The sequence below is a fragment of the Pseudomonas sp. PDM22 genome (genome assembly GCF_014851965.1).
Taxonomy (GTDB): domain Bacteria; phylum Pseudomonadota; class Gammaproteobacteria; order Pseudomonadales; family Pseudomonadaceae; genus Pseudomonas.
Genome location: NZ_JACVAR010000010.1, coordinates 112,426 through 167,740, shown reverse-complemented (window position 1 = coordinate 167,740; position 55,315 = coordinate 112,426). Strand labels below are relative to the sequence as shown.

The following is a 55,315-nucleotide window of genomic DNA, read 5'->3' as shown; positions in this document are numbered from 1 at the left end:
TCGGTTGCGGGCGCGCGGCGGCGAGATCACACAGCGCGCGGCCGCCCTTGAGCGAGCCGGTGAAGCCGACCGCCTGGATCGCCGGGTGCTTCACCAGCGGCTCGCCGACGCCGGCGCCGTAGATCATGTTGAACACGCCGGCCGGCATGCCAGTGGCTTCGGCCGCGCGGGTGATCGCCTCGCCGACGAGCTCGGCGGTGGCCATGTGGCCGCTGTGGGCCTTCACTACCACCGGGCAACCGGCGGCCAGCGCCGCGGCGGTATCTCCACCGGCGGTGGAGAAGGCCAGCGGGAAGTTGCTGGCGCCGAACACGGCCACCGGGCCGACGCCGGTGCGGTACTGGCGCAGATCCGGGCGTGGCAGTGGCTGGCGCTCGGGCAGCGCGCGGTCGATCCGCGCGCCGAGGAAATCGCCACGGCGCAGGACTTTGGCGAACAGGCGCATTTGATTAGCGGTGCGGCCACGTTCGCCCTGGATACGTGCGGCGGGCAACGCAGTCTCGCGACAGACGGTGGCGATGAAGTCGTCGCCGAGGCTTTCGAGTTCGCTGGCGATGGCGTCGAGGAACTGCGCGCGGCGTTCCGGCGACAGGGCGTTATAGGCCGGGAAGGCGGCTTCGGCGGCGCGGGCGGCGGCGTCGACTTCGGCCTCGGTGGCCTGGAGGAATTCGCGGGGCAGGGCTTCGCCGGTGCTGGCGTCGAGGCTCTGCAGGCGGACGGTGCCGGCACCGATGCGCTGGCCGGCGATGAAGTTGTGGGCGGTCATGGGCGGGCTCTCTGGTGGAAAGGCGCAGGCAAGGAACAGAAGCCCCTCACCCCAACCCTCTCCCGGAGGGAGAGGGGGCAGATCGTGCAGTCGGTGATACTGGAATCAGTCGGTCCGCACGGCACTCGGAGACCGTGAACGTGCCGGCGAGAACTGAAGTTCGAGCTGGCACGGACGGTCCCCTCTCCCTTTGGGAGAGGGTTAGGGTGAGGGCGGTCAATCGCCGCTCAGAGCCCCACATCCGGCAGCTTCGGCCGATTGGCCAGCGCCTTGGCCATGATCTTCTCCACGTGCTCGCGGTCGGCGCCCTGCAGCGCCAGGCGCGGCGGACGGGTAAGCGCGGTGCCGCGGCCGGCGATCTCTTCGCAGAGCTTGATGCACTGCACCAGGTCCGGGCGGGCGTCGAGGTGGAGGATCGGCATCAGCCATTCGTAGATCGGCATGGCCTCCTCATAGCGACCGGCCTTGCACAGGCGGAAGATGGTTTCGCCTTCCTGCGGGAAGACGTTGGACATGCCGGAAATCCAGCCTTCGGCGCCCACCGCGATGCTCTCCAGGACCACGTCGTCGAGGCCGGCGAAGAGGATGAAGCGGTTGCCCACTTCATTACGCACGTCGATGAAGCGGCGGGTGTCGCCGGAACTGTCCTTGAAGCAGACGATGTTCTCGCAGTCGGCCAGGGAGATGAGGATGTCCGGGGTGACGTCGTTTTTATAGATCGGCGGGTTGTTGTAGACCATCACCGGCAGGTCGGTGCTGGTGGCCACGCTGCGGAAGTGCGCGGCGGTCTCGTGGGGCTTGGAGGAGTAGACCAGGGCGGGCATCACCATGATGCCGTCGACGCCGACCTTCTGCACCGCCTTGGCCACCTGGGAGGCGCCGTGGCTGGTGAACTCGGCGATGCCACAGATCACCGGCACGCGGCCGCCGGAAGCGTCCTTGGCGACTTCGGTGACGGCCATCTTTTCCTCGATGGACAGCGAGGTGTTTTCGCCCACGCTGCCGCACACCACCAGGCCCGACACGCCGTCGCGCACCAGGTTGGAGATCACCTTGTGGGTGGCTTCCAGGTTGACCGAGAAATCGTCGTTGAACTGAGTGGTCACCGCGGGGAACACGCCACTCCAATTGACCTTCTTGCTCATGTTTGTCTCCAATTGTCGTATTTCGTATACGAAATGTCTGAAGGAAATCCCGCAGCATTTCGTCGTCGGGTGCCGCTACGCGGCTAATCAGGGTTGAAAAGGGGAAATCAGTAGCCGTTCGGCCAGGTGTCCGAGAGCCGGTAGCCTTCGGGCCACGGATCGGACGGGTCGAGCAGGTGCTGGTGGGTGCCGGTGATCCAGGCACGACCGGAGATGCACGGGTGGATCGCCGGTTTGCCGCCGACGCTGGTGAGGCCGTCGATGCGGCAGTGGAACTTGGAATCGATGATCGAGTGGCCGACGAAGCGTTCGCCGTCCTTCATCTGGCCCTTGGCATGCAGCACCGCCATGCGCGCCGAGCAGCCGGTGCCACAGGGCGAGCGGTCGATCTTGCCGGGGCGGATGACCACCGCGTTGCGGCCGTGCAGTACGCCGTCGACGCGCTCCACCGGAGCGGTCAGCTGGCAGAAGGAGATGTGCGCCCAGTCGTGGTTTTCCGGGTGCTTGAAGCCCAGTTGCTGGTTCGCCGCCTGGGTGATCTTCAGGCCGGTGGCGACCAGGTCGGCGGCCTCCGAGGCGTGCAGGGTGAAGCCCAGGGCGTGGGCATCGGCGAGCACAAAGCTGTCGCCGCCGTAGGCGGTATCCACCTGCAGCGAGCCGAGACCCTCTACCTCGATCCAGGCATCGAGCTTGTCGGCGAAGGAGGGCAGGTTGCGCACTTCCACGCGCTGCACCTTGCCGTCCTTGCAGTCGGCCACCGCCTCGATCAGCCCGCCGGGAGCTTCCAGGGTCAGGCGCGTTTGCGGCTCCTGCATCGGCAGGATGCCGCTGTCGAGCAGCACGGTGCTGACGCACAGCGAGTTGGAGCCGGACATGGGCGGCACGTCGGCCGGCTCCATGATGATCCAGGCCATCTGCGCGCGCGGGTCCTTGGGCGGGACCAGCAGGTTCACGTGGCGGAACACGCCGCCGCGCGGTTCATTGAGGACGAAGTTGCGCAGCACGTTGTCGCTGGCGATGAAGCGCGACTGCGCCCACACGGTGTCGCCCGGCGGCGGGGCGACGCCGCCGACGATGACGTCGCCGACCTCGCCCTCGGCATGGCAACTGACCACATGGATGATCTTGCTCGAACGCATGTCTGTCTCCTGTGCGAATGGGCCAATGAACGCGCGGTCAGTTCACCGAGCGGAGGAACTCCGCCGTCTCCGCCCGCTGCGGGTTGACGATCACCTGGTCCGGCGTGCCGATCTCGTGCACCAGTCCTTCGCGGAAGAACGCCACGCGGTCAGACACGTCGCGGGCGAAGCGGATTTCATGGGTCACCAGGACCATGGTCATGCCCTCTTCGGCGAGCAGGCGCATGGTGTCGAGCACCTCGCCCACCAGCTGCGGGTCGAGCGCCGAGGTGGCTTCGTCGAACAGCATGTAGTCCGGTGACATGGCCAGCGCGCGGGCGATCGCCATGCGCTGCTGCTGCCCGCCGGAAAGCTTCTGCGGGAACACCTTGAGCTTGTCGCCCAGGCCCACGTGCTTGAGCTGCTTCACCGCCATCGCCTCGGCTTCGTCCTTGGACAGCCCCAGCACCTTGCGTGGAGCGAGCATGACGTTCTCCAGCACGGTGAGGTGCGGGAAGGCGTTCCACTGCTGGAAGACGATGCCGATCTTCTGCCGCAGCTTGTTCAGGTCGGTGGTCTTGGCGTGGACCTCGATGCCGTCGACGCGGATCTTGCCGCGCTGGATCGGCTCCAGGCCGTTGATGCACATCAGCAGGGTGGACTTGCCCGAACCCGAGCCGCCGATGATCGAGACCACCTCGCCTTTCTTCACGGTCAGGCTCACGCCCTTGACCACTTCCAGATCGCCGTAGGCTTTGTGCACGTTGTCGATTTCAATCATTTTCCTGCCACCTTTTTTCCAGCCGGGCACCGAGGCGCGCCACGACCCAACTCATGAGGTAATAGATGACCCCGGCGACGCACAGCACCAGCAGGGGTTCCTGGATGCGCGTCACGATGGTCTGCGAGGCGCGGAGCAGTTCGACGATGCCGATCCACATGACCAGCGCGGTGTCCTTCATCACCCCCAGCACCAGGTTCAGCCAGCCGGGGAAGGCCACCCGCGCGGCCAGCGGCAGCACGATGTAGCGCAGGTCCTGCCAGTAGGTCAGACCCAGCGAGCGGCTCGCCCGGCGGATGTTCGGACCGACGGCGAGGATGCCGCTGCGGATGATTTCGGTGCAGAACGCCGCCGCGTAGATGCCCAGTACCAGGCAGCCGACGGTGAAGGCGCTCCAGTTCAGGCCGACGATGCTTTTCAGCGAGTTGAACAGCACGAACTGGATCAGCAGCGGCACGCTGCGGAAGATGTCGAGGAACCAGCCGACCGGCATCGTGGCGCGCGGCAGGGCGGCGCGCAGCCAGCCCAGCACGACGCCGGCGAGGGTGCCGATGAGCATGGCGCCGACGGTCAGCTTGACGGTGACCCAGGCCCCTTGCAGCAGGAACATCAGGTCGTTGACGGTGAAGCTCGTGGAAAACATGCGCGCTTCTCCTAGTAGCGGAACAGCCGCCAGCTCAACAGGCGGGCGACCGCCACGATGACCTTGGCGATGATGTAATAGAGCACCGCGGCCAGGGCGAAGTACTCGAAGGTGCGGAAGGTGCGCACGTTGAAGTCCTGGGTCACGCCGGTGAGGTCGTTGTTCAGGCCTACCACCACGCCCAGCGAAGTCATCAGCACCGCCCAGACCATCTGGTTCGTCAGCGGGTAATAGACGATGCGCAGCAGCTGCGGAACGATGATCATCCGGTACGCCTGGAAGGCGCTCATGCCCAGCGAGCGCGCGGCGCGCATCTGGGTGTCCGGCACGGCCTTGAGGCCGCCGCGGAAGTTCTCCGCGAGGTAGCCGGCGTTGTTGAAGGTGATCCCCGCCAGCAGCGCCACCCAGGAGCTGACGTGCAGGCCGAAGGAACCCAGGCCGAAGTAGAGGATGTAAATCTGGAACAGCGACGGGGTGTTGCGCGCGATGGACACCCAGGTATCGGCGAAGCCCTTGAGCAGCGGGTTCTTCATCTGCCGCATGACGGTCAGCAGCAGTGCGATGAGCACGCCCAGGATCATCGACAGCGCGGCCGTCTCCAGGGTCACCCAGGCGCCGCCGAGCATGTCCGGCAGGGCCTTGAAGGCGGAACGCCAGTGGAAGCTGTAGTTGAACATCAGCGTACCCCCTCGCTCAGCCAGCTGGGCACGCCGCCATCGGCGCGAGCGCTGCAGGCCGCCTCGACGCACGCGGCAAGGCTGCCGAAATGCACCTGGCGCCCGGCCAGGCCCGGACCGTAGTGGGCGTACTTCGCCGAGTTGGTCATCAGCGTGGTGCAGGCCGGCGGGATCACCGGTTCGCCGATCATGCACCAGCAGGTGTCGTTGAGCAGCTGCGCGCCGAAGTCTTCCAGCACCTTCACGTCTCCGGCGGCGCGGGCCTTCTCCTGCACGGCGCGGCCCAGCGCGATGACCAGCGCGACGCCCGGATGCTTGCGGCGCCCGGCGACGAGCTTCGCCAGGTCCGCGCATTCGCTGGCGGAGAAGTGCGGGTTGCCCAGCGAGACCAGTTGCACGGTCGGCTCGCTGGCGTGGTCCAGTTCGCGCCAGGAGGCGATCAGGTCCGCCGGGGTGACTCGCAGGTGTTGCAGCGGCGCCTTGTTACCCAGGGCGGTGGTGGCGTCCGGCGCTTCCGGAGTGACGCCGGCAATGTGGAACATCGGTGCGGCGGAAGTGGTGGCGAAGGCCGCGCCGAAGGCTTTCAGCGCATCGCTGTCCGGCGCCAACGGCTGCAGGCCGTCGACCACCGGGATGCGCGAGCCGCACAGCTCGCCGATGTGGTAGCCGAGCAGCGGGAAGATCGACTCGTCGTGTGCGGCCGGCAGCTCGACATCGATCCGCAGCGTGGCCAGCCGGCCCTCGTCGCGGTGGCTGCCAACATTCGGCGCGCGGCCGGTGAGGGCGATGCAGATGTCGAGGTAATCCGGGTATTTCAGGGTCCGCGCGCCGAGCACGCTGTTGGCGTACACCACGGCGTTGGACTCGGCCCAGACCACCTGGTCGCCGAGGCTCGGCTTGCTGTCCAGCAGGTAGGGCGCGCAGGTGTAGCTCATCTGCGCGCCCATCTCCATGTAGGCATCGCCCAGCGCGGCGGCGGGTTCGCCGAAGGCCTTGTCGACGCCCAGCTCGCGCCAGCGGCGATGGTCCACGGAGATGGAGTTGAGGGTGGTCGGCACCTTCACCTGGCCGCCCCAGTCCGCCAGCTGGCGGGCGAAGCGCAGGCTCGCGGGGCCGGTATAGATGCAGCCGTCGATGTGCGCCTGGGCGACATCGAGCAGGTCTTTCGCGCCTTGCAGCGCGGCCATGCGCAGGACGATCTGCATGGCGGCCTGGGCGGCTTTGCCGTGCTTGCCGTCGAGCAGCTCGTGGTCGCCGGCATTCAACGCCAGGCCTTCCGGCAGCGGGCCGGCATCGCTGGCCATCACGCCCTGCCAACCATCGGCAGGGCGCTCGGCGCTGAGTGTTACCTGACCGTCTTCGATACGGGCCCAGCCGCCTGCGGACAACTGCTCGAAACCCTCGCGACCCAGGCACAGCACCGGGATGGAGCGGCCGAACAACGCCTGCGCCACCAGCACGCCGAGGGTGAGGATTTCGTCCGGCTCGGCCAGCAGCAGGGCTGCGGGCGCGTGGCCGTTGAGCAGTATTTCCAGCATCACACTGCTGCCGGTGCAGGAGCCGCGTCCGCTGGGAATCGCCAGCACCCGACCGGGCAGGAAGCTGCCCGACAGCGGATGGTGGCGGTCGATGACCTCGCCCGTGAAAGGCTCGACGCCTCCCCAGAAGCTCAGCCCGGTGTCGGCGGACAGTAGCGCCCCTTCGGCGCTACCCCCCATCAGGACCCGCCCTGTCAGGCGTGAGTCCCGCACCCTTGAAGCCTGCATCGAAGACATGTCGCACCCGCTGTCAGTAGTACACGTGGGGAACGGTGAGATCGACCGGGGCGCCGCCCACCCATTTCTCGTACAGCTCGGCGTAGCGGCCGGTGCGGACCTGCTGGTTGACGAAGAGGTTGAGGTAATGGATCAGGCCGTACTCGTTGCGCGCGGCGGCCAGCGACACGTAGTCGATCACGTAGGGTGCGTTACCCACGACCTTCAGGCCCTTGTACTTGCCGGACTTGAGGGTGGAGGCGGCGACGGTGTTGGTCACCACGGTGGCGTCGATGTGGCCCTGGGCGACAGCGAGGATGGTGTCGTTCTGGCTCTGGTAGGCGCGGAAGCTGCCCTTGCCGCCCCACTTCTTCACGTCCTTCTCCAGGGCGATGGCTTCATAGGTGCCGCTGGTGTTGCCCACCGGACGATCCTTGATGTCTTCGTACTTGGTGATGCCGGTGTCCTCGCGGGTCAGCACCACCATCTGGAAGGCGAAGTAGGGGATAGTCATGGCGACTGTCTTGGCGCGCTCCAGGGTGTCGGAGGTGGAGGCGACGATCACGTCGGCACGGCCGGAAACCAGCGCCGGGATACGATCGGGGAAGGGCGTCTCGACGACTTCGGCGGTGACGCCTAGCACTTTCGCCAGGTCGTTGCAGTAGTCCACGTCGAAGCCGACCGGGTTGTTCTGTGCATCGCGCGAGCCCATGGGCGGGAAGTCCAGGGTCACGGCGCAGCGCAGCTTGCCGGATTCGATGATGTCGTCGAGCTTGTCGGCCTGGGCCTGACCGACGAGGAACACAGCGGTGAGGGCTAGAGCAATTCGGGAGAATTTCATTGGGGCCTCTCTGAGTCAGTGTTGTGCAGCAGTTTTTGTATTATGGATTTCGTATACGATATTTTTTAGAGCAAGGCATGTGCCAGAAACCACTCGGGTGTGACCCATGGGTCGCAAGGCCCGATGTTTGGGGGATTGGTTGCTGGGAGCCTTCCGAATTAACTGTAGGCGGGTTCTGTGCGCTGTTACCAAATGAAGCAGGAGTGCGTTTCGCTGCCCCTTATGGGAGCACTCCGCCGAGCAGCACTTCCCTTGTAGGAGCGGGCCATGCCCGCGATCGCGCGCATGGCGCGCTCCTACAGAGAGCATCGGTGCTGAGGCTGATCGCGAACCGCCATGCCCCGTAGGAGCGGATTCATCCGCGATGCTCTTGCGCGGCGGGCAGCGATCGCGGACGGAGTCCGCTCCTACGCCAGGTTCGATATCCGCAGCCCCGTAGGGCGCATAAAGCGGCACGCTTTATCCGCCATCTCGCGGTTGGGCTGACGGCGGATAACGCCGTAGGCGTTATGCGCCCTACGGGGCTTGTCAGTTGGAAGTGATCTGCGACTCGCGGTACTGCGTCGGCGACAGCCCGGTCAGCGCGCGGAACTGCCGGCTGAACGCACTGTGGTCGGTGTAGCCGCAGCGCAGGGCGATCTCGGTGATCGGCAGGTCTTCACCCAGCAGCCGGGTGGCTGCGCCCAGGCGCGCCTTGTGGATCATCTGCCGCGGGGTGAGCTGGAAGATGCGCTTGCAGTGGCGCTCCAGCTGGGCGACGGACAGCCCGGCCAACTCGGTCAGTTCACCGAGGTTGATCGGCTTGTCGAAATGCTCGCGTATATAGGCGTCCACCGCTGCCAGGCGCTGGTACGCCGGGTGTGTGGATTGCGCTGCCTGCAGGTCGTTGGAGATTCCCGCCATGCCGATCACCGCGCCACTGGCATCGCGCAGCGCCAGCTTGTGGGTCAGGCACCAGCCGGGCTGGCGGCCGGGGTAGAGGTGCAGTTCCAGCTGGTCGCTGAGCTGGCCGCCGGTTTCCAGCACGCGGCGGTCCTGCTCGGTGTAGACCGGGCCGAAGCGCGAGGGGAAGACGTCCTCGGCGGTGCGGCCGAGCAATTCGCTGGCATCTTTCACGCCGCAGCGCCGCGCCAGGGTCTGGTTGACCAGCACGTAGCGCGCCGCGGTGTCCTTGATGAAGAACACCACGCCGGGCATGGCATCGAGCAGCGGGGCTATCTGCCGGAAAGTCTGCAGCAGGCTGTCCAGGTCGCGGGCGCCCTGGGGGATCAGGTCGTGCATCGGGAAGCGGGTCGGCTGTCGGAACATGGAGAATACGGGGCGAAGGGCCTTCGTGGTAGGGCGAATAACGCCTCGGGCGTTATCCGCTGTAATCAATTTGCGGTGGCAGAGGCGGCGGATAAAGCGTTCCGCTTTATGCGCCCTACGGAGTGCGCCGCGTAGGGCGAATAACGCCTCAGGCGTTATCCGCCGTCTGCTCTTTCAGTCTTCGGCAAGCTGCAACAGGGTCTCGACCCGTGCCGGGCTGAACGGCGGGCGCGGCGCCGGTGGTTGCCAGCCGAACAGCTGCTTCGCCGCCGCGCCGCACACGCGACCCTGGCAGGCGCCCATGCCGCAGCGGCTGGCGAGCTTGGCGGCGGTCCAGTCCGCTTTGCCGGCCAGCGCCGAGTAGGGCACGTCTTCGCAGCGGCAGATCAGGGTGTCCGGTTGGGCCAGCTGGTTCAGGCGCGGATCGAGGGCGAAGTCGCGCTTCAGTGCATCGGCGAAGCCCTGCCAGCGCTGGCGCTGCGACCAGAACTCGCGGGCGCGGTCGTGCTCACCCACTGCGGCGTGGCCGGCGATACGGCCTTCCACCAGGGCTTTTTCCGAGCCGCCGAAGCCGGTGCATTCGCCCGCCGCGTAGATGCCATCGCGGCTGCTCGCCTGCCAGGCATCCACGCGGATTGCGCCGTCGTCCACCGTGCAGCCCAGCGCCTGGCCGAGCTGCACGTTGGGGATCAGGCCGAAGCCGCAGGCCAGGCGGTCGCAGGCAATTTCCTTCAGCTTGCCGCCTTGGCTGATTCGTACACCTTCCAGGTGATCGTTACCCAGGGCGGCGACCACATGGCTGTCGGCGCGGTAGGCCGGGTCGTACAGGCCGAAGGACTGCAGCAGCTTGTTCGGCCAGCGCGGCAGCTTCATGGCAAAACGTGCGAGCGCCGGCCAGGACGCCTGCTCGGCGATGCGCAGGATTTTCGCGCCATTGGCGCGGGCCGTGGCGGCGCTGGCGAGCAGCAACGGGCCGCTGCCGGCGATCACCACGCGTTGCCCATCCACCGGCAGCCCGCCTTTGACCAGCGCTTGCAGGCCGCCCGCGCCGGTAACGCCGGGCAGCGTCCAGCCGGGGAAGGGCAGCAGCAATTCGCGGGCACCGGTGCAGAGGATCAGCTTGCGGTAGTCCAGTCGCCAGCCGCGCTCGAAGTCTTCCAGCAACAGGCCGCGCTCGCCGGCCAGCGCAACCACGCGCGTGCCGTTGTGAATCCTGATATTGGCGCAGGCAGCCACTTGCTCGCGTAGCTCGGTGGCGGCACGCGGCAGGTGTGCATTGGGCCCGTCGCGCCAGATCTGCCCACCGGGCAGCGGGTTGTCGTCGAGGATGACGATGCTCGCGCCGCTGGGCGCGGCAGCGAGGGCGGCGGACAGCCCGGCCGGGCCGGCGCCGATGATGACGATATCGGCCGCAGCGTTCATGGGCGGCTCTCCACCTGCATGCCGTCGCGGCACAGGGTCTGGCAGGCCAGGCGGCGCTGACCGTCGATATTCACCCGGCATTCCTGGCAGACACCCATGCCGCACAGTGGCGCGCGACGCTGGCCGCTGACCGAGGTGCGCGTGGTGCCGTCACCGCCCAGGGCGAGCGCGGCGGCGACCGTGGTGCCGGCGGCGACCCGCAGCGGGCGGCCGTCGAGGATCAGCTCAGGCATGGGTGTTGGCTCCAAGAAAGCGGTGCGGGGAATAGGGCTCGGCCGGCAGCGGCAGGGGCTCATCGCACAGCTGCGCGGCGAGCAGGTCAGCGGTGCCGGGGGCGGTGGTCACACCCAGGCCTTCGTGGCCGACCGCCAGCCACAGGCCGGGGCGCTGCGGGTGTTCTCCCACCAGCGGCATGCCGTCGGGGCTGGCGGCGCGGAAACCAGCCCAGCTGCGGATCACGTTGAGGTTGGCCAGGCCGGGCATGTAGTCCACGGCGCGGCGCAGCATCTTCGCCAGCATCCAGCCTTCCACCTGCGGGTCGGTGGTGCCGAACTGCCGCGAGGCGCCGATGAACAGCTGGCCGGTGGGGCGCGGCTGGATGTTGCAGGCCACCGACGGGCCGCTGGCGTTGTGCGCGCTGGTCACGTAGCCCAGCTCGACCAGGGTGCGGCGCACCTTGCCGGGGTAGCGGTCGGTGATCAGCAGGTGGCCCTTCTTCGGCTCGATGGGCAGACCGGGGCACAGCTCGCCGGCCTGGATGCCGTTGGCCAGCACCACGGCCCTGGCGCTCAGCCATTGGCCGCTGTCGAGGCGCACGCGGGGTTCGTCGATCTCCACCACTTTCGCCTGGCGCTGGCGGATCGGTTTCAGAGCCGATTCCAGCAGCCAGGCGGCGGCGCGCGGCGCGTAGAGAATGCCGTCGCCGGTGATCTCCAGCCCGCCGTGCAGGTCGCTGCGCAGCTCGGGTTCTTCCTGCTGCAGCTCGGCGTTGTTCAGTAGTCTGGCGGCGACGCCGTGCTCGCGCAGGACGGCGAACTTGCGTTCCGCTTCGGCCATCTCTTCATCATTGGCGGCCAGCCACATCGTGCCGTTGCTGCGGTAGGCGCACTCGGCGGGCATGTCGTGGCCCCACTCGCGCCAGCGCTGCAGCGAGTAGTTGCTCAGCGCCAGTTCGGCGGCGTTGTCGTCGAGCACTAGCAGGTGCCCCATGCCGACGGCGGTGGCGCCGGGCAGGCGCGCATCCAGCACCAATACGTCCAGGCCGCGGCGGGCGAGGGCGTGGGCGCAGGCGGCACCGACTATGCCGGCGCCGATGACGATGATATCGGCATCGCTCACGGGCGGATGCCCCAGGCGAAGGGATCGTCCCCTTCCAGCAGCAGGGTGGCCTCGGCGCTGAGGTTGGCGCGCCCACGGATGGTCGGGATGATGCGGCCCTCGGAGGGTTCTCCAATCCACTCGAAGCGCCCTTCGAACTGGCTGCCGATCACGCTGGCCTGGCGCCAGGCGTCGCCGGCAGCGAGTTTGCCGTCGGCGGCCAGGCAGGCCAGCTTGGCGCTGGTGCCGGTGCCGCAGGGCGAGCGGTCGTAGGCCTTGCCGGGGCAGAGCACGTAGTTGCGGCTGTCCGCTTTCGGGTCGTCGGCGAACAGTTCGATGTGGTCGATCAGCCCGCCGTCTTCGCCACGGATGCCCTGGTCTTCCAGCGCCTTCTGCACGGCGACGGTGTAGGCGGTCAGCTCATCGAGGTTGTCGCCGGCGACGCGCAGGCCGTGATCGGAGATCAGGAAGAACCAGTTGCCGCCCCAGGCGATGTCGCCGTGCACCAGCCCATGACCGGGTACTTCCACCGGAACCTGTTTGCGGTAGCGGTAGGAGGGGACGTTGCGCACGCTCACCGAGCGGTCATCGTGCAGGGTCGCTTCGACGGTGCCCACCGGCGTCTCGATCCTGTGCGTGCCGGGGCCGATGCGACCCAGGTGCGCCAGCGAGACCACCAGGCCGATGGTGCCGTGGCCGCACATGCCCAGGTAGCCGGTGTTGTTGAAGAAGATCACCCCGGCGCAGGCGCTCGGGTCCACCGGCTCGCAGAGCAGCGCGCCGACCAGCACGTCACTGCCGCGCGGCTCCAGCACGGTCGCGGCGCGCCAGCTGTCGTGCTGCTCGGCCAGCAGCGCGCGGCGCTCGGCCATGCTGCCCTTGCCCAGATCGGGGAAGCCGTCGAGCACCAGGCGAGTGGGTTCGCCGCCGGTGTGGGAATCGAGAACCTGGATGCGTTTCATGCTGCCCCCTGGGGTGGTCTTGTGATTGACCCTAGGGTGGCGCGGCGCGGGGATTGCAGCTTGAGGGTTTTCCGCCGGGCCGATGATGAAATCGGCACAGCGGGCAGTTTTGTCTAACTCGGCGTCGGCCGGTTCGGCAGGTGCTCGTAGAGCGTGCGGCAGACGCCGTTGATGTGCTCTTCCAGCAGGCGTGCGGCGCGGTCGGCGTCGCCGGCGCGGCAGGCGTCGAGGATGTCGTGGTGCTCGTGGTCGGCGCGTTCCTTGCCGTCGGACATGCTCATCTGCAGGCGCAGGTAGCGTTCCACCTTGTCGTGGATCGAGCGGATCAGGCCGACCAGGTACGGCCGCTGCGCCGGTTCGTAGAGGCAGGCATGCAGTTCCCAGTTCAGTTCGGCCCAGCGGCCGATGTCATCCTCGCCGACGAACTCGGCACAGATGCTCTCGGCGCGGGCGAAGGTCTGCGCGCTCATGTTGGGGATCGCCAGGCGCAGCGCCTGGACTTCCAGCACCACGCGCACCTCGAACATCTGTGCCAGTTCCGGCTCGGAAATCTTCGTCACCAGCGCGCCCTTGTTGCGCTGGAACTCCACCAGGCCTTCGGCTTCCAGGCGCTTGAGCGCCTCGCGCACGGGGATCTTGCTGACGTTGAAGATCTGCGCGATGTCGTCCTGGCGGATCGGCTCGTGTTCCGCCATCTGGCCGGAAATGATCGCTTCGCGCAGGTGCTTGGCGATGGTCTCCGAGGCGGAGGGGACGATACCCAGGTTGGGAGCGTTGCGTAGCGGCACGATGCAGTCCGGTCAGGTGGCTGTTGTCGGATATGGTATACGAAATCCCTGTCATGCAGTGAAGTACCGGCAAGCGGTCATCGCAATGGGTGACTCACGGGATTTGCACACGCAATGCGCGTGCCGGGGAATCAGTGGCGGCGTTCGACGATGTAGCGAGCGAGGGCACGCAGCGGTTCGGCGTTGTCGCCGAAACCTTCCAGCGCGGCCAGCGCCTGATCGCGCAGGGCCAGGGCGTAGGCCTTGGCGGCGTCGAGGCCGAGCAGGGCGGGGTAGGTCGGCTTGTCGTGGGCCTGATCCTTGCCCTGGGTTTTGCCGAGGGTGGCGGTATCGCTTTCCACGTCGAGGATGTCGTCCTGCACCTGGAACGCCAGGCCCACGGCCTCGGCATAGCGGCGCAGGGCATCCAGCGCCTCGGCCGTGGCGCGGCCGCTGGCGAGGGCGCCAAGCTGCACGCTGGCTTCGATCAGCGCGCCGGTCTTGTGCCGGTGCATGGTCTCCAGCGCCGCCTGGTCGATCTTGCGGCCGACGGATTCCAGGTCGATGGCCTGGCCGCCCACCATGCCGGCGGAACCGGCGGCTCGGGTCAGGGCCAGCAGCATGTCCAGGCGAGTCTGGGCATCCTGCGGATTGAGTTGTGCGTTACCGATCACCTCGAACGCCAGCGCCTGCAGGCCGTCGCCGGCGAGGATCGCGCAGGCTTCGTCGAAGGCGATGTGGGTGGTCGGCTGGCCGCGGCGCAGGTCGTCGTCGTCCATGGCCGGGAGGTCGTCATGCACCAGGGAATAGGCGTGGATCAGTTCCACTGCGCAGGCCGCGCCATCGGCGCGTTCGGCTTCGCCACCCAGGGCTTCGCAGGCCGCGTAGGCCAGCAGCGGACGCACGCGCTTGCCGCCGTTGACCACGCTGTAGCGCATGGCGGCGTAGATGCGGTCGAGTTCTTCACGAGGGGCGACGAAGAGTTTTTCCAGCGCAGCATCGACACGCGCCGTGCAGCGCGCCTGGTACGCAGCGATCATGCGTCGTCGCCTTCCGGATCGAAGGGCGCTTCGCTCAGCTCGCCGTCGCGTTCCAGCAGGATCTGCACCTTCTGCTCCGCCTGGGTCAGCGCTGCCTGGCAGTCGCGGGTCAGGCGGATGCCCTGCTCGAAGGCACCCAGCGAGTCCTCCAGCGACAACTCGCCGCTTTCCAGGCGCTCCACCAGCGTTTGCAGCTCGGCGAGGGACTGTTCGAAGTCGAGGGAAGCTTTCTTGCGGGCCATGCGGACATCTCGGCGGGGGTATTCGGAAACCCCGCGACACTAGCAGAGACGGGGGTTGTGGGCAAATCTTCGGTCAGGCTGCGGGCGCCTGGACAAGCACCGGCCGCCGCAATATCGGGCCGTCTTTCTAATCACCGTCGCCCCGTGCGCCCTGATGCTCCGCCACCAGCTTGAGCATCCTCAGCGACTCGAAGGGTGCATCCACCACGAACTGGTTAGCCAGCCACGACGGTACGCTGCCGCCGGGCTCGCCGCGCATCTCGTAGGTGACCTCGGTGAGCTTCGGGCCTTTGGGCACCATCCGCCAGGTGCCGGAAACGCTGGGCACGCGGATGCGGTCCTTGACCGGTGGGATGTAGTCAGGCGCGGCCTGCAGGCGGCGGATCATGCCGCCGTCCGGGGTTTCCTCGGTGCTGACCTTGAGCACCAGGTCACGCGGTGCCGCGGGCCAGGGCAGCTTGGTATCGAGGTAGACCCAGATGGCTTCGTCGCTGTACTTGAGCAGGCGCATCTGTGCGCAGGCGTAGAGCCAGGCGCAGGAGACGCGCAGGTTCTCCTGCAGGTGGCCGAGGGTGGCGACATCGGCCTTCACCAGCGTCACGCCACGGAAGCTTTTGTAGCGTGAGCCAGGCACCTGGCTCAGGTAGACCTGCACGCCGTCCTCGTCCTTGGCGAGCGTCCAGTCCGCCGCTTGCGCGAAGGCAATCGCGGGGGTTGTCAGCAGGAGGGCCAGCAGGACGATCGAGGCGCGTTTCATGACAGCGGACCAGGGAGGGGATAGTCCGATCTTATGCCTGACCCGTTACAGCGGCACATTGGCCGGCGAGCGGTCTGGCAGGGCGTCCGCGGGCTGCGCGGTGGCAAATCGCAGGCATTAAAAAAGCCGGCTTGTGGCCGGCTTTCAGGGGGTGGTCCAACCTCACTTCTGGTAGGGCGGACCGCCTTGATTCTGTGGCAGCGCAGCGAGCTGCGTGCGGGGGCGCAGATGGTAGCAAAGTCGGGACGAAAAGCCTAATCCCGGTCATGAAAAAGCCCCGCCTGGGCGGGGCTCTTCACGGCGCGGGCAACCCGCGCGACCCTCACTTGGCCTGGAAGGCGGCGACGGCCTTGTTGATGTAGTCGTGAGCCTGGGCAGCGTCGCCCCAGCCTTCGACCTTCACCCATTTGCCCTTCTCGAGATCCTTGTAGTTCTCGAAGAAGTGCTTGATCTGCTCCAGCAGCAGGGCCGGCAGGTCGGTGTATTCCTTCACGTCCTGGTACAGGACGGTCAGCTTGTCGTGCGGCACGGCGATCAGCTTGGCGTCGCCGCCGGCTTCGTCACTCATGTTCAGCACGCCAACCGGACGGGCGCGGATCACGGAGCCCGGAGCGACCGGGTACGGGGTCACGACCAGCACGTCCAGGGGGTCACCGTCGTCAGCCAGGGTGTTCGGGATGAAACCGTAGTTGGCCGGGTAGAACATCGGAGTGGCCATGAAACGGTCGACGAACAGGCAGTCGGTGTCCTTGTCGATTTCGTACTTGATCGGCGCGTGGTTGGCCGGGATCTCGATGGCGACGTAAATGTCGTTCGGCAGGTCTTTGCCAGCCGGGATGCTGCTGTAGCTCATGGACGACTCCAGATAGTGGTCGGGCCGAAAAAGTGCGGCGGATTATAGGCAGATTGCCGTGTCCAAGCCACAGACATCGCCTAGTGCGCCTGAGTTTCCTGATATTCGGGGTGCTCGGCCTGAAGCGTGTGCAGGCGCGAGAGCGGATCTTGCCGGTAGAACAGCGAAAGCTGTTCATAGACTTTGGGATAGGCCGCCTGAAGGAGGTCCGGCGCGGTAAAGAAGTACTCGCTGGTGACGGCGAAGAACTCCGCCGGGTTCTCGGCCGCGTACGGGTCGATGGCGGTGTGCGCCTGCGGGTCGTGGTCGAGCTGGCGGTTCATGTCGTCGTAGGCGGCCTGCATGGCGGCGGCCCAATCGCCCACGCGCATGTCGCGGTGCAGCGGTGGCAGGCCGTTGGCGTCACCGTTGAGCATGTCGAGCTTGTGCGCCAGTTCGTGGATCACCAGGTTGTAGGCATCCCAGCCACCGCCGCTTTCCACGCCGGGCCAGGCGAGGATCACCGGGCCTTGCAGCGAGGTTTCGCCGGCGCGCTCGTCGTCGAACTCATGCATGACGCCTGCCGGGTCGCGGTGCTTCTGCGGGCTGACGAAGTCGTCGGGGTAGAGGACCAGCTCATGGAAGCCGCCGTACCAGTTCAGGTCCGGCAGGTGCAGCAGCGGCAGCTCGGCCTGGACGGCCAGCAGCAGGCGACGGTAGTCATCCAGCTCGATGCCGGGCAGTGGCGTGAGGCGCTTGTCGCGCAGGAACAGCAGCGCCCTCTCGCCGAGCCGGCGCAACTCCTCTTCGCTGAAGCCATCGAGGATCGGCAGGTGCCGGCGTACCTGCGCCCACAATGCCGCGTCGAGCGGATGGCGGGCGAGGAAGCGCCGGCGGCGCCAGGCGCTGAACGACCACATGGACGGATCAGCGCTCGTTGGGCTGGGCCTTGGCCGAGGGGCGCAGTTTGTGGCGGATGAAGCCGATCAGCATGGGCACCAGCGAGAAGGCGATGATGCCGATGATCATCACCGACAGGTTCTGCTTGATGAACGGGACGTTGCCGAAGAAGAAGCCCAGGGCCACCAGGCCGCCGACCCAGGCGACGCTGCCGGCGACGCTGAAGAACAGGAAGCGCGCATAGGGCATGTAGGCCATACCGGCAACGAAGGGGGCGAAGGTGCGCACGATCGGCAGGAAGCGCGCCAGGGTCACGGTCTTGCCGCCGTGGCGCTCGTAGAAGGCGTGAGTCTGGTCCAGGTAGTCGCGGCGGAAGATCTTCGAGTCCGGATTGCTGAACAGGCGCTTGCCCAGTGTTCGACCTATCACGTAGTTGGTGCTGTCACCGCTGATTGCCGCGATCAGCAGCAGGCTGCCGAGCATCCACGGGTCCATGCCGCCAGTGGCGCAGATGGCGCCGGCGATGAACAGCAGCGAGTCGCCCGGCAGGAAGGGCGTCACCACCAGGCCGGTCTCGCAGAAGATCACCAGGAAGAGGATGGCGTAGATCCAGGTGCCATAGTTCGCTACCGCCAGCGACAGGTAGGTGTCGAGGTGGAGAATCAGGTCGATCGGGTTGAATTCCATGAGAAGCCTGTATGACAACAAGGTGAACGGCCGGGCCGCCCATTATAAGGCGCGGCCGGGCTGCCGGGGGCGCGCTCCGTCGAATCCTGCGACGGCGGTCCGCGGGAGGATATTACAGCTTCTGCGTGAAAATCCTGTCGCTGTGAACGCGGCAATGCCTTGTGACAAATGCCCGGCGCACGGCCCTAGAGCAGGCTCGCCTGCCAGCTCAGCAGGTCCGTCGTCGTCCGGGGAGTCAGGGTGGCCCCGTGCTGATCGCTGGTCGCTGGCAATTGCTCGGCCAGCGGATGCGCGGCAACTTCGCGGGTGTTCATCGCGCTTTCCAGATGAGCTTCGGCGATCAGTTGCTGAAGACGACCGCTGCGGCGCAGGGTGCGCAGGCCGCGGTCGAGGCTGGCAGCCAGGGCCTCGCCTTCGGCGCGCTTCTTCGGCACCAGCACGTAGAGCGGCTTGACCTCCAGCGGCGGGTCGACGAACTCCAGTTGCTCGCGCAGCGCCGGGGCGTTCTGGCTCAGCAGCTGGTAGCCGGTATAGCGGTCCACCACGGCCAGGTCGATGCGCCCGCGCAGGAGTTTTTCCAGGTTCTGCCAGTCGCTGCTCACCACGTCCTTGTTGAGGAAGTCGGCGGCGTCGAAGCGCTCCTGATTGACGTAGCCGCGCACCACGCCGATGCGGTACGGGCGCAGAGTGTCGAGGTCGCGCGGGTTGATCGGCAGGGCGCGGTCGCGGCGGCGGAAGAAACCGAGCTGGGAGTCCAGCAGCGGCATCGAGGTGTAGAAGTCCTGGCTGCGGTCTGGCGACAGGTAGGCCGGCATCAGGGCGTCGAAGCGGCCTTCGCGGGTTTCGTTCAGGGCCCGCTGCCAGGGCAGGAAGACCAGTTCTGCCTTGTCGCCGTTGAGCGCCAGGGCTTCGTTCAGGATGCGGCTGGCCAGCCCGTTGCCCGGCAGGTCGCTACCGACGTAGGGCGCCCACTCCAGGGTGGCGACGCGCAGGGTCTGCGCCTGTGCGTTGGCGCCCAGGAAGGCGAGACAGAGACAGGCGGTGCGCAGAACAAGCAGGGAAATGCGCATGGGATCCCTTCATGCGGAGGCCGCGGTGATTCCGCTGATTGCACTCTAATGCGCCGGGCCCGCCGATGCCAGCGGGCCGCTCCGCACCTTGCAGCAGGGTCTCAGTTGAGATCGTCGCTGATCGGCAGGATGTAGTTCTTGAACTCGCTGTCCTCGCGGAAACCGATGGACTCGTAGACCTTCTGCGCCACTTCGTTGTTGACGCTGGTGGACACGCGCATGCGCACGGCCTGGGTTTCGCGGGCCATCTGCCGGGCGGTCTGCAGCAGATGGTCGGCGACCAGCTGGCGGCGCGCCTCTTCGGCGACGTAGATGTCGTTGAGGATCCACACGCGCTTGAGCGACAGCGAGGAATAGCTCGGGTAGAGCTGGCAGAAGCCCAGCAGCTTGCTGTCATCGTCATCCGGCAGGGCCAGGTAGATCACCGATTCCTTGCGGCGCAGGCGCTTCTCGAGGAATTTTCGCGAGGACTCGGGGTAGGGGAGCATGCCGTAGAACTCGCGGTATTTGACGAACAGCGGCGCGAGCAGATCGAGGTGGTCGAGCGTGGCTTGCACGATGCGCATAAGCGGGCCTCGGCGGGAGGTGAGTGGGCTGGCAGGGCAATGCAGGGGCTATGCCAGTGGATAGCCGTTGGTCCGATGCTGCACCAGAATTTGTTGAAAGCGCAATCCAAGCGAGCGTTTGATCAGCGCCAGCAACTGTCGACGCTTCCTGCGCTCACGCCGCGGGTGCCTCGCTCGTCCAGGGTGAAGTCGCCGCAGTCCGAGTCGCCCGCCTGAGTGCCCCGTCGCAGGGCAGTCAGGCGATAGCGGCGCGTGTCGCCTTGGGGATGCTCAGCGGCCAGTTCGTACAGCTGGTGCGTCGAAAAGCGCTTGCCGTCCGCCGACAGCGGGTAAGTGAACGCCAGCTTCTCGGGATCGTCGGTGTACTTGCTGTATTGCGCCAGGTAGCGTTCCTGCTGGGCCGCGGCATCGCGCAGGAGGGTCTGCGCCTCGCTGCGGTTGGCCCGCAGGATGAACTGGCGGTAGCTGGGAATGGCGATACCGGCGAGCAGGGCCAGGATGGAAACCACCACCATCAGTTCGACCAGAGTGAATCCGCCAGCTTTCGCGATGTGCGGCGCAGGTGCCGAAGGCAGGGCTCTCATGGGTAACTCACGGGCAGGTTGTAGTTCATGATCCGCCAGTTGAAGCGGCCCTGGTTCACCGGGTTGAACAGCTGCACGGGGAGACGGTTTCCATCCGGGGTGTAGAGGCTGTCGCCGATGCGGGTCACCGGTCCGTCGATGCGCATGCCGCTGGCGGTCTCGCTGAAGGAGCCGTCGCCCACCAGGTCGAACACGTTGAAGTCCAGTGCACCGCCGGTGTTCGGGTTCACTGCCAGCAGCCAGTAGGTGATGCCCGCGCTGCACGGGTCGGCGTTGGGTTGGCCGACGGTGACGAACAGTACGTCGCCGAGCATGAAGGGCTGGTCGAGGACCCGCTCGCCATCAGCCAGGTCAAAGTACCAGCCACGGATTCCAACGCCGCGCTTGCCACTGCTGTCCCAGGCCACGGGGGTGCTGCTCAGTTGGCGGACCTCGCTGGTGCCGGCGCTGTGGGTGACGGTTTCCTGGGTCAGTGTCTGGGCCTGCAGATCGGAAAGCTTGTTCAGCGCGGCAGGCGCGCCGGCTCCGTCGACGTGGGCGAGGTAGTCGGTCTGGTCCCAGAAGCTGTACAGGGACTGGCGGCTGACCGCGCCTTCCTTGTCGCCCCCCTCGAAGTACTTGCCGGTGCCGGTGATCACCAACTGCCCGCCGCGTGGATGCTGGGTGACTTCGCCGGCGGCGCTCAGCGGCTGGCCGCGGCTGCCGGGGATGCTGGCGAGCACGCTGGAAGCGACGTCGAGGCCGGCCTGCCGGTAGAGCTGGCCCTGCAGGCTGCCGTAGTAGCGCTGGGCGAGTTCACCGGGACTGTCGGCGCGGGTCCAGGCGACCGTGCTGCCGACCTCGCCGTCGCCAGCGGCGGACTGGCTGGCAGCGCTGATGCGTCCATCCTCCAGGCGGATCGACAGTGAGTAGCCCTTGGCGGTGTCGTAGCCGTTTCCGCTGAGCACATAGGCAACCCCGTCGGAGAAGGTGATCACCGGCCGATCGAGCACGTAGCCGAACTCGATGTCCTTGCCGTTCTCGCTGCTGGCGCTGCCTGCGTACTCCCAGAGCAGGCGGGGCTGGTCGGCGTTGGTGATGTCCAGGGCGAACAGGCCGCGCCCGCCGCGTCCGGGCGCCATGACCAGCACGGTGTGCCAGCTGCCATCGAAATGCACATCACGGGTGACCGCGCTGCCGTCGACATAGAAACGGTGCAGGCTGTTGGTGTTTTCCTCTTCCGAGCGCGCGGCGTAGTGGGTGTCGGAGAGGTAGTTGAGCTGTCCGTACACGGCGGCGGGAATGAAGGCCCAGCGCTCCCGACCGGTCTCGTCGAAAGCGTGCAGCATGCCGTCGTTGGCGCCGACGTAGAGACGACTCTCGCGAGTGGCATTGGCTTGCCGGAAGGCGTCGTAGCCGGTCGCGCCGGAGGCTTTCTCCAGGTAGTAGGTGACCGCGGATGGCGGGCCGACGACCACGGGCGAGGAGTAGATGATGTCGCCCAGCAGATGGTTGCGGGCGCGGAAGGTGTCGCCTTCGTCACTGCGATCGCCGCGTAGCCAGGCGACGCGTTTCTCTCCCAGGTGGTCCTCACGCTGGGTACCCGGAGTGCGGTTGAGCAGCTGTTGCTGCTGGGCCGCGAGGTTGCCCCAGGTGAAGGCCTGCAGGTGACCCTTGGCACTGTCGGGTGCGGTATTGGTGTAGATGCTGCGGCTGGCCGGTGAGCGCTGGTTGAGCTGGTTGCGGAACGACAGCGCGGAGTTCGCCTGGGTATTGCCCTGGGCGTCGAGGCGGTACTGCAGGATGTCGCCGCTCCAGTCGGTGGGTTGGTAGCTGGCGCGATAGAGGTGGGTGTCGGTGCTCAGCGAGGTGGAGCTGGCGCCGGCGGCAGCCACCGCCAGCTGGTTGCTGGAGATGCTGCTGACGATGGCCTGGAAGGCCTTCACCAGTTCGCTGGTGGAGTCGGCGCTGAAGAATTCGCCGCGGGAGTTCAGCGCGCCGTGCCAGAGCGCGGCCACCTTGCCTTCGTTGGCGGTGACGGTCATGCCGTCGAGGCTGGTGCTGGCGCTCGGGTTGGGCCAGCTCCGGGTGCCGTCGAGCAGTTGCCGATAGGAGCCGGAATAGGTGTCGCCGTCCCACTGCAGGTACTTCAGCGTCGGGCCGAGCCCCAGGCCTACGGTGTAGGTGGTGATGTGCTGCCAGGTGGCCGGGTCGTTCTTCGGGTTCCAGTAGTCGTTGCCGTCGCGAAAGCGCGGTGGAACCTTGTTTTCCAGGTCGCTGCGGGCGTCGGTGGCCCAGCCGAGGAAGATGTTGTCGGCCAGGGTGTTCGACCATTTGTCCTGATAGGGCGCCGTCGCCGTGAAGGCGGTGCCGTCGGGCAGGGTGCGCGAAGTGCCGTCGGCGTTGCTGCCGCCGGAACCGTCGCCGAAGCCATCGGTCATCAGCAGGTGGTAGCTAGGCCGGCAGGCGTACTCGGTCTTCACGTCGCGGGGGCTGCCCGGCGCACGGGCGTAGGGGTTATAGGCGGTGGTGTTGCTCAGGTAGCTGTTGACCCGGTTCTGCGCCGTCCCCAGGGGCGTGCCGCCGCTGGCGGCGAGGCGGCTGGTGAAGTTGAAGAAGTCGGCCTTGTGCTGGCCGGCGAAGGCCGCGAGGGTCTGGTTGCCGCAGGCCGTGGAGTTCAGGTTGAAGTTGGTGTTGTAGCAGCTGTTCAGCGCCTGCCAGGTCACCCGGATGTGCTCGGGCAGGTCGAACAGCGCCAGGTTGGCGGCGGTGCGCGTGGCGAGTTGGCGGGTACGGTAGAAGGAAAACCAGTTGGCGTAGTTCTGCTTCTCTTCCGCCGTGCTGACCCAGTGCGGGGTGAAGCAGGTGCGGGTGCAGGCGCTGGCGCTGGTGAACGACGAGTCCGCCGCGCAGTTCTGCACGGCACTGAGGCTGCTGGTGGCGACATTGCGCGCGTGCGGGCAGGACGCGTTGAACTGGTAGTAGTGGGCGTAGCGCTGGTAGCTGTCGGTGCTGTTGACCGGTTGGATTGCGTTCTGGCCATAGCCATTGCCGGTATTGCGGTTCAGGTCGACGGTGCCGGTCTGGATGGTGAGAAAGCCGTCGTAGTAAGCCTTGTCGAAGCTGGTGACGTAGCGCTCGCTGACGATCCGGCCGCCGCTGAAGGTGACCTTCCACGGCGCCTCGTAGGTGATGTCCGGGTTGTAGTACATCGGGTTGTAGGCGGTGGAACGGTTGGCGATGCTGTAGGAGCTCATGCCATCCGGGGTGTAGGCGCTGGTCATGCTGCCGGAGTCGTCGAGGGTAACGATCAGGTTGGGCGAGACGCCTTCCACCAGGAACAGCGGCGCCTGGCTCGGGGCTGCGGCTTGCGCATCCGTGCAGGTGAGCAGAATCGCCAGGCCGGCCAGTACGGCGAGGTGGGACGACGAGTGGAGCTGGTCAGCGCTGGACACGGGCGTACTCCTGTAGTCGGACCAGGGCCTGGTCGGTGATGCCGGTGGAAAGGGCGTTCATCTGCAGCAGCAGGGTGCCATTGCCCGCCAGGCAGTCGGCCATGGCACTGGAGGAACGGCTCTCGCATTGCGCGGCGACGTACCAGCGCGGTGCGCTGCTCAGTTCCGCCAGTTGGTCGGGGTTGGCCAGGTCGTTGCCCCGGTAGGTGCGCGCCCGTGGCAGCAGTGCGCTGCTGGCGGCATTCTCCGGTTCGAGCCAGAGTCGGTCGCACAGCAGGACCTGTTGCTGGTTCTGCGCGGTGCTGATGCAGGTGTCGGCCTCGCCCACGGCCATCGATGGGCTGTAGCGGGTCCGCGCCAGTGCTTCGCTGATTGCCGAATCGGCGCCACCCAGCGCCGCCTGGTAGTCCCTCGTCTCGGCCAGGCTGTTGTCCAGCAGCAGGCCGCTGCGCAGGTTGCCCAGGGCCAGGATGCTCAGCGCCAGCAGCATGAGCAGGGCGATCAGCAGGGTCTGGCCGCGTTGCCGGTTCATGGCTGGTTCCTCAGGTAGAGCGTCTGCGCGAAGGCGCTGCACAGGCCGCGCGCGCCGGTGTTTTTCGTCGTCGCGGGGTTCAGCGGGTCCTGGTAGGTGCAGTTTTCGGGCAGCAATGCGCGGGTGGAGGTGACCACCAGGCCGGCGCGGAGCTGGTTGGTTGAGCCGACCGCGAACATCAGGTCGTGGATGCCGCTGGCAAGGGCGACCTCACCGGCGGACAAGGCGTTGTTGGTCTTGCACAGCAGCTCGCCGTCGACCAGTCGCAGGTGGCTGACCAATACCGGCGGACTGCCCGTGTCGTCATCGCTGTAGAGCGAGGCGCCGGTGCAGTCCTGGTGTACCTGCGCATCGCTGCGCTGTGGGCGCTGGTAGCGCAGGCACAGGCCGCGGCCGCCGGCATCCAGGCTGGCGATCTTGCCGGCGCCGAGGACGCAGCCGGTGGCTGTGTCGGTCAGCGCCGGGAAGGGCCCCTCGCGGTCGATGACGAAGTCGTACTGCTGCTCGTCGGCATCGCTGGCGTGGCGCACCCAGGCGCTGTAGCCGGCATGCCCGCTCTCGCGCTGCAGCAGGTCGAGGATGAAACGGGCATTGGCCTGGTTCTGCTGCTGCGCGTGGTTGAAGGCGGCGTGATCACTGCCCGACAGGTAGATCTGCAGCACGCCCAGCAGCACCATCACGCCCAGCGCAATGGCGACCATCAGCTCGATCAGGGACAGGCCGGTCTGGCGCTGCGGGCTCATGGCTGGAAACTCAGTCGGTAGCGCTCGACACCGCCGGCATCGCTGCCGGAAAGGCAGGCCGCATCGTCATCGTCAGCGGTGGTCGGGCTGCCGGCCTGGCAGTTGCGGCTGTGCCAGGCCAGCTGGATCAGCAGCAGCGGCTGGCGCGAACCGGCGTCGCAGGCCTTGCCGTCGCGGCTGGGGCAGATGAAGGTGGCATCGCTCAACAGCGCATCGTCGGTGTTGAGCTTCAGGCGCAACTGTTCGACCCAGCAGGCCAGTTCGCGCCTGGCCCGGTCCGCCTTGCCCAGGCCGCTGGTAGCGCAGCTCTGGCCACTGCCGAGGCTGGGAAAGCTGCTGCCGGCCGGGACCAGGTAGGCCGCGTCGGTACTGAGCTTGCCCTTGCTGACCAGCGCCTCGCGATTGGCCTGGATGCTGCGGGCAAGGTCCGCGGCCAGCAGAAGGGCGTTCTGCCGCTGCTGGCTGTCGTGGCTGTAGGCGATGCTGCGGCTCTGCAGCGCCAGCAGGCCGAGCAGGGCGACGCTGGTAAGCATCACCGCCACCATGACCTCGATCAGATAGAAGCCCCGCTGAGCCGCATGGGATCGGCGCGTCAGTCGCATGGAGCCACCGCTCCGCCGCGCTGCAGGCAGACCTTGCTCGAATAGCCGCCGGCGGTCAGGGTGAAGACCCGCGGGAAGCTGCCGCTGGCGCTGCCCATGGCGACGCCGTTGCCGTCGAACTCCAGTGCTCCCGCCGGCTCCTGGGTGATGAGCACCGCGCCGGAATCATCGAGCCGGGTCCTGCGCAACTCGATCTCCCGATGGCCCTCCAGATCGCCGCCGCGCAGTCGACCGATGCTCAGTTCGGAGGTCCAGTCTGCGCTGCTCTGCGGAGTCACTCGCACCGGCTGCTGGCCGATCTGCGCCTGGGCGCGGGCGTACTGCAGCACCGCGACCAACTGCTTGCCGGTGCTCTGCGCGCGGTTGCGATTGATCAGCAGGTCGAAGGAGGGCACCGCGATGCCCAGCAGGATCGCCAGGATCGCGATGGTCACCATCGCTTCGATCAGGGTGAAGCCACGCTGAGCTCGCCGGGGGCTGGCCGGAGCGTGCAACTGAGTGTTGGGTGAATCCATCGTCTCGCCATCGTCATGAAACGCCGTGCGCTGGCGCTTCCTGTGGTGCGCCGGGCACGGACCTTGATGGCGTGGTTTTTATCGCGACGGTTGGCGAGGGTGATTTAAGACGATTCTTAAAGACGGCGGCCCGCTGCGCGGCATGTGGTCGCGTTCACGCTACGGGCGATGCAGGGCTGTCCGGCTCAGCTTGCCGATGACTCAGCCACCGATAAGAAAGTTGCCAGTCCTGCCGGCGCTTTCGCCCTCCAGTGCCGGGAGTTCTGCTTCGTCCTTCAGGTTCACCCCCGACAGCTGCCGGCGGCAGGCTTCGCGCATCAGGTAGAGCAGGCGGTGGGTGGCGAGGCCGTAGCTCAGGCCTTCCAGCCGCACGTTGGAGATGCAGTTGCGGTAGGCGTCGTTCAGGCCGACCTTCGGCGCCCAGGTGAAGTACAGGCCCAGGCTGTCGGGTGAGGACAGGCCGGGGCGCTCGCCGATCAGGATCACCACCATCTTCGCCCGCAGCAACTCGGCGACTTCGTCGGCCACGGCGACCCGGCCTTGTTGCACCAGCGCGACCGGCGACAGGCTCCAGCCTTCGTTGCGCGCCTGTTCTTCCATGCGTTCTAGGAAGGGCAGGCTGTGACGTTGCACCGCGAGCGACGAGAGACCGTCGGCGATCACCACGGCGAGGTCATAACCCTGTGGGTGACGGTCAGCGTGGCGACGCAGAATCTCCACCGATTCCTCGTTCAGCCGACGGCCCAGGTCAGGGCGTTGCAGGTAGGTGTCGCGGTCGGCGGCGGCACTATGCAGCAGCAAGGTGTCGCGGCCGCGCTCGGCCAGTTGCGCGGCGAGGCCGTCACGCTCGAAGGGCAGGTGCACGGCGTCGCGCGCCTGGGCGTGGGCGAACTGGAAGTCCAGTTGCGCGCCGGTCGGCAGGCTGGTGCCGGCGCGGCCCAGGGCGATGCGCGCGGAGGTCAGGCGGCGCAGTTCCTGCCAGGGGTTGGGGGTGAAGCTGTCGCTCATCGAAAACTCCTCCGCTCAGGACAGTTGCGCGAGTGCGTGGCGGAAGGCGCCGGGAAGCTGGCCGGCCATCTGCACGCGGCCATCCTGCTGGCGGAGGATCTCCATGCGCGCAAGCCACGCCTCGAACTCCGGCGCCGGCCGCAGGCCCAGCGTCTGGCGCGCGTACAGCGCGTCATGGAAGGAGGTGGTCTGGTAGTTGAGCATCACGTCGTCGGAGCCGGGGATGCCCATGATGAAGTTGATGCCGGCCACGCCCAGCAGGGTCAGGAGCATGTCCATGTCGTCCTGGTCGGCTTCGGCGTGGTTGGTGTAGCAGATGTCGCAACCCATGGGCACGCCGAGCAGCTTGGCGCAGAAGTGGTCTTCCAGGCCGGCGCGGATGATCTGCTTGCCGTTGTACAGGTATTCCGGGCCGATGAAGCCGACCACGGTGTTCACCAGGAACGGCTTGAAGTGCCGCGCCACCGCGTAGGCGCGGGTCTCGCAGGTCTGCTGGTCGACGCCGTGGTGGGCATTGGCCGACAGCGCGCTGCCCTGGCCGGTCTCGAAGTACATGAGGTTGTCGCCGAGCGTCCCGCGCTTCTGCGACAGCCCTGCTTCGTAGCCTTCCTTGAGGATCGCCAGGCTCACGCCGAAGCTGGCGTTGGCCGCCTCGGTGCCGGCGATGGACTGGAACACCAGGTCCAGCGGCGCGCCCCGGTTGATTGCCTCGATGGAGCTGGTGACGTGGGTCAGCACGCAGGACTGGGTGGGAATCTCGTAGCGCTGGATGATCGCGTCGAGCATCTCCAGCAGGGTGCAGATCGACTGCAGGCTGTCGGTGGCCGGGTTGATGCCGAGCATGGCGTCGCCGTTGCCGTAGAGCAGGCCGTCGAGCACGCTGGCGGCGATGCCTGCCGGATCGTCCGTCGGGTGGTTGGGCTGCAGGCGCGTGGACATGCGCCCGCGCAGCCCCATGGTGTTACGGAAGCGGGTGACTACGCGGATTTTCTGCGCGACCAGCACTAGGTCCTGCACACGCATGATCTTCGATACCGCGGCTGCCATCTCCGGTGTCAGCCCGGGCGCAAGGGCGCGCAGGCTGGCTTCGTCGGCGGCGTCGCCGAGCAGCCAGTCGCGCAGGCTGCCCACCGTGAGGTGGCTGACCGCCGCGAAGGCCTGGCGGTCGTGGCTGTCGATGATCAGCCGGGTGACTTCGTCGCTCTCGTAGGGGATCAGCGCCTCGTCGAGGAAGTGCTTGAGCGGGATGTCGGCCAGCGCCATCTGCGCGGCGACGCGCTCGGCGTCGCTGCCGGCGGCGACCCCGGCGAGGCGGTCGCCGGAGCGCGCCGGGCTGGCCTTGGCCATCACCTCGCGCAGGCTGTCGAAGCGCCAGGTCTGGCCACCGACGCTGTGGACGAATCCGGACATGGCGCTACTCCTCAGCCCTGGCTGGCGAACGATGCGTCGGTGCCGCGATTGAGGCTGATGACGATGCTGCAGATGGAGCAGCCGCCGATCATCAGCACCAGGAACACCGAGGCGATGACACTGTTGAACCAGAGCATGGCGGCCAGGCAGACCAGCGCCAGGACCAGCGCGATGGCCGGCACCACCGGGTAGCCCGGCGCGCGGAAGCTGCGCTCCAGGTCCGGCTCACTGCGGCGCAGCTTGAACAGGCTGAACATGCTCATGATGTACATGACGATGGCGCCGAACACGCTCATGGTGATCATCGCCGCGGTCAGGGTCATGCCCTGCAGGCTGATCAGGCCGTCGCTGAAGATCGCCGCGATGCCCACGGCGCCGCCGGCGAGGATGGCGCGGTGCGGGGTCTGGAAGCGCGACAGCTTGGCCAGGCTACGCGGCAGGAAGCCGGCGCGGGCCAGGGCGAAGAACTGCCGCGAGTAACCCAGGATGATGCCGTGGAAACTCGCCACCAGGCCGAACAGGCCGATCCACACCAGCATGTGCATCCAGGTCGAGTTGTTGCCGACCACGGCTTTCATCGCCTGCGGCAGCGGGTCGTTGATGTTCGACAGGGCGCGCCAGTCGCCCACGCCGCCGGCGAAGATCATCACGCCGATGGCCAGGGTCACCAGGGTCAGGATGCCGGCGATGTAGGCGCGCGGGATGGTGCGTTTCGGGTCTTTCGCCTCCTCGGCGGCCATGGCCGCGCCCTCGATGGCGAGGAAGAACCAGATGGCGAAGGGGATCGCGGCAAAGATGCCGGCCATGGCGGTGGAGCCGAATACATCCGAGCCGGCCCAGCCGTTGAGCACGAAGTTGCTGAAGCTGAAGCCCGGTGCGACCACGCCCATGAACACCAGCAACTCGGCCACTGCCAGCACGGTCACCACCAGTTCGAAGGTGGCGGCGATGCTTACGCCGAGGATATTCAGGGTCATGAAGATCACATAGGCGCCGGTGGCCGCCCACTTCGGATCGAGGCCGGGGAACTGCACGTTGAGGTAGGCACCGATGGCCATGGCGATGGCCGGCGGGGCGAAGACGAACTCGATCAGGGTGGCGATGCCGGCGATCATCCCGCCGGTCTTGCCGAACGCCCGCAGGCTGTAGGCGAAGGGCCCGCCAGCGTGGGGGATGGCGGTGGTCAGCTCGGTGTAGCTGAAGATGAAGCAGGTGTACATCACCGCGACGATCAGCGTGGTGACGAGGAAGCCCAGGGTACCGGCGGCGGCCCAGCCGTAGCTCCAGCCGAAGTACTCGCCGGAGATCACCAGGCCCACGGCGAGCCCCCAGAGGTGAAGGGTGCCAAGCGTTGGTTTGAGTTGTGATGCGCTCATTGTTGTTATTCCTCTCTCCGCAAGGGATAGGCCGCAAGTGGGGCGGGCCGCAGGGGCGTGGACGGATACCTGAGACTCGATGGTAGTGGCGCACTGCCGCGCAAGACTTGACCGCTGGAACCGGCTTTCGCCGTGCAGGGTCAACTGGTTGTTACCCATTGCCCCACCGTGCGCACGGTGCTCGCTTCTGGTGCCGGAAATCGCCCGCCTGCCCCGTGCTGTGGCAGCTGCAGGCCAGGCGCGGCGCCGTGTCGGGGTTGTTGGTAGCGATCGGCGAGGCACGGGATTTGCTTTGTTTTCCCGTTCCCTGTTCCCGCGTGCGACGTGCCCCGAGCACCTCATAACAAGATCGGTAACCGACATGAGCCAGCCTCTGTTTTCCCCGTCCGGCCTGAGCCTGCCCCTGGCCAGCAACATCGGCGTGCTGTCCGCTGCCGCCAGCGGCCTGGGACGCTTCATCGGCGACCAGGGCGGCGACATCGACCGCGTCTTCGGTCGCGCCGGCATCGACCCGGAGCGCCTGCTGCATCCGACCCTGAGCCTGGCGCTGACCAACTACTGCCAGGTGCTGGAAGAGGCCGCGCGACAGTCGGGCTGCGACAACTTCGGGCTGCGCTACGGCGAGCAGTTCCGCCCTCGCGAGCTAGGCCTGCTGGGCTACGTCGGGCTGTGTTCGGAAACGCTGGAAGAGGCGCTGAAGAACTTCGCTGCCGCCTTCCCCTACCACCAGCACGACACCCTGATCCGTCTGGTGGATTGCGGCGAGTGCTATCGCTTCGACTACCAGGTTCGCCACGGCGCGATCCTCGACCGCCGCCAGGACGCCGAGCTGACCTTGGGCATGGCACTGAACCTGATGCGCCACGCGCTCGGCCCCGAGTGGGCGCCGCGTGCGGTGAGCTTCGAGCACGCGCGGCCGGAAGGCTGGCAGGAACATGGGCGGGTGTTCGATGCGCCGGTGCTGTTCCAGCGCGGCTGCAATTCGATGCTGATTCCCAAGCGTGACCTCTACGGCCGGCAGATGCCCGAACGCGACGCCAACCTCTTGTTCCTGGTGCAGGACGTGATCCGTCGCCTGGGCGAGCAGGGCGGTGCGCCGAATCTGGTGGAGGACGCCGGCACCCAGATTCGCCTGGCGCTGGCGGATGGCGAGCCGTCGCTGGAGATCATTGCCGAACAACTGGAGCTCACCACCGCCGGCCTGCAGCGACGCTTGCGCGAGGCCGGGCTGAGCTTCAGCCAGCTGGTGGAAAACACCCGTCGCGAGCTGGCGCTGCACTATCTGCGGCAGCCGCAGAGGCCGATCTCCGAGTTGGCGCCGCTGCTGGGCTACTCCGAGACCAGCGCCTTCTCCCGCGCCTTCCGCCGATGGTTCGGCGTGAGCCCGCGGCAGTGGCGTAGCGACGCCAGCTGAGGTTTTTCATTGCAGGAGCGGGCTATGCCCGCTATCGCCGGCTTTGCCGGCGGCCTGCATACGGATCGCGGGCATGGCCCGCTCCTACAACAGCTTGGTGGCCTGTTATCCCTTGTAGAGTGGATAACCTGTGCCGCGCGGGGGCTATGCACGATGCCCAATCTGCTCCTGCGAATGGCATCCATCCGAGCCTTTTGCGGACATAAAAAAGCGCGGCCCGAGGGCCGCGCAAGGATCGATGTGAGGAGGCGCCCGGCTCGCGCCGGGCGGGTGGCTCAGAACAAACTCAGAAGAAGCCCAGCGGGTTGATGTCGTAGCTGACCAGCAGGTTCTTGGTCTGCTGGTAGTGGTCGAGCATCATCTTGTGGGTCTCGCGGCCCACGCCGGATTTCTTGTAGCCACCGAAGGCGGCATGCGCCGGGTACAGGTGGTAGCAGTTGGTCCACACGCGGCCAGCCTTGATGCCGCGGCCCATGCGGTATGCACGGTTGATGTCGCGGGTCCAGACGCCCGCGCCCAGGCCGTACTCGGTGTCGTTGGCGATGGCCAGTGCTTCAGCCTCGTCCTTGAAGGTGGTGACGCCCACCACCGGCCCGAAGATTTCCTCCTGGAACACGCGCATCTTGTTGCTGCCCTTGAGCAGGGTCGGCTGGATGTAGTAGCCGGTGGAAAGATTGCCGTCGAGCTTCTCGACCGAGCCGCCGACCAGGATCTGTGCGCCTTCCTGCTGGGCGATGTCGAGGTAGGAGAGGATCTTCTCGTACTGCTGCTGCGAGGCCTGGGCGCCGACCATGGTGTCGGTGTCCAGCGGGTCGCCACGCTTGATGGCCTTCACCTTCTTCATCACCACGTCCATGAACTGCGGGTAGATGGACTCCTGCACCAGCGCGCGGGACGGGCAGGTGCACACCTCGCCCTGGTTGAAGAAGGCCAGCACCAGGCCTTCGGCGGCCTTCTCGATGAAGGTCGGCTCGGCCTGCATGATGTCTTCGAAGTAGATGTTCGGGCTCTTGCCGCCCAGCTCCACGGTGGACGGAATGATGTTCTCGGCGGCGCACTTGAGGATGTGCGAGCCCACCGGGGTCGAGCCGGTGAAGGCGATCTTGGCGATGCGCTTGCTGGTGGCCAGCGCCTCTCCCGCTTCTTTACCAAAGCCCTGGACGACGTTGAGCACGCCCTTGGGCAGCAGGTCGCCGATCACTTCCATCAGCACGCAGATGCCCAGCGGGGTCTGCTCGGCCGGCTTGAGCACGATGCAGTTGCCGGCGGCCAGGGCCGGGGCGAGTTTCCACGCGGCCATCAGCAGCGGGAAGTTCCACGGGATGATCTGCCCGACCACGCCCAGCGGCTCATGGATGTGGTACGCGACGGTGCTGTCGTTGATCTCGGCGGCGCTGCCTTCCTGCGCGCGGATGCAACCCGCGAAGTAGCGGAAGTGGTCGGCGGCCAGCGGGATGTCGGCATTCAGGGTTTCGCGGATCGGCTTGCCGTTGTCCCAGGTCTCCGTGACGGCCAGCAGTTCCAGGTTCTGTTCGATGCGGTCGGCGATCTTCAGCAGCACCAGCGAGCGGTCCTGCACCGAGGTGCGGCCCCAGGCATCGGCGGCGGCGTGGGCGGCGTCCAGCGCCTTGTCGATGTCCTCGGCGGTGGAGCGGGGGAACTCGGCGATGGGCTGGCCATTCACCGGCGAGGTGTTGGTGAAGTACTGACCCTTCACCGGCGGGACGAATTCGCCGCCGATGTAGTTGCCGTAGCGCGCCTTGAACGAAACGATGGCGCCTTCGCTACCGGGATGGGCATAACGCATGGTCGGATCTCCTGGGTCTTGTGCTTGTTGGGGAGGACGTTGAACAAGCGTAGAGCAAGGGCCGGGCCATGCCAGTGAAAGGCACGCCGCGCATGGGCTGGACGGGCAACGGGCGATGCTCCGGAAAGCGCGCTGTTGCGCCGCTGGCACAGTGCCGGGTGACACTTTGTCCCGTTTTCGTGACAGTCGTGACCTGACGGTCGGCCAGGCGTTGCATTGGGCTGGCGCGTGGGGGATGCTGTCCTGCGTTCCATCGCTTTCTGTAGGAAGAGAAAGGTCCTGCAAGACTTCGTTGGAATTCGGGGCTGCCTCCCCGTCCCCAAGCGGAGAACAACAAGAATGCGCGCCAACGATTTGAGCCGCCACGCCCGCCAGGTCATGACCGTGGCCGAGGGCAAGGCCCCCGCCGGTGCCCCCGGCGCGGACCCATCGATCGCCCGCTCCTGGATGCGCTGCCTGGAGCAATACCACCTCGACCCGGCGCAACCCATGGCGCCCGCCGTGCTGGAACACGCGCGCATGCTCGAGGTCCGCGAGCGCCACCGGCAGGTGCTGGAGATCGCCAGCGACGAGATGAACAGCCTGCACCAGCAGCTGTCCGGCGCCGGCCATGCGGTGCTGCTCACCGATTCCCGCGGGGTGATCCTCAACTGTGTCAGCGAAGCCGCCGAGCGGCGCACCTTCGAGCAGGCCGGGCTGTGGCTCGGCGCCGACTGGAGCGAAGCCCGCGAAGGTACCAACGGCATCGGCACCTGCCTGGTGGAGCGCCAGGCGCTGACCATTCACCAGGACGAACACTTCCGCAGCCGCCACACCGGGCTGACCTGCTCGGCCAGCCCGGTATTCGACCCGCAGGGCGAACTGCTGGCGGTGCTCGACGTTTCCTCCGCGCGCCGCGACGTGTCGCGGCAGAGCCAGTTCCACACCATGGCGCTGGTCAACCTCTCGGCCAAGGCCATCGAGAGCTGCTACTTCCTGCGTCATTTCGAAGACCAGTGGCTGCTGCGCTTCCACCTGCAACCCGACGGCCTGGGGCTGTTCAGCGAAGGCATGCTGGCCTTCGGCGGCGACGGGCGCATCCGCGCGGCGAACCAGAGCGCCATCAACCTGCTCGGCAGCCGCCGGGAAAGCCTGATCGGCCGCTCGCTGGAGCAGTGCTTCGATTGCCGGCTGGACGACCTGTTCAGCCGCGCCGACCCGCATCCCAACGCCAGCTGGCCGCTGCGCACCCACGCCGGGCGCACCCTGTATGCGCTGCTGCGCGGCAAGCGGCCCATCGCCGCCGCGCCGGTCCTGCCACGCGCGCCTCTGGCGAAAGGCTTGTGTATCGACGACCCGCAACTGGCCCACGATTTCCGCCGTGCGCTGAAGGTCTACGCCCACGACGTGCCGCTGCTGCTGCAGGGCGAGACCGGCACCGGCAAGGAGGCTTTCGCCCGCGCCGTGCATCTGGGCGGCGAGCGCGCCGGCAAGAGCTTCGTCGCGCTGAACTGCGCGGCGATTCCCGAAACCCTGATCGAGAGCGAACTGTTCGGCTACCGCGGCGGCAGCTTCACCGGTGCGCGCAAGGAAGGCATGCGCGGCAAGCTGCAGCAGGCCGATGGCGGCACGCTGTTCCTCGACGAGATCGGCGACATGCCGCTGGCGCTGCAGACCCGCCTGCTGCGCGTGCTGGAAGAGCGCCAGGTGGTGCCCATCGGCGGCGAACCGCAGGATGTGGATATCCGCCTGATCAGCGCCAGCCACCGTGACCTGGAAGCACTGGTAGCCGCCGGGCAGTTCCGCGAAGACCTCTACTACCGCCTCAACGGCCTGGTGGTTGCGCTGCCGCCGCTACGCGAGCGCGAAGACCGCTGCGCACTGCTCGACCATCTGCTGGCCGAGGAGAGCAAGGGCCGCAGCGTGCGCCTGGACGACGACGTGCGTCGGCACCTGCTGGACTTCCCCTGGCCGGGCAACGTGCGCCAGTTGCGTAACGTGCTGCGCACGCTCTGTGCACTGTGCGACGGCGGCCGCATCCAGATGGCCGACCTGCCGCCGGACCTGCGCCGCGCGCCGGCTGCCGCCGCGGCTCCGGTCGCCTTGGCCGGGGAGGGCGGTGACACCCTTGGCGCTGCCGAACGCAACGCGCTGCTGGAGGTGCTCGAAGCGCAGCGCTGGCACATCAGCCGTGCCGCGCAGCAGCTGGGCATCAGCCGCAATACCCTGTACCGCAAGCTCAACCGCCACGGCCTGAGCCGGAAAAGCCTCTCGTAGGATGGGTGGAGCGCAGCGATACCCATGCTGACCCGGTTCCCGGAATCGATGGGTATCGCTTCGCTCCACGCCATCCTACGTATCGTTCCCGTGACGACTTTCCCCGGCCTGCGGGAACCGCCTCCCCACCTCGTCGTCTGATGCCCCGGCGGCGGGCCGCGCGGGGGTGCGCTGTGCTACTCTGCCGCCCATTCGAAGTGCCTTCAAAGGCTTGATTGCAGGAGTCTGCATGCATATCCACATCCTCGGCATCTGCGGCACCTTCATGGGGTCGCTGGCCGTCCTGGCCAAGGAACTGGGCCACCGCGTGACCGGCTCCGACGCCAACGTCTACCCGCCCATGAGCACCCAGCTGCAAGCCCAGGGCATCGAGCTGATGCAGGGCTACGACCCCGCGCACCTGGAGCCGGCACCGGACCTGGTAGTGGTCGGCAACGCGCTGTCGCGCGGCAACCCGGCAGTGGAGTACGTGCTGAACAAGGGCCTGCCCTATGTCTCCGGCCCGCAGTGGCTGGCCGACCACGTGCTGCAGGGCCGCTGGGTCCTGGCGGCCGCCGGCACCCACGGCAAGACCACCACCAGCAGCATGCTGGCCTGGGTCCTGGAGCACGCCGGCATGAGCCCGGGCTTCCTGATCGGCGGCGTGCCGCAGAACTTCGGGGTCTCCGCGCGCCTGGGCGGCACCCCGTTCTTCGTGGTCGAGGCCGACGAGTACGACAGCGCCTTCTTCGACAAGCGCTCCAAGTTCGTCCACTACCACCCGCGCACGGCGATCCTGAACAACCTGGAGTTCGACCACGCGGACATCTTCCCCGACCTCGCGGCCATCGAGCGACAGTTCCACCACCTGGTGCGGACCATCCCCGGCGAAGGCCTGGTCATCCACCCGACGTCCGAGACCGCACTCAAGCGCGTGATCGACATGGGCTGCTGGACGCCTGTGCAGACCACCGGCGAAGGCGGCCAGTGGCAGGCGCGCCTGCTCAGCGACGACGGCTCGCACTTCGAGGTGCTGTTCGACGGCAAGGCCCAGGGCACCGTGGACTGGGAACTGACCGGCCAGCACAACGTTGCCAACGCCCTGGCTTGCCTCGCGGCGGCCCGCCATGTCGGCGTGGTGCCGGAGCTGGGTTGCGCCGCGCTGTCGGCCTTCAAGAGCGTCAAGCGGCGCATGGAGAAGGTCGCGGAAGTGCAGGGCGTGACCATCTATGACGACTTCGCCCACCACCCGACTGCCATTGCCACCACCCTCGACGGCCTGCGCAAGCGCGTCGGCGATGCCAAGGTGATCGCCGTGGTCGAACCGCGCTCCAACTCCATGAAGCTCGGTGCCCACCGCGACGGCCTGCCGGAGTCCGTGGTGCAGGCCGACAACGTGTTCTGGTACGCGCCGCCGAACCTCGGCTGGGACCTGGCGGCCACCGTCGCCAGTTCCACGGTGCCCACGCAAGTGTGCGATTCGCTGGAAGCCATCATCGAGGGCGTGAAGGCCATCGCCACGCCGGGCACCCAGGTAGTGGTCATGAGCAACGGCGGATTCGGCGGCCTGCACGGCAAGCTGGCCAAGGCGCTGGAGGGCTGAACATGGCCGGAGCCGAACGCGTCACCCTCGCCATGACCGGCGCCTCGGGCGCCCAGTACGGCCTGCGTCTGCTCGACTGCCTGGTGCAGGAAGACCGCGAGGTGCACTTCCTGATCTCCAAGGCCGCGCAACTGGTGGTGGCCACCGAGACCGACGTGACCCTGCCGAGCAAGCCGCAGGCGATGCAGGCTTTCCTGAGTGAATACACCGGCGCCGCGCCGGGGCAGATTCGCGTCTACGGCAAGGAAGACTGGATGGCCCCGGTGGCCTCCGGTTCCGGCGCGCCGAGTGCGATGGTGGTGGTGCCCTGCTCGACGGGGACGCTCTCGGCGATTGCCACGGGCGCCTGCAACAACCTCATCGAACGCGCCGCCGACGTGGCGCTGAAGGAGCGCCGCCAGCTGATCCTGGTGCCGCGCGAGGCGCCGTTCTCCAGCATCCACCTGGAGAACATGCTCAAGCTGTCCAACCTGGGCGCGGTGATCCTGCCGGCCGCTCCGGGCTTCTATCACCAGCCGCAGACGGTCGACGACCTGATCGACTTCGTCGTCGCGCGCATCCTCAACCAACTGGGTATTCCCCAGGACATGCTGCCGCGCTGGGGCGAACACCATCTTGTCAGCGACGAATAAGCTCCTCGCCGCCCTGTTGCTGTTGCAACTGGGCGGTTGCGCCACCGTGAAGACCCTCAACGACAGCCGCCCCGGCGATCCGCTGATCTATGCAGGCAGCCGGCTGGACTGGTATTCGCTCAATGGCGGCTGCTGCCCTAAGGACCACTTCGGCACCGACGCGCCGGCCTACCCCGGTCTCGACCTGCCCGGCAGCGCGCTGCTGGATACCTTGCTGCTGCCGCTGTCGATTGCCGCAGAGCTGGGCGTCGGCCTGCAGGTGTGGGGCGGGAACTGATCCGCTACTGCTGAACGTCAAGGGATACCCCTACGTAGGATGGCGTGGAGCGAAGCGATACCCATCAATAGTGGCAATGCCCGCATAGGTATCGCTCCGCTCCACCCATCCTACGAGAGCATGCGTATCCAGGGCTGTCCCGCGCAGAACGGTGGGCTTGCCTGCAGGAACGGGCCGCGCCCGCGACCGCGGACAAAGTCCGCGTTCACTTGAGCGCATATTGCTGAACGGGTGGGTGGGCACTCCCCCGCAAGGGCGCCTGTCGGCGCCTTCGCGGGCATGGCCCGCTCCTACAGGGTGTTCCAGTGGACGGCGGGTTACTTGCCAAGCTTGCGCAGTTCGTCCGACTCGACGATACGCACGCCCTTGCCCGGTTCCAGGGCCAGGCGCCAGAGCGCGCGGGCCAGGGCGATGGCTTCGATGCCGTGGAGCTTGCCCGGCAGGATGCGCGAGAACGGCGCGGCGAGCAGTTCGGCCAAGCGGACTTCCTCGCGTTGCCCCAGCAGCAGAGACGGCCGCGCGATGGTCAATTGCTGCCAGCCTTGCTGGCGCAGCGCATCTTCCAGTTCGCCCTTGGTCCGGCTGTAGAAGATCGATGACTTGCTGTCCGCACCCAGCGCGCTGACCACGATGTAGTGCCGGGCGCCCAGGGCCAGGCCGCGCTCGCCCAGGGCCAGCGGCAGGTCGAAATCGACGCTGCGGAAGGCCTCCTCGGAGCCCGCTTCCTTGAGTGTGGTGCCCAGGCAGCAGAATAGGGTGTCCACCGGCGTGGTCAGGTGCGGGATGAGCTCGGCCAGCGGGCCGATGGGATTGTCCAGGCGTGGGTGCTCCGCCAGCTTCCTTCGGGCCGGGGCGATGACGCGCTTGACCGTGGGCTCGTTGAGCATGCGGTCGAGCAGATGCTCACCGGTCAGGCCGGTGGCGCCAGCTAGCAGGATATTCGTCGGTTTCGAGTACATCTGTGTTTCCCCTCTGACACACCTTCCAGCTTAGTTCTCGCCCTGTCCTTTTGCCTGCGCATCGTTGCTGCCGAGCGCCAGGGCTCCGTGCGTCTGTTGCGCACGCAGGGCCTGCCAGCGAGTAATGACCGCATCCGGCGCCCAGAGTTGCGGTTCCGATGGCTCGAACTCTTCCTCCTTCTCGCGCTTGGCGACGGTGGCGCTGGCCAGCTTGAACGCCTGCCTGAGGTCGTCGGTCTGCTGGAAGGCCTTGGCAAAGAGCGCATCGCCGAAGTAGGTGAAGTCGGCCTCCTCGGAGCAACCGAAGGACACCCGGTCGCTGCGCGCGGCGGTCATGATCAGGGTCTTGTCGTCCTTGAGCGCGGGGATGAAGCCGCCGCTGTAGCAGGCGGAGATCACCAGCACCTTGGTGCGGTCCTTGAGCGGAGCGAGCAGCGTGACCAGTTCGCTGGCTGGCAGGTCGTCGAGTTTCAGGCCGGGCATGTCCAGCACCAGCTGGTGGTCATGGGAGCCGTGGCTGGTCAGGTAGATGAACACCAGGTCTTCCGGGCCGCTGCGCTGCGCGATGGTGCGCAGGGTGCGGGCGAGGGTTTCGCGGGTGGCCATGGGACGGTCGGCGAGGTGATCGCGGTGGTTCACCAGGCGTACCACGCCGCGCGCACCAAAGCGGTCACCGAGCAGGTTGGCGACGTAGTCGGCCTCGCGCAGGAACACGCTCTGCTTGCCGTCGCCGCCCAGGCTGACGCCGTAGAGCTCGATTGCCGGGGTGGACTGCGGGACGGCGGCCAGGGCTTTCTCCAGCATGGCGCCCTGTTCCAGCAAGCCGACTTCCAGCGGATTGGGCAGTGTTTTGCCGGCGGCGTCCTGGCGCAACTGGCCGGCGCTCCAGGTGCCTTTCTGCACGCTGCCGTCATGGCGGGTGAGGGTGCCGGCGCCGGAGTACTCGCCACGGGCGAAGCCGCCGCTGTAGGTCTGGCCGTCGGCCCTGGTCAGGGTGCCCTGGCCGTCGAAGCGCCAGAAACGGAAGTCGCCCTTGTAGCGGCTGCCATCGGCGCCGATGAACTCGCCCGGCCCGCTCAGCGCGCCGGCCTTGAAGCGACCGAACCAGACATCGCCGTCAGCGTTCTGGAAGCGTCCGGTGCCGTCGAACTGGTCGTTGCGGAACTCGCCGGCGTACTGGTCGCCCGCATCGTCGCGGAAGACGCCCTTGCCTTCGAGCACGCCGTTCTTGAACGGGCCGCTGTACTGGTTGCCGAGGCTGTCGCGGCGGGCCCCTTCACCGTTGGCTTCGCCACGGGAGAAGGCGCCCTGGTGGTGGGTGCCATCGGCTTGTTCGAGGCTGCCCAGGCCCTCGTAGCGACCCTTGCGGAAGCCGCCGCTGTAGGTGGTGCCGCCCTGGGAAATCCGCCCTTCGCCGTCGAACTCGCCGCGCTTGAACTGGCCCTCGTAGAAGCTGCCGTCGGCGTACTGCAGGCGGCCACGCCCTTCGAACAGGCCGTCGCGGAACTCGCCTTCATAGCTCGTGCCGTTGCCGTCGTTCCACTTGCCCTGGCCGCTCTGCAGGCCCTTGTCGAAGCCGCCCTCGTACCAGGCGCCGTTGCTGTAATCCAGCCGCCCGGGCCCTTGCAACTGGCCGTTCACCAGCTCGCCACGGTAGCGCGCGCCGTCGGGCAGGCGGGCGTCCGGGGGCGTCAGCGGTTCGCCTTCGCCGCAGGCAGTCAGGAGCAGGGCAAGGCTCAAGGGCAGGAGTTGGCGTGGCATCGGGACTCTCGAATCGACGGTGGGGCGCAGAGTGAGTGTGACGTAAAAAAGCCCGCGGACGCGGGCTTTTTTCTCAGCGCTGTGCCAGAGCCGTCAGACGAAGCACAGGCTCAGCGATTCGGCGATGTAGGCCGGCTTGGGCAGGCCTTCGATCTCCAGGGTGCAGCGGGCCTTGATCAGCCACTGGCCGGGGTTCTTCTCGGTGATGTCGGTGATGGTCACCTGCAGGCGCACGCGCGAATCCACCGGTACCGGCTGGATGAAGCGCACGCTGTCGAGACCGTAGTTGACCACCATCTTGGGGTTCTCCGGCAGGACCAGCAGGCCCTCGCAGAGCTTGGGGATCAGCGACAGCGACAGGAAGCCGTGGGCGATGGTGCCGCCGAAGGGCGTCTTCTTCGCCTTTTCCGGGTCGACGTGGATGAACTGGTGGTCCTCGGTGCACTCGGCGAACTGGTTGATGCGCTGTTGATCGACGGTGATCCACTGCGAATGGCCCAGGTCCTTGCCGATGTAGTCCTTCAGTGCGCTTACGGGTACGAATGCCATGTTTCCTCCGGGGATATCGTTGTTCTTCTAATGCGGCCTGCGTAAGAGTCCGACAACAGATCAGCATGGGGTCCGCGGCCGGTCAAGCCGCAGCGGCATTCATGCTTTGGGCGAATGCCGAGCCATAGCGGTCGCCGGGCGGGCATAATGGCGGCTCCTTGCGCTGGAGATGTTCCCTGATGTTGCTACGCGGCCTGACCTGGCTGGTGCTGTTCCAACTGCTCGGCACGGGCCTGAATGCTCTCATCCTGCACATGATTCCCGGCCCCATCATTGGGCTGGTGCTGCTGTTCGCCTTCCTGGTGTGGAACGGCGAGGTGAGCAAGCCGGTGAACGAGGCGGCCGCCTCGCTGCTGCGCTACCTGCCGTTGCTGCTGGTGCCGGCGGCGGTGGGCGTGATGGCCTACGCGAAGCAGATCGCCGCGGACTTCTGGGCCATCGCCGGCGCCCTGGCGCTGTCGCTGCTGGTGTCCTTCGTGTTCGCCGGCTGGCTGATGCAGAAGCTCATCGACCGCCAGCGCAAGCAGAAGGAGGGCGCGTGATGTTCGACTGGCAAGGCGCGCTGAACTCCGTCATCCACCATCCGCTGTTCTGCGTCGGCGTCACCCTGGGTGCCTACCAGCTGGCGCTGGCCGCCTACGAGCGCACGCGCTGGGTGTTCCTGCAGCCGGTGCTGGTGTCGATGCTGATGGTCATCGCGGTGCTGCTGGCCTGCGGCATCGACTACGCGGAATACAGCAACAGCGCCAAGGTGCTGACCATCCTGCTCGGTCCCGCTACCGTCGCGCTGGCGGTGCCGCTGTTCCTCAACCTCAAGCGCATCCGCCAGCTGTTCTGGCCGACGCTGATCACCCTGCTGGTCGGCGGCCTGTTCGCCACCGCACTGGGCATCGGCCTGGGCTGGCTGTTCGGCGTCGACCACGAGCTGCTGATGAGCCTGGCGCCCAAGTCGGTGACCTCACCGATCGCCATGCTGGTGGCCAGCCAGATCGGCGGCGTGGCGGCCCTGGCGGCGGTGTTCGTGCTGATCACCGGCGTGCTCGGCGCCATCCTCGGCCCGGAGCTGCTGCGCCGCTGCGGTGTGCATCACCCGGCTGCGCAGGGTATGGCGCTGGGCATGACTGCCCACGCGGTGGGCACCTCCCGCGCCCTGCAGGAGGGCGAGGAATGCGGCGCCTTCGCCGCCCTGGCCATGAGCCTGATGGGCGTGGCCACCGCTGTGCTGCTACCGTTGGCGGTAGCGCTGATCGCCTGACGAATCGACGGAGTGTCCATGAGTTTCCCGCTGTTCCCCCTCAACACCGTGCTGTTTCCCGGCTGCCGCCTCGACCTGCAGATCTTCGAGGCGCGTTACCTGGACATGATCGGCCGCTGCATGAAGCAGAACGGCGGATTCGGCGTGGTGGCCATCGTCGAGGGTGAGGAGGTCGGCGATGCGCCGGAGCGTTACAGCCTGGTCGGCTGCGAAGCGCATATCCGTGACTGGCAGCAACGCCCCAACGGCCTGCTGGGCATCCGTGTCGAAGGTGGGCGGCGCTTCCGCGTGCTCTCCGCCAACGTGCAGACGGACCAGTTGACGGTGGCCGAAGTGGAGTGGCTGGACGAGCAACCCGACCAGCCGCTGACCAAGGAGCATGACGACCTCGCCGCGCTGCTCGAGGCGCTGTCCATGCACCCGATGGTCTCTGCGCTGGAGATGGGCGGAGAGGTCAACGGCCAGCAGGCACTGGCCTGCCAGCTCGCCTACCTGCTGCCCTTCGAGCGCGACCAGAAGCAGGTGCTGCTGGAGATGGACGACCCCACCGTGCGCCTGGCGCGCATCCAGGTACTGCTGGAGCAGTTGCAGGGCGACTTCGTTGCCTGACACGTCGGCTCACCCTGCACTCCGCTCCTACAGGGATACATCGGCGCGCCGATTGGTCCGCAGAAGCACAAGGCCCGCGAATGCGGGCCTGGTGTTTTTACGGATAGGGCCAGCGATCAGAACGAATCGCCCGGCACCCGTACCCAGCCTTCCATCAGGATGCGCGAGCTGCGGCTCATGATGGCCTTGGTCACGGTCCATTCGCCGTTTACCTGCCTGGCCTCGGCGCCCACGCGCAGGGTGCCGGAGGGGTGGCCGAAGCGTACCGCGCTGCGCTCGCCACCGCCGGCGGCGAGGTTCACCAGGGTGCCGGGGATGGCCGCGGCGGTGCCGATGGCCACGGCGGCGGTGCCCATCATGGCGTGGTGCAGCTTGCCCATGGACAGCGCGCGCACCAGCAGGTCGACGTCGCCGGCCTGGACTTCCTTGCCGCTGGAGGTGACGTAGTTCTTCGCCGGGGCGACGAAGGCGATCTTCGGCGTGTGCTGGCGGGTCGCGGCTTCTTCCGGGGTCTTGATCAGGCCCATGCGCAGGGCGCCGGCGATGCGGAATTTCTCGAAGCGCGCGAGTTGCTCGGGGTCGCCATTGATCGCTTCGCGCAGTTCGGCGCCGGTGTAGCCGATGTCCTGGGCGTTGACGAAGATGGTCGGGATGCCGGCGGTGATCATGGTCGCCTTGAAGGTACCGATGCCGGGGACTTCCAGGTCGTCCACCAGATTGCCGGTGGGGAACATGGCACCGCCGTCTTCACCATCGTCGGACGGGTCGAGGAACTCCAGCACTATTTCGGCGGCGGGGAAGGTCACGCCGTCCAGCTCGAAGTCGCCGGTCTCCTGCACCTGGCCGTTGGTGACGGGCACGTGGGCGATGATGGTCTTCTGGATATTCGCTTGCCAGATGCGCACTACGCAGGTGCCGTTGTCCGGGATGCGCGACGGGTCGACCAGGCCGGCGTGGATCGCGAAGGAGCCGGCGGCGGTGGAGAGGTTGCCGCAGTTGCCGCTCCAGTCGACGAAGGCCTTGTCGATGGAAATCTGCCCGTAGAGGTAGTCGACGTCGTGGTCCGGCTGGGTGCTTTTCGACAGGATCACGCACTTGCTGGTGCTGGAGGTCGCGCCGCCCATGCCGTCGATGTGCGCGCTGTACGGATCGGGGCTGCCGATCACGCGCATGAACAGCTGGTCGCGGGCCGCGCCGGGCACCTGGCAGCGCTCGGGCAGGTCCTGCAGGCGGAAGAACACGCCCTTGCTGGTGCCGCCGCGGATGTAGGTGGCGGGGATCTTCACTTGGGGTACGTGGGGCATGGGGTACGGTCCTGACAGATCAGTTGCAGGAGCGGGCCATGTCCGCGACATCCCCGCGCGGAGGCCGATCGCGGGCATGGCCCGCTCCTACAGGGTTCGATCCGGCACGCCGCGAGGCGTGCCGGAGCCTTCACATCACGCCACGGACGACTCGAGGAAGTCCTTGGCGAAGCGCTGCAGCACGCCGCCGGCGTTGTACACCTTCACTTCGGCGGCGGTATCCAGGCGGCAGGTGACCGGGACTTCGACCACTTCACCATTGCGGCGATTGACCACCAGGGTCAGGTCGCAGCGCGGCGAGACGTCGCCCTTGATGTCGTAGGTCTCGGTGCCGTCCAGGCCCAGGGTCAGGCGGGTGGTGCCCGGCTTGAACTCCACCGGCAGCACGCCCATGCCCACCAGGTTGGTGCGGTGGATGCGCTCGAAGCCTTCGGCCACGATCACTTCCACGCCCGCCAGGCGAACGCCCTTGGCCGCCCAGTCGCGGGACGAGCCCTGGCCGTAGTCGGCGCCGGCCACGATGATCAGGTTCTGCTTGCGGTTCATGTAGGTTTCGATGGCTTCCCACATGCGCATCACCTTGCCTTCCGGTTCCACGCGGGCCAGCGAGCCCTTCTTCACTTCCCCGTTGACCACGGCCATTTCGTTGACCAGCTGCGGGTTGGCGAAGGTGGCGCGCTGGGCGGTCAGGTGGTCGCCGCGGTGGGTGGCGTAGGAGTTGAAGTCCTCCTCCGGCAGGCCCATTTTCGCCAGGTATTCGCCGGCCGCGCTGTCCAGCAGGATGGCGTTGGACGGCGACAGGTGGTCGGTGGTGATGTTGTCCGGCAGGATCGCCAGCGGCAGCATGCCCTTGAGGGTGCGTTCACCCGCGAGTGCGCCTTCCCAGTACGGCGGGCGGCGGATGTAGGTGGACATCGGACGCCAGTCGTACAGCGGGCTTTCGGCTTCCTGCACGCTGCCCAGGTCGAACATCGGGATGTAGACCTGCTTGAACTGCTCAGGCTTGACGCTGGCGGCGACGATGGCGTCGATCTCTTCGTCGGACGGCCAGAGGTCCTTCAGGGTGACGGGGTTGCCGTCCTTGTCGGTGCCCAGCGGGTCCTGCTCGATGTCGAAGCGCACGGTGCCGGCGATGGCGTAGGCGACCACCAGCGGCGGCGAGGCGAGGAAGGCCTGCTTGGCGTAGGGGTGAATACGGCCGTCGAAGTTGCGGTTGCCCGAGAGCACGGCAGTGGCGTACAGATCGCGGTCGATGATCTCTTTCTGGATCACCGGGTCCAGCGCGCCGGACATGCCGTTACAGGTGGTGCAGGCATAGGCGACGATGCCGAAGCCGAGCTTCTCCAGTTCCGGCAGCAGGCCGGCTTCTTCCAGGTACAGCTTGGCGACCTTCGACCCAGGAGCGAACGACGTCTTCACCCACGGCTTGCGCAGTATGCCCAGCGCATTGGCCTTCTTCGCCACCAGGCCGGCGGCGATGACGTTGCGCGGGTTGGAGGTGTTGGTGCAGCTGGTGATGGCGGCGATGATCACCGCGCCGTCGGGCATCAGGCCCTGGGCTTCTTCACCCTTGCCTTCCTGCAGCTTGGCTTCGTCGGCGATGCCGCGCTCGGCCAGTGCCGAAGTCGGCAGGCGGCGGTGTGGGTTGGACGGGCCGGCCATGTTGCGCACGACGCTGCCCAGGTCGAACTCCAGCACGCGTTCGTACTCGGCGGTTTCCAGAGCGCTGCTCCACAGGCCGAGGGTCTTCGCGTAGTTCTCCACCAGCTCCACCTGCTCGGGCTCGCGGCCGGTGAGCTTGAGGTAGTCGATGGTCTGCCCGTCGATGTAGAACATCGAGGCGGTGGCGCCGTATTCCGGGCACATGTTGGAGATGGTCGCGCGGTCGCCGATGGTCAGGCTGTCCGCCCCTTCGCCGAAGAACTCGACGTAGGCGCCGACCACGCGCTCCTTGCGCAGGAACTCGGTGATCGCCAGGACGATGTCGGTGGCGGTGATGCCCGGCTTGCGCTTGCCGGTGAGCTTGACGCCGACGATGTCGGGCAGGCGCATCATCGACGGGTGGCCGAGCATCACGGTCTCGGCTTCGAGGCCGCCGACGCCGATGGCGATCACGCCCAGGGCATCCACGTGCGGGGTGTGCGAGTCGGTGCCGACGCAGGTGTCGGGGAACGCGATGCCGCCGCGCGCCTGGATCACCGGGCTCATTTTCTCCAGGTTGATCTGGTGCATGATGCCGTTGCCGGCCGGGATCACATCGACGTTCTTGAACGCGGTCTTGGTCCAGTCGATGAAGTGGAAGCGGTCCTCGTTGCGGCGATCCTCGATGGCGCGGTTTTTCTCGAACGCGTCCGGGTCGAAGCCTGCGGCTTCCACGGCCAGCGAGTGGTCGACGATCAGCTGGGTCGGCACCACCGGGTTGACCTTGGACGGATCGCCACCTTTCTCGGCGATGGCGTCACGCAGGCCGGCGAGGTCGACCAGCGCGGTCTGGCCGAGAATGTCGTGGCAGACCACGCGCGCCGGGTACCAGGGGAAGTCGAGGTCGCGCTTGCGGTAGACCAGTTGTTCCAGCGAGGCGGTCAGGTCCGCCGGCTCGCAGCGGCGCACCAGCTGTTCGGCCAGCACGCGGGAGGTGTAGGGGAGCTTGTCCCAGGCGCCGGCCTGGATCGCCTCGACCGCCTCGCGGGCGTCGAAGTAATCCAGCGCGGTGCCGGGCAGGCGCTTGCGGAATTGGCTGTTCACGGTGGCGTTCATAGTTATTTACGGTCCTTGAGCGGCACGAACTTCAGGTCTTCAGGGCCTGTGTAGTTGGCGCTCGGGCGGATGATCTTGCCGTCGATGCGTTGCTCGATGACGTGGGCGGACCAGCCGGCGGTGCGGGCGATGACGAACAGCGGGGTGAACATCGCGGTGGGCACGCCCATCATGTGGTAGCTCACGGCGCTGAACCAGTCGAGGTTGGGGAACATCTTCTTGATGTCCCACATGATGGTTTCCAGGCGCTCGGCGATGTCATACATCTTGGTGTTGGACTGCTCGTTCGACAGCTGGTGAGCGACTTCCTTGATCACCTTGTTGCGCGGGTCGGACACGGTGTAGACCGGGTGGCCGAAGCCGATCACGACTTCCTTCTTCTCGACGCGGGCGCGGATGTCGGCCTCGGCTTCGTCGGGGTTGTCGTAGCGCTTCTGGATCTCGAAGGCCACTTCGTTGGCGCCGCCGTGTTTCGGGCCGCGCAGCGCGCCGATGGCGCCGGCGATGCAGGAGAACATGTCCGAGCCGGTGCCGGCGATCACGCGGGAGGTGAAGGTGGAGGCGTTGAACTCGTGCTCGGCATACAGGTTGAGCGAGGTGTGCATGGCGCGCACCCACGACTCGCGGGGCTTCTCACCGTGCAGCAGGTGCAGGAAGTGGCCGCCGATGGAGTCGTCGTCGGTCTCGACGTCGATGCGCTTGCCGTTGTGGCTGAAGTGGTACCAGTAGAGCAGCGCGGAGCCCAGGGAAGCCATCAGCTTGTCGGCGATGTCGCGGGCGCCCGGGTGGTTGTGGTCGTCCTTCTCCGGCGACAGGCAGCCGAGCACGGATACGGCGGTGCGCATCACGTCCATCGGGTGGGCCGAGGGCGGCAGGGTTTCCAGGGCGGCCTTGACGCCGGCCGGCAGGCCGCGCAGAGCTTTCAGCTTGGCCTTGTAGCCGGCCAGTTCGGCGGCGTTGGGCAGCTTGCCGTGGACCAGCAGGTGGGCGATTTCCTCGAAGTCGCAACGGTTGGCGAAGTCCAGCACGTCATAGCCGCGGTAGTGCAGGTCGTTGCCGGTACGGCCGACGGTGCACAGGGCAGTGTTGCCAGCGGCGGTGCCACTCAGGGCCACGGACTTCTTCGGCTTGAAGCCGGTGGTGGTTTCTGCGGTAGCGCTCATCGCGTGTCTCCTCATCAAATCCGGTTGCTTGTTCTTGTCCCCCGGCATGGGCCGAGGTTTCGGTTCGAATCTGGTCGGCGGATAACGCCTGCGGCGTTATGCGCCCTACGGTGCATCAGGTCTGGAGTAGGGCGAATAACGCGAAGCGTTATCCGCCGTCACAGCCTCATGGTGGATAACGCCAGGGGCGTTATGCACCCTACATAAGGTTCAGGCTCGCGCGCTCACTTCTTGCCAGCAGCGAACAGCGCGTCGAGCTTCTGCTCGAAGGCGTGGTAGCCGATGCGGTCGTACAGCTCGGCACGGGTCTGCATCAGTTCGATCACGTTCTGCTGGTGACCTTCCTGGCGGATCGCGGTGTACACGGCTTCGGCGGCCTTGTTGGCGGCGCGGAAGGCCGACAGCGGATACAGCTGGATGGCCACGCCGACCGAGGCCAGCTCGTCGCGGGTGAACAGCGGGGTGGCGCCGAACTCGGTGATGTTGGCCAGGATCGGCACGTTCAGCGCATCGACGAAGCGCTTGTAGGTCGGCAGGTCGTAGGCGGCTTCGGCGAAGATCGCATCGGCGCCGGCCTCGACGTAGCGCAGGCAGCGCTCGATGGCGGCGTCCACGCCTTCGGCCTGGATGGCGTCGGTGCGGGCGATGAGGAAGAAGTCCGGGTCGGTCTTGGCGTCGGCGGCGGCTTTCACGCGGTCAGCCATTTCCTCGACGGAGACGATTTCCTTGCCCGGACGGTGACCGCAGCGCTTGGCGCCAACCTGGTCTTCGATGTGGGCAGCGGCGGCGCCGGCCTTGATCAGGTTCTTGACGGTGCGCTCGATGTTGAAGGCGCTGGGGCCGAAGCCGGTGTCGATGTCCACCAGCAGCGGCAGGTCGCAGACGTCGGTGATGCGGCGAACGTCGGTGAGCACGTCGTCCAGGGTGTTGATGCCCAGGTCCGGCAGGCCGAGGGAGCCCGCCGCCACGCCGCCACCGGAGAGGTAGATGGCCTTGAAGCCGGCGCGCTTGGCCAGCAGGGCGTGGTTGGCGTTGATCGCGCCGATCACCTGCAGCGGCTTTTCTTCGGCAAGGGCTTCACGGAAACGTTGGCCGGCGGTCTTGTTGCTCATTGTTCACCTCGTTCGTTGGCTGTCTTGGCTTGGGCGTCCAGGTAGTGACGCTCCATATTGCGTTTCGAGGCGCCGATGTGACGGCGCATCAGCAACTCGGCCAGTTCGCCGTCACGATCGGCGATGGCATCGAGAATCCGGTGGTGCTCGGAGAAGGCCTGGCGCGGGCGGTTGGGCGTCGCCGAGAACTGCAGGCGGTACATGCGCACGAGCTGGTACAGCTCGCCGCAGAGCATGCGGGTGAGGGTGCGGTTGCCGCTGCCCTGGATGATCCTGTAGTGGAAGTCGTAGTCGCCTTCCTGCTGGTAGTAGCCACGGCCGGCCTGGAACGCCTCGTCGCGCTCGTGGGTGTCGAGCACCCGGCGCAGCTCGTCGATCTCGGCCTGGCTCATGCGCTCGGCGGCGAGACGGCAGGCCATGCCTTCGAGGGATTCGCGGATCTCGTAGAGCTCCAGCAGCTCCTCGTGACTGAGCGAAACCACCCGCGCGCCGACGTGCGGCACGCGCACCAGCAGCTTCTGGCCTTCCAGGCGGTGGATCGCCTCGCGCAGCGGGCCGCGGCTGATGCCGTAGGTGCGCGCCAGCTCCGGCTCGGAAATCTTGCTGCCGGGGGCGATCTCGCCCTTGACGATGGCCGACTGGATCTTGCGGAACACGTGTTCCGACAGGGTCTCGCCGTCGTCGCTGGCAGGAGTGGGGAGAATCAGGCTATCGCTCATGGTGTCGACAATCTTCTTGATGTGCGGCGAAAGCTACCCCTGGAAAAGCCTTCGGTCAATCAAGATCTGATGAATTGTCGACAATCGTCTAATGGGGACCGTTGGTTATGCCGAGGCGGGCGCCTCGCTGGGGGCCGCTGTACGGGAGAATGGTGCGCGAGAATGGCGGATATCCCCTCGTCGGCCGCTGTGCCGGCACGCTGCAGGCCCGCTAGGATCGGGGGAAACGCCGGAAGAACTGCCCATGCAACTCTATGACCGCTATGTGCTGCCCCGACTGATCGACTTCGCCTGTGGCATGGGTGATGTGATGAAGCAGCGTTCGCTGCTGGTGCCCCGTGCGCGCGGGCGGGTGCTGGAGATCGGCATGGGCACCGGCCTGAACCTGTCGTTCTACGATCCGGCGAAAGTGTCGACAATCGTTGGCGTCGACCCGGCGGCGCAGATGCAGAAGCTCGCCCGCAGTCGTGCCGAGGCGATCGGTATTCCGGTGGATATGGTGGCGCTGGAGCTGGGGCAGATTCGTGCCGACGCCGGCAGCTTCGACAGCATCGTCTGCACCTTCACCCTGTGCAGCATCCCCGATGCGGTGGCGGCGCTGAAGGAAATGCGCCGGGTACTCAAGCCCGGCGGCGAGTTTCTCTTCTGCGAGCATGGCCTGGCGCCGGATGCCGGCGTGCGCGCCTGGCAGCACCGCCTGACGCCGGTCTGGAAGCCGTTGGCCGGCGGCTGCCACCTGGACCGCGATATGCCGGCGCTGATCGAGTCCGGCGGTTTCCACCTGCGCGAACTGATCCAGGACTACCTGCCGGGGCCGCGGCCGATGACCTACGTTTACCGTGGCATGGCCGACTGACGCGCGGGCAGGCGGTCGAGCACCTCGATGCTGAGGATGTAGGCGCTGCGCACGTAGAGGTCTTCCGGGCGTTCGAGCAAACCCATGTCCGACTGGCAGTCGTTCATGCGCACCACGAAAGGCGCGTCGCCGTCGCACAGCGCGCTGTAGTCCCCCTGGCTGATCCAGCCCTGGAGCACAGAGGACTCGCGGTTGTGCGCGCGAACCACGACTTCGACCTTGAGCTGATTGTCCATTGCCACGTCACTCCACGGCGGGGAAAGAGGTGGCAGACCTTAACGTCCGTCCTGAATGGTCTCTGTCAGGTTGTTCTGAATGGCCTGTGGGACTATCCCCCGAGTGTCCGGCCCGCGTGCTTCAGGTCACCCACTCGGACGGAGTCACGTTGAGAATGTGCGTGCCGCGCAGGAACATGTCCTGCACCGGGATGGCCGGGCAGTGGCGGCTCCGGCAGTTGCCCAGGCGCACCTCGAAGGGCATGGGGCCATCGCGCAGGGCGAGGTAGTCCTCGCGGCTGATGCGGCCATGGAGGATGCGCTGCGGGCGGTAGGGAGACCAGGTCTCCACATCGACCCAGAGACTGTCGGGAGCGTGGTTCATGGCGGATGATCCGGCTGAATAGAAGGGCGAGTACTCTAGACAGCGGACCAGCGCCAAATTCATCAGAGCCTTCCGAGATATTTGTAGGAATTTATTTTTGGCTGACTGACGGCCCCGCTTACGGCAAGGCCCGATAGGCTTCGGCCCAGGCTTGGGCGAAGTCCTCGAAGCGTGTCGCCGTGGTGTTGCGAGCCGAGCGCGCCTCCTGCGCCCGAACCCGCCCGCTGCTGATCGCCTCGCCCAGCTCTGCGTAGCACGCGGCGACGCTGGCGGAACAACCGGCTTCCCGCAGCGCGGCGGCCAGCTCCGGCGGCGATACCGGCACGTACGGCAGGTCAGGCCGGCCGATGGCGGACCCCAGCAGCCGGGTTGCCTGGGCGTAGCTGATATCGCGCTGGCCGAGTACCTCGCGGGTCACGCGGCCCTGCCAGTCGCGCTCCAGCAGGGCGCAGCTGGCGGCGTCGGCGACATCGCGGCTGGCGACCATCGGTACCGGAACATCCGGCGCCACCGCATCGCTGTAGCAGTCGTAGGCGCGGACGATTTCCAGTGCGCCATACAGGTTCTCGAACAGCGCGCCGGAACGCAGCATCAGCACATCCACCTCCGGCGGCAGCAGGCGCAGTCGCTGTTCCTGGTCATGCATGCTGATGATCGGCCCGGTGCCGGCGGGCACCTCGGCGCCCACGCTGCTCAGGAACACCACCCGGCGCACGCCGCTGGTGCGGATCGCGGAGAGGATCGCCTCGCCCTGGGCAGCCTGCTGCTGGCGGTAGTCCTCGGTATCCGGGCCGTAGGCGAGCAGGGTGTAGACCGCTTCCGAGCCGTGGAAGGCTTCGCTGAGGAAGGCGGCGTCGTGCGGCTCGCCCACGGCGATCTGCGCGCCGGCGGCAGCCAGCGGCGCCAGGCGCTCGGCATCGCGGCCCAGGGCGCGGACGGGTGCGCCGGCTTCCAGCAGGGTCTGGCAGATTCTCGAACCGGTGCGGCCGGTGGCTCCCATTACGGTGATCATGGCGTTGTCCTCGCTGTTGGCCGTCCCGCGGCGCCCGCCGTGGGTTAGTTGGCCTGGGTGCAGTCTCCTGCCAGAACGCTGGACGGTTAATGCCTGAAAATCGCCGTTCCATGCTCATTCGTCCAGAGGTGCTGGACGTTGCCGAACTGCCGGACCAGTCTCAGGAGCATGAACACTCCTACCGCCATTCCAGACCTGACCGACGCCTTGGCTTCCACCGATCCCCTGGGCGAGGCCCTGCATTTCCTGCGCATGAGCGGCACCTTCTATTGCCGCTCGGAGTTCAGCGCGCCCTGGGGGCTGGACCTGCCGGCCATGCCACAGTGCCTGATGTTCCATGTGCTGACCGTCGGCGAGTGCTGGCTGGAAGCCGAAGGCGACGAGCCGCGCCGGCTGGCGCCGGGCGATCTGGTGCTGGTACCCCACGGCGAGGGCCACCGGCTGGTGAGCGCGCCGGGGGAAGCGGCGGCGGGATTGTTCGACCTGCCGCGCGCCTACGCCAGCGACCGCTACGAAGTGCTGCGCCAGGGCGGAGGCGGGGAGACGACGGCGATGATCTGCGGCGCCGTGCGCTTCGACCATCCCGCCGCGCTGCAACTGGTGCGCCTGCTGCCGCGCGTGCTGGAGGCGCAGGTGCGCGATCCCGGCCAGCGCGACTGGCTGATGAGCACCCTGCAATTGATGGAGAACGAGGCACGGGCCATGCGCCCCGGCGGCGAAACGGTGATCACCCGGCTGGCCGACATCCTGGTGATTCAGGCCATCCGCGCCTGGATCGAGCAGGACCCGGCTGCCCAGACCGGCTGGCTCGGCGCCCTGCAGGACCGCCAGTTGGGCCGCGCGCTGAGCCTGATCCACCGTGCCCCCGCGCGGGATTGGAGTCTCGCCTCCCTGGCTGGCGCGGCGGCGATGTCGCGCTCCGCCTTCGCTGCGCGCTTCGCCGAAAAGGTCGGCATGCCGGCCATGCACTACGTCACTCGCTGGCGCATGCATGTGGCGCTGAGCTGGTTGCAGGAGCGGGAGATCTCTGTGGCCGAACTGGCCGAGCGCCTCGGCTACCAGTCCGAGGCGGCGTTCAGCCGGGCGTTCAAACGGTTCATTGGCGTGTCGCCGGGGAGCGTGCGGCGCAGCCTGTAGGAGCGCGCCTTGCGCGCGATCGCGGGCATGGCCCGCTCCTACAGGTTGATCCCGGTGCTGACGGTCTGCTGCCCCGTAGGGCGCATAACGCGCCAGCGTTATCCGCCGCGAGGCTTCGGCGCATAACCTGTTCCAGGTTATGCGCTCTACGTCTCTACCGGCGGCAGGCGCGGCCCGCCAAGGGGTGGGTTCAGAGCTGGATATCGTCGCGGATCAGCACACAGGTGCAGCCGTCTTCGTCTTCGCGCCAGTCGTGGAGGAAGTACATCTGGATCTTGCCGCCGTCCATCACCGCCAGGTAGTCGCCCACTTCCGGGACGAAGAAGGCGGAGGTGCCCGGCTGGGCTTCGCACTCGATGCGGACGCTGAAGAACAGCGCCGGGTCGGCGTCGTCGAAGAAGTCTTCGCGCTCGGCGGCGTCCCATTCCACGGGGGCTTCGAAGGGGCCGAGGAACAGTACCTTGGCGTCGCCCATGTCCAGTTCTTCGGCGTCCGGGTCGTTGTCGTCCGGGCGGTAGACGGTGGCGTCCAGCGCGTTGCTGTCGGCGAGGATGGCCTGGCGCGAGGCCATGCGCTGCTGCGGGTCGACGCCGGCGTCGGCGCAGAGCTGGTTCCAGAGGGTTTCGGCTTGGGTGGACATGATGGCTCCCGCTCGTGCGGCCGGTTCAAAGGCCGATAGTGTCCGGGACGGCGGGGCAGAGATCAACGCCCTGCGTCAGCGCGACCGAGGTCGTGCTGGCGCATCACGATTCGCTCAGCGCGCGCTGATGCGGGTGCGCATCTGGTCCATGCGTTCGATCAGGCTGTCGACTTCCTGCTTGAACAGGTCGAGGAAATCGGTCGGCTCGCAGGTTTCCACCTCGTAGCCGTCGTACAGCGCGAGGCTGCCGTCGGCGCGGAAGCCGTAGTAGCGCGGATCGCTCTGGACCTTGAGCACCGGCGCGAAGTCCACGATGCCCTGGTTGCGGATTTCGGCGAGCTGCACGCTCAGGCTCAGCCACTCGGGGATGTCCTCGGCCAGCCCGAACACCAGCAGGCCGCGCCAGAAGGTCCAGGCCGGGCCGACGTCGAAGGCCTTGGCGGCAGGCCAGGACTCCTCCCGTGCGGTGATGTACAGGCCACCGAGTCTGGAGAGGGTCAGCAGGCGGAAGACCTCCGGCAGGGCGAAGCCCAGTTCCGCCTCAAAGCGCTCCAGGGCGGCGGGCTCGGCCTTGCCGGCCACCACTTCGAAGTGCTCGATCTCGATGGGTTCGAGAATCTTCCAGATGTCTTGCAGCAGAGCGTCTTCAGTCATTGCCAATCCTTTTCCGAGTGACTGTCAGTCGTGTGCGAGGCGCGCCGTCACAGGCCGTACTTCTTCACCTTGTCGAACAGCGTGGTCTTGGCCATGCCCAGTGCGTGCGCGGCCTGGCTGAGGTTGCCGGCGTGGCGTTCGAGGGCGGTGGACAGCAGGCTCTTCTCGAAGGCTTCCACGGCCTCGGCGAAGCGCGGCTCGCCGGAGTCCGGGCCGAGGTTGCCGCCGGCCAGTACCGGCAGGCCGAGGGCGAAACGTTCGGCGACGTTGCGCAGCTCGCGCACGTTGCCCGGCCAGTCGTGGGCCATCAGGGTGGCGGCGGTGGCGTTGTCGATGGCCGGAGCCGGCCGGTCGAAGCGCAGGGATGACTGCTGCAGGAAATGCTCGAACAGCATCAGGATGTCTTCGCGGCGTTCGCGCAGCGGCGGCAGGTTCAGGGTGATGACGTTGAGGCGGTAGTA

General features: G+C 67.0%; 56 protein-coding genes (2 of these 56 running past the window's edge). 10 read left to right on the top strand and 46 right to left on the bottom strand.

What is annotated here, in order from left to right; translation table 11 throughout:
• From IB255_RS28195 to eat, 31 genes are all read right to left on the bottom strand, one after another.
• A protein-coding gene (locus tag IB255_RS28195; protein WP_192211170.1) for an aldehyde dehydrogenase (NADP(+)) crosses the window boundary here: on the bottom strand, positions 1-766 show its 5' end (the start). It extends 812 nt beyond the left edge of the window; the window shows 766 of its 1,578 coding nt (coding positions 1-766); its start codon is at positions 764-766; its stop codon lies beyond the left edge, outside the window.
• 227 nt (positions 767-993) lie between these two features.
• A complete protein-coding gene (locus IB255_RS28190; protein ID WP_192211169.1) occupies positions 994-1,911 on the bottom strand; it encodes a dihydrodipicolinate synthase family protein in 918 nt (305 codons plus the stop codon).
• 107 nt (positions 1,912-2,018) lie between these two features.
• Entirely contained in the window at positions 2,019-3,050 is a 1,032-nt protein-coding gene (locus tag IB255_RS28185) for a trans-3-hydroxy-L-proline dehydratase (protein ID WP_192211168.1), read from the bottom strand.
• A gap of 37 nt (positions 3,051-3,087) precedes the next feature.
• Positions 3,088-3,810, bottom strand: a complete 723-nt coding sequence (locus IB255_RS28180) for an amino acid ABC transporter ATP-binding protein (RefSeq protein ID WP_081517228.1) — start codon at positions 3,808-3,810, stop codon at positions 3,088-3,090.
• Positions 3,803-4,453, bottom strand: coding sequence for an amino acid ABC transporter permease (locus IB255_RS28175; RefSeq protein WP_081517229.1), 651 nt, complete (start codon positions 4,451-4,453; stop codon positions 3,803-3,805). Before IB255_RS28175 ends, IB255_RS28180 begins: the two co-directional genes overlap by 8 nt.
• Before the next feature lie 11 nt (positions 4,454-4,464).
• The gene (locus IB255_RS28170) at positions 4,465-5,130 is read right to left on the bottom strand and encodes an amino acid ABC transporter permease (RefSeq protein ID WP_045216994.1); all 666 of its coding nucleotides are present in this window, start codon (positions 5,128-5,130) and stop codon (positions 4,465-4,467) included.
• On the bottom strand, positions 5,130-6,848 hold the full coding sequence (locus IB255_RS28165; RefSeq protein ID WP_192211167.1) for an aconitase X: 1,719 nt from the start codon (positions 6,846-6,848) through the stop codon (positions 5,130-5,132). The genes IB255_RS28170 and IB255_RS28165 overlap by 1 nt, the downstream gene beginning before the upstream one ends.
• Before the next feature lie 70 nt (positions 6,849-6,918).
• On the bottom strand, positions 6,919-7,725 hold the full coding sequence (locus IB255_RS28160) for a transporter substrate-binding domain-containing protein (RefSeq protein WP_192211166.1): 807 nt from the start codon (positions 7,723-7,725) through the stop codon (positions 6,919-6,921).
• A 528-nt stretch (positions 7,726-8,253) separates the two neighbouring features.
• The gene (locus IB255_RS28155) at positions 8,254-9,033 is read right to left on the bottom strand and encodes an AraC family transcriptional regulator (protein ID WP_192211165.1); all 780 of its coding nucleotides are present in this window, start codon (positions 9,031-9,033) and stop codon (positions 8,254-8,256) included.
• A 174-nt stretch (positions 9,034-9,207) separates the two neighbouring features.
• Positions 9,208-10,455, bottom strand: coding sequence for an FAD/NAD(P)-binding oxidoreductase (locus IB255_RS28150; RefSeq protein WP_192211164.1), 1,248 nt, complete (start codon positions 10,453-10,455; stop codon positions 9,208-9,210).
• The gene (locus IB255_RS28145; RefSeq protein ID WP_192211163.1) at positions 10,452-10,688 is read right to left on the bottom strand and encodes a 2Fe-2S iron-sulfur cluster-binding protein; all 237 of its coding nucleotides are present in this window, start codon (positions 10,686-10,688) and stop codon (positions 10,452-10,454) included. The genes IB255_RS28150 and IB255_RS28145 overlap by 4 nt, the downstream gene beginning before the upstream one ends.
• Positions 10,681-11,793 carry an NAD(P)/FAD-dependent oxidoreductase gene (locus IB255_RS28140; protein ID WP_192211162.1) on the bottom strand — a complete coding sequence of 371 codons (1,113 nt, stop codon included), beginning with the start codon at positions 11,791-11,793 and terminating at the stop codon, positions 10,681-10,683. The genes IB255_RS28145 and IB255_RS28140 overlap by 8 nt, the downstream gene beginning before the upstream one ends.
• Positions 11,790-12,734: a 4-hydroxyproline epimerase gene (locus tag IB255_RS28135; protein ID WP_081517236.1), complete on the bottom strand. Its 945-nt coding sequence runs from the start codon at positions 12,732-12,734 to the stop codon at positions 11,790-11,792. Before IB255_RS28135 ends, IB255_RS28140 begins: the two co-directional genes overlap by 4 nt.
• Before the next feature lie 113 nt (positions 12,735-12,847).
• Positions 12,848-13,522, bottom strand: a complete 675-nt coding sequence (locus IB255_RS28130) for a GntR family transcriptional regulator (protein ID WP_081517237.1) — start codon at positions 13,520-13,522, stop codon at positions 12,848-12,850.
• A 131-nt stretch (positions 13,523-13,653) separates the two neighbouring features.
• Positions 13,654-14,541 carry a (2E,6E)-farnesyl diphosphate synthase gene (gene ispA, locus IB255_RS28125; RefSeq protein ID WP_192211161.1) on the bottom strand — a complete coding sequence of 296 codons (888 nt, stop codon included), beginning with the start codon at positions 14,539-14,541 and terminating at the stop codon, positions 13,654-13,656.
• Entirely contained in the window at positions 14,538-14,783 is a 246-nt protein-coding gene (locus IB255_RS28120; RefSeq protein ID WP_081517239.1) for an exodeoxyribonuclease VII small subunit, read from the bottom strand. Before IB255_RS28120 ends, ispA begins: the two co-directional genes overlap by 4 nt.
• A 127-nt stretch (positions 14,784-14,910) precedes the next feature.
• Positions 14,911-15,540, bottom strand: coding sequence for an START domain-containing protein (locus IB255_RS28115; RefSeq protein WP_192211160.1), 630 nt, complete (start codon positions 15,538-15,540; stop codon positions 14,911-14,913).
• Between the two features lie 322 nt (positions 15,541-15,862).
• The gene (ppa, locus tag IB255_RS28110; protein ID WP_192211159.1) at positions 15,863-16,393 is read right to left on the bottom strand and encodes an inorganic diphosphatase; all 531 of its coding nucleotides are present in this window, start codon (positions 16,391-16,393) and stop codon (positions 15,863-15,865) included.
• Positions 16,394-16,473: 80 nt separating this feature from the next.
• A complete protein-coding gene (locus IB255_RS28105; RefSeq protein WP_192211158.1) occupies positions 16,474-17,292 on the bottom strand; it encodes a zinc-dependent peptidase in 819 nt (272 codons plus the stop codon).
• 7 nt (positions 17,293-17,299) lie between these two features.
• Positions 17,300-17,959: a DedA family protein gene (locus IB255_RS28100; protein WP_192211157.1), complete on the bottom strand. Its 660-nt coding sequence runs from the start codon at positions 17,957-17,959 to the stop codon at positions 17,300-17,302.
• A 185-nt stretch (positions 17,960-18,144) separates the two neighbouring features.
• Positions 18,145-19,029 (bottom strand): substrate-binding periplasmic protein, encoded by an 885-nt coding sequence (locus tag IB255_RS28095; RefSeq protein ID WP_081517244.1) that lies wholly within the window; start codon positions 19,027-19,029, stop codon positions 18,145-18,147.
• 101 nt (positions 19,030-19,130) lie between these two features.
• A complete protein-coding gene (locus IB255_RS28090) occupies positions 19,131-19,595 on the bottom strand; it encodes a GNAT family N-acetyltransferase (protein WP_081517245.1) in 465 nt (154 codons plus the stop codon).
• Between the two features lie 122 nt (positions 19,596-19,717).
• On the bottom strand, positions 19,718-20,179 hold the full coding sequence (locus IB255_RS28085; RefSeq protein ID WP_192211156.1) for a type IV pilin protein: 462 nt from the start codon (positions 20,177-20,179) through the stop codon (positions 19,718-19,720).
• A complete protein-coding gene (locus tag IB255_RS31080; protein WP_192211155.1) occupies positions 20,176-23,613 on the bottom strand; it encodes a pilus assembly protein in 3,438 nt (1,145 codons plus the stop codon). The genes IB255_RS28085 and IB255_RS31080 overlap by 4 nt, the downstream gene beginning before the upstream one ends.
• On the bottom strand, positions 23,600-24,145 hold the full coding sequence (locus IB255_RS28075; protein ID WP_151189357.1) for a hypothetical protein: 546 nt from the start codon (positions 24,143-24,145) through the stop codon (positions 23,600-23,602). Before IB255_RS28075 ends, IB255_RS31080 begins: the two co-directional genes overlap by 14 nt.
• Positions 24,142-24,888: a PilW family protein gene (locus IB255_RS28070; protein ID WP_192211154.1), complete on the bottom strand. Its 747-nt coding sequence runs from the start codon at positions 24,886-24,888 to the stop codon at positions 24,142-24,144. Before IB255_RS28070 ends, IB255_RS28075 begins: the two co-directional genes overlap by 4 nt.
• A complete protein-coding gene (pilV, locus tag IB255_RS28065; protein ID WP_081517250.1) occupies positions 24,885-25,490 on the bottom strand; it encodes a type IV pilus modification protein PilV in 606 nt (201 codons plus the stop codon). Before pilV ends, IB255_RS28070 begins: the two co-directional genes overlap by 4 nt.
• A complete protein-coding gene (locus tag IB255_RS28060; protein WP_192211153.1) occupies positions 25,481-26,005 on the bottom strand; it encodes a GspH/FimT family pseudopilin in 525 nt (174 codons plus the stop codon). The genes pilV and IB255_RS28060 overlap by 10 nt, the downstream gene beginning before the upstream one ends.
• A gap of 201 nt (positions 26,006-26,206) precedes the next feature.
• Positions 26,207-27,013: an ethanolamine ammonia-lyase subunit EutC gene (gene eutC / locus IB255_RS28055; RefSeq protein ID WP_192211152.1), complete on the bottom strand. Its 807-nt coding sequence runs from the start codon at positions 27,011-27,013 to the stop codon at positions 26,207-26,209.
• 15 nt (positions 27,014-27,028) lie between these two features.
• Complete coding sequence (locus IB255_RS28050; RefSeq protein ID WP_192211151.1) at positions 27,029-28,423, bottom strand: ethanolamine ammonia-lyase subunit EutB; 1,395 nt, start codon at positions 28,421-28,423, stop codon at positions 27,029-27,031.
• A gap of 11 nt (positions 28,424-28,434) precedes the next feature.
• Positions 28,435-29,799 (bottom strand): ethanolamine permease, encoded by a 1,365-nt coding sequence (eat, locus tag IB255_RS28045; protein ID WP_081517254.1) that lies wholly within the window; start codon positions 29,797-29,799, stop codon positions 28,435-28,437.
• A 361-nt stretch (positions 29,800-30,160) separates the two neighbouring features.
• Between eat and IB255_RS28040 the strand changes: the two genes are divergently transcribed.
• Positions 30,161-31,213 (top strand): AraC family transcriptional regulator, encoded by a 1,053-nt coding sequence (locus IB255_RS28040; protein WP_138520227.1) that lies wholly within the window; start codon positions 30,161-30,163, stop codon positions 31,211-31,213.
• 286 nt (positions 31,214-31,499) lie between these two features.
• Here the strand turns inward: IB255_RS28040 and IB255_RS28035 are convergent, their stop codons facing one another.
• A complete protein-coding gene (locus IB255_RS28035; protein ID WP_081517256.1) occupies positions 31,500-33,020 on the bottom strand; it encodes an aldehyde dehydrogenase family protein in 1,521 nt (506 codons plus the stop codon).
• A gap of 339 nt (positions 33,021-33,359) precedes the next feature.
• On the opposite strand from IB255_RS28035, the gene IB255_RS28030 reads away from it, so the two are divergent.
• The 4 genes from IB255_RS28030 to IB255_RS28015 all read left to right on the top strand — a co-directional run bounded on the left by IB255_RS28030 (position 33,360) and on the right by IB255_RS28015 (position 37,767).
• Positions 33,360-35,276 (top strand): sigma-54-dependent Fis family transcriptional regulator, encoded by a 1,917-nt coding sequence (locus IB255_RS28030; protein WP_192211150.1) that lies wholly within the window; start codon positions 33,360-33,362, stop codon positions 35,274-35,276.
• 229 nt (positions 35,277-35,505) lie between these two features.
• Positions 35,506-36,858, top strand: a complete 1,353-nt coding sequence (gene mpl / locus IB255_RS28025; RefSeq protein ID WP_081517258.1) for a UDP-N-acetylmuramate:L-alanyl-gamma-D-glutamyl-meso-diaminopimelate ligase — start codon at positions 35,506-35,508, stop codon at positions 36,856-36,858.
• 2 nt (positions 36,859-36,860) lie between these two features.
• Complete coding sequence (gene ubiX, locus IB255_RS28020; protein WP_081517259.1) at positions 36,861-37,490, top strand: flavin prenyltransferase UbiX; 630 nt, start codon at positions 36,861-36,863, stop codon at positions 37,488-37,490.
• Positions 37,474-37,767: a YceK/YidQ family lipoprotein gene (locus IB255_RS28015; protein ID WP_192211149.1), complete on the top strand. Its 294-nt coding sequence runs from the start codon at positions 37,474-37,476 to the stop codon at positions 37,765-37,767. Before ubiX ends, IB255_RS28015 begins: the two co-directional genes overlap by 17 nt.
• Positions 37,768-38,084: 317 nt before the next feature.
• On the opposite strand, the gene IB255_RS28010 is transcribed toward IB255_RS28015, so the two are convergent.
• The 3 genes from IB255_RS28010 to IB255_RS28000 all read right to left on the bottom strand — a co-directional run bounded on the left by IB255_RS28010 (position 38,085) and on the right by IB255_RS28000 (position 41,036).
• Positions 38,085-38,726: an oxidoreductase gene (locus tag IB255_RS28010; protein WP_192211148.1), complete on the bottom strand. Its 642-nt coding sequence runs from the start codon at positions 38,724-38,726 to the stop codon at positions 38,085-38,087.
• A 30-nt stretch (positions 38,727-38,756) separates the two neighbouring features.
• Positions 38,757-40,487, bottom strand: coding sequence for a C13 family peptidase (locus tag IB255_RS28005; protein WP_081517262.1), 1,731 nt, complete (start codon positions 40,485-40,487; stop codon positions 38,757-38,759).
• Between the two features lie 93 nt (positions 40,488-40,580).
• Positions 40,581-41,036, bottom strand: a complete 456-nt coding sequence (locus tag IB255_RS28000) for a MaoC family dehydratase (RefSeq protein WP_045217066.1) — start codon at positions 41,034-41,036, stop codon at positions 40,581-40,583.
• Positions 41,037-41,215: 179 nt separating this feature from the next.
• Between IB255_RS28000 and IB255_RS27995 the strand changes: the two genes are divergently transcribed.
• The 3 genes from IB255_RS27995 to IB255_RS27985 are packed head-to-tail and all read left to right on the top strand — an operon-like array spanning position 41,216 to position 42,900.
• A complete protein-coding gene (locus IB255_RS27995) occupies positions 41,216-41,578 on the top strand; it encodes a CidA/LrgA family protein (protein WP_045217069.1) in 363 nt (120 codons plus the stop codon).
• Positions 41,578-42,291, top strand: a complete 714-nt coding sequence (locus IB255_RS27990) for an LrgB family protein (RefSeq protein ID WP_081517263.1) — start codon at positions 41,578-41,580, stop codon at positions 42,289-42,291. The genes IB255_RS27995 and IB255_RS27990 overlap by 1 nt, the downstream gene beginning before the upstream one ends.
• An 18-nt stretch (positions 42,292-42,309) precedes the next feature.
• Positions 42,310-42,900, top strand: coding sequence for an LON peptidase substrate-binding domain-containing protein (locus tag IB255_RS27985; protein WP_081517264.1), 591 nt, complete (start codon positions 42,310-42,312; stop codon positions 42,898-42,900).
• 116 nt (positions 42,901-43,016) lie between these two features.
• On the opposite strand, the gene prpF is transcribed toward IB255_RS27985, so the two are convergent.
• The 5 genes from prpF to IB255_RS27960 all read right to left on the bottom strand — a co-directional run bounded on the left by prpF (position 43,017) and on the right by IB255_RS27960 (position 49,955).
• Entirely contained in the window at positions 43,017-44,204 is a 1,188-nt protein-coding gene (gene prpF, locus IB255_RS27980; protein WP_081517265.1) for a 2-methylaconitate cis-trans isomerase PrpF, read from the bottom strand.
• Between the two features lie 135 nt (positions 44,205-44,339).
• The gene (gene acnD / locus IB255_RS27975) at positions 44,340-46,949 is read right to left on the bottom strand and encodes a Fe/S-dependent 2-methylisocitrate dehydratase AcnD (protein ID WP_168190487.1); all 2,610 of its coding nucleotides are present in this window, start codon (positions 46,947-46,949) and stop codon (positions 44,340-44,342) included.
• A gap of 14 nt (positions 46,950-46,963) precedes the next feature.
• Positions 46,964-48,124, bottom strand: a complete 1,161-nt coding sequence (prpC, locus tag IB255_RS27970; protein WP_081517267.1) for a 2-methylcitrate synthase — start codon at positions 48,122-48,124, stop codon at positions 46,964-46,966.
• Between the two features lie 224 nt (positions 48,125-48,348).
• Positions 48,349-49,236, bottom strand: a complete 888-nt coding sequence (gene prpB, locus IB255_RS27965) for a methylisocitrate lyase (RefSeq protein ID WP_081517268.1) — start codon at positions 49,234-49,236, stop codon at positions 48,349-48,351.
• A complete protein-coding gene (locus IB255_RS27960) occupies positions 49,233-49,955 on the bottom strand; it encodes a GntR family transcriptional regulator (protein WP_081517269.1) in 723 nt (240 codons plus the stop codon). Before IB255_RS27960 ends, prpB begins: the two co-directional genes overlap by 4 nt.
• A gap of 244 nt (positions 49,956-50,199) precedes the next feature.
• On the opposite strand from IB255_RS27960, the gene IB255_RS27955 reads away from it, so the two are divergent.
• Positions 50,200-50,811 (top strand): class I SAM-dependent methyltransferase, encoded by a 612-nt coding sequence (locus IB255_RS27955; protein ID WP_081517270.1) that lies wholly within the window; start codon positions 50,200-50,202, stop codon positions 50,809-50,811.
• Here the strand turns inward: IB255_RS27955 and IB255_RS27950 are convergent.
• From IB255_RS27950 to IB255_RS27940, 3 genes are all read right to left on the bottom strand, one after another.
• Positions 50,790-51,047 (bottom strand): hypothetical protein, encoded by a 258-nt coding sequence (locus IB255_RS27950; protein WP_081517271.1) that lies wholly within the window; start codon positions 51,045-51,047, stop codon positions 50,790-50,792. The genes IB255_RS27955 and IB255_RS27950 overlap by 22 nt on opposite strands.
• Before the next feature lie 121 nt (positions 51,048-51,168).
• Entirely contained in the window at positions 51,169-51,411 is a 243-nt protein-coding gene (locus IB255_RS27945; protein WP_192211147.1) for a hypothetical protein, read from the bottom strand.
• Positions 51,412-51,529: 118 nt separating this feature from the next.
• Positions 51,530-52,423 (bottom strand): NAD(P)H-binding protein, encoded by an 894-nt coding sequence (locus IB255_RS27940; RefSeq protein WP_081517273.1) that lies wholly within the window; start codon positions 52,421-52,423, stop codon positions 51,530-51,532.
• A 168-nt stretch (positions 52,424-52,591) separates the two neighbouring features.
• On the opposite strand from IB255_RS27940, the gene IB255_RS27935 reads away from it, so the two are divergent.
• Positions 52,592-53,560, top strand: a complete 969-nt coding sequence (locus IB255_RS27935) for an AraC family transcriptional regulator (protein ID WP_192211146.1) — start codon at positions 52,592-52,594, stop codon at positions 53,558-53,560.
• A gap of 190 nt (positions 53,561-53,750) precedes the next feature.
• Here IB255_RS27935 and IB255_RS27930 read toward each other — a convergent pair whose 3' ends face one another.
• The 3 genes from IB255_RS27930 to IB255_RS27920 form a co-directional block, all read right to left on the bottom strand.
• Positions 53,751-54,200, bottom strand: a complete 450-nt coding sequence (locus tag IB255_RS27930; RefSeq protein ID WP_081517275.1) for a hypothetical protein — start codon at positions 54,198-54,200, stop codon at positions 53,751-53,753.
• Between the two features lie 114 nt (positions 54,201-54,314).
• Complete coding sequence (locus tag IB255_RS27925; protein ID WP_192211145.1) at positions 54,315-54,854, bottom strand: SMI1/KNR4 family protein; 540 nt, start codon at positions 54,852-54,854, stop codon at positions 54,315-54,317.
• Between the two features lie 47 nt (positions 54,855-54,901).
• Positions 54,902-55,315, bottom strand: partial view of a sigma-54-dependent transcriptional regulator gene (locus tag IB255_RS27920; RefSeq protein WP_081517278.1) — the final stretch only. Its footprint extends 912 nt past the window's final position; only the last 414 of its 1,326 coding nucleotides appear in the window; its start codon lies off the right edge, out of view; it ends in the stop codon at positions 54,902-54,904.

Bases quoted from the DNA above. Each gene is read 5' to 3' on its own strand.
- IB255_RS28190 (WP_192211169.1), bottom strand. From the start codon at position 1,911: ATGAGCAAGAAGGTCAATTGGAGTGGCGTGTTCCCCGCGGTGACCACT.
- IB255_RS28185 (WP_192211168.1), bottom strand. From the start codon at position 3,050: ATGCGTTCGAGCAAGATCATCCATGTGGTCAGTTGCCATGCCGAGGGC.
- IB255_RS28180 (WP_081517228.1), bottom strand. From the start codon at position 3,810: ATGATTGAAATCGACAACGTGCACAAAGCCTACGGCGATCTGGAAGTG.
- IB255_RS28175 (WP_081517229.1), bottom strand. From the start codon at position 4,453: ATGTTTTCCACGAGCTTCACCGTCAACGACCTGATGTTCCTGCTGCAA.
- IB255_RS28170 (WP_045216994.1), bottom strand. From the start codon at position 5,130: ATGTTCAACTACAGCTTCCACTGGCGTTCCGCCTTCAAGGCCCTGCCG.
- IB255_RS28165 (WP_192211167.1), bottom strand. From the start codon at position 6,848: ATGGGGGGTAGCGCCGAAGGGGCGCTACTGTCCGCCGACACCGGGCTG.
- IB255_RS28160 (WP_192211166.1), bottom strand. From the start codon at position 7,725: ATGAAATTCTCCCGAATTGCTCTAGCCCTCACCGCTGTGTTCCTCGTC.
- IB255_RS28155 (WP_192211165.1), bottom strand. From the start codon at position 9,033: ATGTTCCGACAGCCGACCCGCTTCCCGATGCACGACCTGATCCCCCAG.
- IB255_RS28150 (WP_192211164.1), bottom strand. From the start codon at position 10,455: ATGAACGCTGCGGCCGATATCGTCATCATCGGCGCCGGCCCGGCCGGG.
- IB255_RS28145 (WP_192211163.1), bottom strand. From the start codon at position 10,688: ATGCCTGAGCTGATCCTCGACGGCCGCCCGCTGCGGGTCGCCGCCGGC.
- IB255_RS28135 (WP_081517236.1), bottom strand. From the start codon at position 12,734: ATGAAACGCATCCAGGTTCTCGATTCCCACACCGGCGGCGAACCCACT.
- ispA (WP_192211161.1), bottom strand. From the start codon at position 14,541: ATGATCGCTGCGTACCAGGCGCGCTGCACGGCGCGTGTCGATGCTGCG.
- IB255_RS28120 (WP_081517239.1), bottom strand. From the start codon at position 14,783: ATGGCCCGCAAGAAAGCTTCCCTCGACTTCGAACAGTCCCTCGCCGAG.
- IB255_RS28115 (WP_192211160.1), bottom strand. From the start codon at position 15,540: ATGAAACGCGCCTCGATCGTCCTGCTGGCCCTCCTGCTGACAACCCCC.
- ppa (WP_192211159.1), bottom strand. From the start codon at position 16,393: ATGAGCTACAGCAGCATCCCGGCTGGCAAAGACCTGCCGAACGACATT.
- IB255_RS28105 (WP_192211158.1), bottom strand. From the start codon at position 17,292: ATGTGGTCGTTCAGCGCCTGGCGCCGCCGGCGCTTCCTCGCCCGCCAT.
- IB255_RS28100 (WP_192211157.1), bottom strand. From the start codon at position 17,959: ATGGAATTCAACCCGATCGACCTGATTCTCCACCTCGACACCTACCTG.
- IB255_RS28095 (WP_081517244.1), bottom strand. From the start codon at position 19,029: ATGCGCATTTCCCTGCTTGTTCTGCGCACCGCCTGTCTCTGTCTCGCC.
- IB255_RS28090 (WP_081517245.1), bottom strand. From the start codon at position 19,595: ATGCGCATCGTGCAAGCCACGCTCGACCACCTCGATCTGCTCGCGCCG.
- IB255_RS28085 (WP_192211156.1), bottom strand. From the start codon at position 20,179: ATGAGAGCCCTGCCTTCGGCACCTGCGCCGCACATCGCGAAAGCTGGC.
- IB255_RS28075 (WP_151189357.1), bottom strand. From the start codon at position 24,145: ATGAACCGGCAACGCGGCCAGACCCTGCTGATCGCCCTGCTCATGCTG.
- IB255_RS28070 (WP_192211154.1), bottom strand. From the start codon at position 24,888: ATGAGCCCGCAGCGCCAGACCGGCCTGTCCCTGATCGAGCTGATGGTC.
- pilV (WP_081517250.1), bottom strand. From the start codon at position 25,490: ATGCGACTGACGCGCCGATCCCATGCGGCTCAGCGGGGCTTCTATCTG.
- IB255_RS28060 (WP_192211153.1), bottom strand. From the start codon at position 26,005: ATGGATTCACCCAACACTCAGTTGCACGCTCCGGCCAGCCCCCGGCGA.
- eutC (WP_192211152.1), bottom strand. From the start codon at position 27,013: ATGAGCGACAGCTTCACCCCCAACCCCTGGCAGGAACTGCGCCGCCTG.
- IB255_RS28050 (WP_192211151.1), bottom strand. From the start codon at position 28,423: ATGTCCGGATTCGTCCACAGCGTCGGTGGCCAGACCTGGCGCTTCGAC.
- eat (WP_081517254.1), bottom strand. From the start codon at position 29,799: ATGAGCGCATCACAACTCAAACCAACGCTTGGCACCCTTCACCTCTGG.
- IB255_RS28040 (WP_138520227.1), top strand. From the start codon at position 30,161: ATGAGCCAGCCTCTGTTTTCCCCGTCCGGCCTGAGCCTGCCCCTGGCC.
- IB255_RS28035 (WP_081517256.1), bottom strand. From the start codon at position 33,020: ATGCGTTATGCCCATCCCGGTAGCGAAGGCGCCATCGTTTCGTTCAAG.
- IB255_RS28030 (WP_192211150.1), top strand. From the start codon at position 33,360: ATGCGCGCCAACGATTTGAGCCGCCACGCCCGCCAGGTCATGACCGTG.
- mpl (WP_081517258.1), top strand. From the start codon at position 35,506: ATGCATATCCACATCCTCGGCATCTGCGGCACCTTCATGGGGTCGCTG.
- ubiX (WP_081517259.1), top strand. From the start codon at position 36,861: ATGGCCGGAGCCGAACGCGTCACCCTCGCCATGACCGGCGCCTCGGGC.
- IB255_RS28010 (WP_192211148.1), bottom strand. From the start codon at position 38,726: ATGTACTCGAAACCGACGAATATCCTGCTAGCTGGCGCCACCGGCCTG.
- IB255_RS28005 (WP_081517262.1), bottom strand. From the start codon at position 40,487: ATGCCACGCCAACTCCTGCCCTTGAGCCTTGCCCTGCTCCTGACTGCC.
- IB255_RS28000 (WP_045217066.1), bottom strand. From the start codon at position 41,036: ATGGCATTCGTACCCGTAAGCGCACTGAAGGACTACATCGGCAAGGAC.
- IB255_RS27995 (WP_045217069.1), top strand. From the start codon at position 41,216: ATGTTGCTACGCGGCCTGACCTGGCTGGTGCTGTTCCAACTGCTCGGC.
- IB255_RS27990 (WP_081517263.1), top strand. From the start codon at position 41,578: ATGTTCGACTGGCAAGGCGCGCTGAACTCCGTCATCCACCATCCGCTG.
- IB255_RS27985 (WP_081517264.1), top strand. From the start codon at position 42,310: ATGAGTTTCCCGCTGTTCCCCCTCAACACCGTGCTGTTTCCCGGCTGC.
- prpF (WP_081517265.1), bottom strand. From the start codon at position 44,204: ATGCCCCACGTACCCCAAGTGAAGATCCCCGCCACCTACATCCGCGGC.
- prpC (WP_081517267.1), bottom strand. From the start codon at position 48,124: ATGAGCGCTACCGCAGAAACCACCACCGGCTTCAAGCCGAAGAAGTCC.
- prpB (WP_081517268.1), bottom strand. From the start codon at position 49,236: ATGAGCAACAAGACCGCCGGCCAACGTTTCCGTGAAGCCCTTGCCGAA.
- IB255_RS27960 (WP_081517269.1), bottom strand. From the start codon at position 49,955: ATGAGCGATAGCCTGATTCTCCCCACTCCTGCCAGCGACGACGGCGAG.
- IB255_RS27955 (WP_081517270.1), top strand. From the start codon at position 50,200: ATGCAACTCTATGACCGCTATGTGCTGCCCCGACTGATCGACTTCGCC.
- IB255_RS27950 (WP_081517271.1), bottom strand. From the start codon at position 51,047: ATGGACAATCAGCTCAAGGTCGAAGTCGTGGTTCGCGCGCACAACCGC.
- IB255_RS27945 (WP_192211147.1), bottom strand. From the start codon at position 51,411: ATGAACCACGCTCCCGACAGTCTCTGGGTCGATGTGGAGACCTGGTCT.
- IB255_RS27940 (WP_081517273.1), bottom strand. From the start codon at position 52,423: ATGATCACCGTAATGGGAGCCACCGGCCGCACCGGTTCGAGAATCTGC.
- IB255_RS27935 (WP_192211146.1), top strand. From the start codon at position 52,592: ATGAACACTCCTACCGCCATTCCAGACCTGACCGACGCCTTGGCTTCC.
- IB255_RS27930 (WP_081517275.1), bottom strand. From the start codon at position 54,200: ATGTCCACCCAAGCCGAAACCCTCTGGAACCAGCTCTGCGCCGACGCC.
- IB255_RS27925 (WP_192211145.1), bottom strand. From the start codon at position 54,854: ATGACTGAAGACGCTCTGCTGCAAGACATCTGGAAGATTCTCGAACCC.